This window comes from Aureimonas sp. AU40, assembly GCF_001463785.1.
Classification (GTDB): Bacteria; Pseudomonadota; Alphaproteobacteria; order Rhizobiales; family Rhizobiaceae; genus Aureimonas.
On record NZ_BBWL01000002.1, the window covers coordinates 55155 to 112825 of the forward strand.

At 68.4% G+C, this 57671-nt stretch carries 43 protein-coding genes (1 of these 43 only partly in view); 30 read left to right on the forward strand and 13 right to left on the reverse strand.

What is annotated here, in order from left to right:
* The 4 genes from ureG to AUL32_RS01030 all read left to right on the forward strand — a co-directional run.
* On the forward strand, nt 1–628 hold the 3' portion of the coding sequence (gene ureG / locus AUL32_RS01015; RefSeq protein WP_062111029.1) for an urease accessory protein UreG. 35 nt of this gene lie to the left of the window's left edge; only the last 628 of its 663 coding nucleotides appear in the window; its start codon lies off the left edge, out of view; it ends in the stop codon at nt 626–628.
* Nucleotides 625–1962, forward strand: a complete 1338-nt coding sequence (locus AUL32_RS01020; RefSeq protein WP_062111030.1) for an 8-oxoguanine deaminase — start codon at nt 625–627, stop codon at nt 1960–1962. Before ureG ends, AUL32_RS01020 begins: the two co-directional genes overlap by 4 nt.
* A gap of 176 nt (nt 1963–2138) precedes the next feature.
* Nucleotides 2139–2444 carry an alkylphosphonate utilization protein gene (locus tag AUL32_RS01025; RefSeq protein ID WP_062111031.1) on the forward strand — a complete coding sequence of 102 codons (306 nt, stop codon included), beginning with the start codon at nt 2139–2141 and terminating at the stop codon, nt 2442–2444.
* Between the two features lie 421 nt (nt 2445–2865).
* Nucleotides 2866–3531 (forward strand): HAD family hydrolase, encoded by a 666-nt coding sequence (locus tag AUL32_RS01030; protein WP_082659056.1) that lies wholly within the window; start codon nt 2866–2868, stop codon nt 3529–3531.
* 9 nt (nt 3532–3540) lie between these two features.
* Here AUL32_RS01030 and AUL32_RS01035 read toward each other — a convergent pair whose 3' ends face one another.
* From AUL32_RS01035 to puuE, 4 genes are all read right to left on the reverse strand, one after another.
* Nucleotides 3541–4308 carry a class I SAM-dependent methyltransferase gene (locus AUL32_RS01035; RefSeq protein ID WP_062111032.1) on the reverse strand — a complete coding sequence of 256 codons (768 nt, stop codon included), beginning with the start codon at nt 4306–4308 and terminating at the stop codon, nt 3541–3543.
* Entirely contained in the window at nt 4305–6920 is a 2616-nt protein-coding gene (locus tag AUL32_RS01040; protein WP_062111033.1) for a membrane-bound PQQ-dependent dehydrogenase, glucose/quinate/shikimate family, read from the reverse strand. The genes AUL32_RS01035 and AUL32_RS01040 overlap by 4 nt, the downstream gene beginning before the upstream one ends.
* 318 nt (nt 6921–7238) lie before the next feature.
* Nucleotides 7239–7733 (reverse strand): ureidoglycolate lyase, encoded by a 495-nt coding sequence (locus tag AUL32_RS01045; RefSeq protein ID WP_062111034.1) that lies wholly within the window; start codon nt 7731–7733, stop codon nt 7239–7241.
* Entirely contained in the window at nt 7730–9175 is a 1446-nt protein-coding gene (gene puuE / locus AUL32_RS01050) for an allantoinase PuuE (RefSeq protein WP_062111035.1), read from the reverse strand. The genes AUL32_RS01045 and puuE overlap by 4 nt, the downstream gene beginning before the upstream one ends.
* A gap of 173 nt (nt 9176–9348) precedes the next feature.
* Here puuE and uraH point away from each other — a divergent pair, with 173 nt between their 5' ends.
* The 14 genes from uraH to glgB all read left to right on the forward strand — a co-directional run bounded on the left by uraH (nt 9349) and on the right by glgB (nt 29251).
* Nucleotides 9349–9720, forward strand: a complete 372-nt coding sequence (gene uraH, locus AUL32_RS01055) for a hydroxyisourate hydrolase (protein ID WP_062111036.1) — start codon at nt 9349–9351, stop codon at nt 9718–9720.
* A gap of 6 nt (nt 9721–9726) precedes the next feature.
* The gene (gene xdhA, locus AUL32_RS01060) at nt 9727–11169 is read left to right on the forward strand and encodes a xanthine dehydrogenase small subunit (protein ID WP_062111037.1); all 1443 of its coding nucleotides are present in this window, start codon (nt 9727–9729) and stop codon (nt 11167–11169) included.
* Nucleotides 11169–13571 carry a xanthine dehydrogenase molybdopterin binding subunit gene (gene xdhB / locus AUL32_RS01065; protein WP_156421272.1) on the forward strand — a complete coding sequence of 801 codons (2403 nt, stop codon included), beginning with the start codon at nt 11169–11171 and terminating at the stop codon, nt 13569–13571. The genes xdhA and xdhB overlap by 1 nt, the downstream gene beginning before the upstream one ends.
* Nucleotides 13568–14431 (forward strand): xanthine dehydrogenase accessory protein XdhC, encoded by an 864-nt coding sequence (gene xdhC / locus AUL32_RS01070; RefSeq protein WP_062111038.1) that lies wholly within the window; start codon nt 13568–13570, stop codon nt 14429–14431. Before xdhB ends, xdhC begins: the two co-directional genes overlap by 4 nt.
* 19 nt (nt 14432–14450) lie before the next feature.
* On the forward strand, nt 14451–15977 hold the full coding sequence (locus tag AUL32_RS01075; protein WP_062111039.1) for an ABC transporter ATP-binding protein: 1527 nt from the start codon (nt 14451–14453) through the stop codon (nt 15975–15977).
* Nucleotides 15977–17158, forward strand: a complete 1182-nt coding sequence (locus AUL32_RS01080; RefSeq protein WP_244497585.1) for an ABC transporter permease — start codon at nt 15977–15979, stop codon at nt 17156–17158. The genes AUL32_RS01075 and AUL32_RS01080 overlap by 1 nt, the downstream gene beginning before the upstream one ends.
* Nucleotides 17155–18078: an ABC transporter permease gene (locus AUL32_RS01085; protein WP_061974214.1), complete on the forward strand. Its 924-nt coding sequence runs from the start codon at nt 17155–17157 to the stop codon at nt 18076–18078. The genes AUL32_RS01080 and AUL32_RS01085 overlap by 4 nt, the downstream gene beginning before the upstream one ends.
* A gap of 26 nt (nt 18079–18104) precedes the next feature.
* Entirely contained in the window at nt 18105–19190 is a 1086-nt protein-coding gene (locus tag AUL32_RS01090) for a BMP family ABC transporter substrate-binding protein (RefSeq protein WP_062111040.1), read from the forward strand.
* Between the two features lie 303 nt (nt 19191–19493).
* Nucleotides 19494–20753: a urate hydroxylase PuuD gene (locus tag AUL32_RS01095; RefSeq protein ID WP_062111041.1), complete on the forward strand. Its 1260-nt coding sequence runs from the start codon at nt 19494–19496 to the stop codon at nt 20751–20753.
* A gap of 59 nt (nt 20754–20812) precedes the next feature.
* Nucleotides 20813–22189 (forward strand): guanine deaminase, encoded by a 1377-nt coding sequence (guaD, locus tag AUL32_RS01100; RefSeq protein ID WP_062111042.1) that lies wholly within the window; start codon nt 20813–20815, stop codon nt 22187–22189.
* 105 nt (nt 22190–22294) lie between these two features.
* Nucleotides 22295–23143 (forward strand): fumarylacetoacetate hydrolase family protein, encoded by an 849-nt coding sequence (locus AUL32_RS01105; RefSeq protein ID WP_062111043.1) that lies wholly within the window; start codon nt 22295–22297, stop codon nt 23141–23143.
* 121 nt (nt 23144–23264) lie between these two features.
* Nucleotides 23265–25313: an alpha-1,4-glucan--maltose-1-phosphate maltosyltransferase gene (locus tag AUL32_RS01110; RefSeq protein WP_082659057.1), complete on the forward strand. Its 2049-nt coding sequence runs from the start codon at nt 23265–23267 to the stop codon at nt 25311–25313.
* Nucleotides 25314–25409: 96 nt separating this feature from the next.
* Nucleotides 25410–26969: a maltokinase N-terminal cap-like domain-containing protein gene (locus tag AUL32_RS01115; protein ID WP_062111044.1), complete on the forward strand. Its 1560-nt coding sequence runs from the start codon at nt 25410–25412 to the stop codon at nt 26967–26969.
* Entirely contained in the window at nt 26969–29251 is a 2283-nt protein-coding gene (gene glgB, locus AUL32_RS01120; RefSeq protein WP_062111045.1) for a 1,4-alpha-glucan branching protein GlgB, read from the forward strand. The genes AUL32_RS01115 and glgB overlap by 1 nt, the downstream gene beginning before the upstream one ends.
* A gap of 77 nt (nt 29252–29328) precedes the next feature.
* Here glgB and AUL32_RS01125 read toward each other — a convergent pair whose 3' ends face one another.
* From AUL32_RS01125 to AUL32_RS01140, 4 genes are all read right to left on the reverse strand, one after another.
* Nucleotides 29329–30495: a GGDEF domain-containing protein gene (locus AUL32_RS01125; RefSeq protein ID WP_062111046.1), complete on the reverse strand. Its 1167-nt coding sequence runs from the start codon at nt 30493–30495 to the stop codon at nt 29329–29331.
* A gap of 103 nt (nt 30496–30598) precedes the next feature.
* The gene (locus AUL32_RS01130; RefSeq protein WP_062111047.1) at nt 30599–31507 is read right to left on the reverse strand and encodes a transglutaminase family protein; all 909 of its coding nucleotides are present in this window, start codon (nt 31505–31507) and stop codon (nt 30599–30601) included.
* Nucleotides 31508–31513: 6 nt separating this feature from the next.
* Nucleotides 31514–33901, reverse strand: a complete 2388-nt coding sequence (locus tag AUL32_RS01135; protein WP_244497587.1) for a circularly permuted type 2 ATP-grasp protein — start codon at nt 33899–33901, stop codon at nt 31514–31516.
* Nucleotides 33891–37223 (reverse strand): transglutaminase family protein, encoded by a 3333-nt coding sequence (locus AUL32_RS01140; protein WP_062111048.1) that lies wholly within the window; start codon nt 37221–37223, stop codon nt 33891–33893. The genes AUL32_RS01135 and AUL32_RS01140 overlap by 11 nt, the downstream gene beginning before the upstream one ends.
* A gap of 188 nt (nt 37224–37411) precedes the next feature.
* Here AUL32_RS01140 and AUL32_RS01145 point away from each other — a divergent pair, with 188 nt between their 5' ends.
* The 9 genes from AUL32_RS01145 to AUL32_RS01185 all read left to right on the forward strand — a co-directional run bounded on the left by AUL32_RS01145 (nt 37412) and on the right by AUL32_RS01185 (nt 50983).
* A complete protein-coding gene (locus tag AUL32_RS01145; protein ID WP_062111049.1) occupies nt 37412–38575 on the forward strand; it encodes a zinc-binding metallopeptidase family protein in 1164 nt (387 codons plus the stop codon).
* 173 nt (nt 38576–38748) lie between these two features.
* Complete coding sequence (gene treZ, locus AUL32_RS01150) at nt 38749–40632, forward strand: malto-oligosyltrehalose trehalohydrolase (RefSeq protein WP_062111050.1); 1884 nt, start codon at nt 38749–38751, stop codon at nt 40630–40632.
* Nucleotides 40625–42484, forward strand: a complete 1860-nt coding sequence (malQ, locus tag AUL32_RS01155) for a 4-alpha-glucanotransferase (RefSeq protein WP_062111051.1) — start codon at nt 40625–40627, stop codon at nt 42482–42484. Before treZ ends, malQ begins: the two co-directional genes overlap by 8 nt.
* Complete coding sequence (treY, locus tag AUL32_RS01160; protein ID WP_062111052.1) at nt 42481–45204, forward strand: malto-oligosyltrehalose synthase; 2724 nt, start codon at nt 42481–42483, stop codon at nt 45202–45204. Before malQ ends, treY begins: the two co-directional genes overlap by 4 nt.
* A gap of 71 nt (nt 45205–45275) precedes the next feature.
* Nucleotides 45276–46061 carry a ThuA domain-containing protein gene (locus tag AUL32_RS01165; protein WP_062111053.1) on the forward strand — a complete coding sequence of 262 codons (786 nt, stop codon included), beginning with the start codon at nt 45276–45278 and terminating at the stop codon, nt 46059–46061.
* Nucleotides 46058–47116, forward strand: a complete 1059-nt coding sequence (locus tag AUL32_RS01170) for a Gfo/Idh/MocA family protein (RefSeq protein ID WP_062111054.1) — start codon at nt 46058–46060, stop codon at nt 47114–47116. The genes AUL32_RS01165 and AUL32_RS01170 overlap by 4 nt, the downstream gene beginning before the upstream one ends.
* 646 nt (nt 47117–47762) lie before the next feature.
* On the forward strand, nt 47763–48650 hold the full coding sequence (locus AUL32_RS01175; protein WP_062111055.1) for a DMT family transporter: 888 nt from the start codon (nt 47763–47765) through the stop codon (nt 48648–48650).
* Between the two features lie 181 nt (nt 48651–48831).
* Entirely contained in the window at nt 48832–49665 is an 834-nt protein-coding gene (locus AUL32_RS01180; RefSeq protein ID WP_062111056.1) for a DeoR/GlpR family DNA-binding transcription regulator, read from the forward strand.
* A gap of 70 nt (nt 49666–49735) precedes the next feature.
* Nucleotides 49736–50983 (forward strand): MFS transporter, encoded by a 1248-nt coding sequence (locus AUL32_RS01185; RefSeq protein ID WP_062111057.1) that lies wholly within the window; start codon nt 49736–49738, stop codon nt 50981–50983.
* Nucleotides 50984–51004: 21 nt separating this feature from the next.
* Here the strand turns inward: AUL32_RS01185 and AUL32_RS01190 are convergent, their stop codons facing one another.
* Together AUL32_RS01190 and AUL32_RS24380 are read right to left on the reverse strand one after the other, a co-directional pair.
* On the reverse strand, nt 51005–51163 hold the full coding sequence (locus AUL32_RS01190) for a DUF3309 family protein (protein ID WP_082639184.1): 159 nt from the start codon (nt 51161–51163) through the stop codon (nt 51005–51007).
* Between the two features lie 123 nt (nt 51164–51286).
* Nucleotides 51287–51445 (reverse strand): DUF3309 family protein, encoded by a 159-nt coding sequence (locus AUL32_RS24380; RefSeq protein WP_082639185.1) that lies wholly within the window; start codon nt 51443–51445, stop codon nt 51287–51289.
* Nucleotides 51446–51698: 253 nt separating this feature from the next.
* On the opposite strand from AUL32_RS24380, the gene ispG reads away from it, so the two are divergent.
* From ispG to AUL32_RS01205, 3 genes are read left to right on the forward strand one after another with little or no spacing between them, the layout of a single operon-like run.
* Nucleotides 51699–52967: a flavodoxin-dependent (E)-4-hydroxy-3-methylbut-2-enyl-diphosphate synthase gene (ispG, locus tag AUL32_RS01195; protein WP_062111059.1), complete on the forward strand. Its 1269-nt coding sequence runs from the start codon at nt 51699–51701 to the stop codon at nt 52965–52967.
* Nucleotides 52964–53833, forward strand: coding sequence for a lytic transglycosylase domain-containing protein (locus AUL32_RS01200; RefSeq protein WP_244497590.1), 870 nt, complete (start codon nt 52964–52966; stop codon nt 53831–53833). The genes ispG and AUL32_RS01200 overlap by 4 nt, the downstream gene beginning before the upstream one ends.
* A 1-nt stretch (nt 53834) precedes the next feature.
* Entirely contained in the window at nt 53835–54410 is a 576-nt protein-coding gene (locus AUL32_RS01205) for a histidine phosphatase family protein (RefSeq protein ID WP_062111060.1), read from the forward strand.
* A 7-nt stretch (nt 54411–54417) separates the two neighbouring features.
* Here AUL32_RS01205 and AUL32_RS01210 read toward each other — a convergent pair whose 3' ends face one another.
* From AUL32_RS01210 to AUL32_RS01220, 3 genes are all read right to left on the reverse strand, one after another.
* A complete protein-coding gene (locus tag AUL32_RS01210; protein ID WP_062111061.1) occupies nt 54418–55563 on the reverse strand; it encodes an amidohydrolase in 1146 nt (381 codons plus the stop codon).
* A 49-nt stretch (nt 55564–55612) separates the two neighbouring features.
* Nucleotides 55613–56308 carry a helix-turn-helix transcriptional regulator gene (locus AUL32_RS01215; protein WP_062111062.1) on the reverse strand — a complete coding sequence of 232 codons (696 nt, stop codon included), beginning with the start codon at nt 56306–56308 and terminating at the stop codon, nt 55613–55615.
* Between the two features lie 148 nt (nt 56309–56456).
* Nucleotides 56457–57371: a polyprenyl synthetase family protein gene (locus tag AUL32_RS01220; protein ID WP_062111063.1), complete on the reverse strand. Its 915-nt coding sequence runs from the start codon at nt 57369–57371 to the stop codon at nt 56457–56459.
* Nucleotides 57372–57671: the final 300 nt, after the last annotated feature.

Consider the following 57671-nt stretch of genomic DNA (forward strand, 5'->3'; position numbering starts at 1 on the left):
CCGCCGCCACGGTCCGCTTCGCGTCGGCATCGGCGGCCCGGTCGGCTCCGGCAAGACGACGCTGTGCGAGAAGATCTGCCTCGCCGCGCGCGACCAATGGTCGATCGGCGTCGTCACCAACGACATCTACACGACCGAGGATGCCGAGGCGCTGGTGCGCCGACAGGCGCTGACGGCGGACCGGATCATCGGCGTGGAGACGGGCGGCTGCCCGCACACGGCGATCCGCGAGGACGCCTCGCTGAACCTGCGCGCCATCGCCGAGTTGAACGCTCGCCATCCCGATCTCGACCTGATCCTGGTGGAATCGGGCGGCGACAATCTCGCCGCGACCTTCTCGCCCGATCTGGTGGACCTGTCGATCTACGTCATCTCGGTCTGCCAGGGCGACGACATTCCCCGCAAGGGCGGGCCGGCCATCACTCGCTCCGATCTTCTCGTGGTCAACAAGGCCGATCTGGCGCCCTATGTCGGAGCCGATCTGGAGCGCATGAAGCGGGACGCCGCCAAGGGGCGCGGCCCCTTGCCCTTCGTCTTCGCCGACCTGTCGCGCCGCGAGGGGCTGGCCGCGATCCTCGACTTCCTGGCGCGGACCGGGGGCCTCGCGCCGCTTCGCGAGGCGGCATGAGCCGGCTCTTTCTCAAAAACCCGCTCGCCGTCTTGGAGCCGCTGGCGGCGGGCGGGATCGTCGTGGAAGCGGGGCGGATCGCCGAACTCGTGCCGAGCGGGGCCGAGCCCTCCGCGCCGGTAGACGAGGTCTTCGACGCTTCGCGGCATGTCGTGCTGCCCGGCCTCGTCAACACGCATCATCATTTTTACCAGACGCTGACGCGCGCGCACCCGCAAGCCATCGACAAGGAACTCTTTCCCTGGCTGCAGGCGCTCTATCCGATCTGGGCGCGGCTCGAGCCCGATAGCTTTCGCCAGTCGGTGCGCCTGGCGCTGACCGAACTCCTGCTCTCTGGCTGCACCACGGCGGCCGACCATCACTATCTCTTCCCGCAGGGGCTAGAGGAGGCGATCGACATCGAGGCCGAGGAGGCGAAGGCGCTGGGCATCCGCGTGACGCTGACGCGCGGCTCGATGAATCTCAGCCAAAAGGACGGCGGCCTGCCGCCTGACTCCGTGGTGCAGGACGAGGACACGATTCTCGCCGATTCCGAGCGGCTGCTGAACCGGCTTCACGATCGCTCCGACGGCGCCATGGTGCAGATCGCGCTGGCACCCTGCTCGCCCTTTTCGGTGACCAAGAGCCTGATGGAAAAGAGCGCGGCGCTGGCCGAGCGCTTCGACTGCCGGCTCCACACCCATCTCGGCGAGACTGAGGACGAGAACCGCTTCTGCGAGGAGCGCTTCCGCTGCCGCCCGGTGGACTATCTCGAAGAGGTCGGCTGGATGGGGCCGCGCACCTGGCTGGCGCATGGCATCCATTTCACCTCCGAGGAATGCCGGCGGCTCGGCGCGCACAAGGTCGGCGTCTGCCATTGCCCGACCTCCAACGCGGTGCTTGCCTCGGGCTTCTGCAAGGTGGCGGAACTGGAGGCGGCGGGAAGCCCCGTCGGGCTCGGCGTCGATGGCTCGGCCTCCAACGATTCCTCCAATATGATGGAGGGCGTGCGCCACGCGCTGATGCTCGGGCGGCTGCGCACCGGCTCGGCCGCCTCAGTCACGGCGCGCGACGCCTTTCGCTATGCCACCGAAGGCTCGGCGGCGTGTCTCGGACGCGCCGATATCGGCCGCATCGCGCCGGGGCTGCAGGCCGATCTCGCGCTCTTCACGCTGGACGAGCTGCGCTTTTCCGGCGCGCATGATCCGATATCGGCGCTCGTGCTCTGCGGCGCGACGCGGGCGGACCGGGTCATGGTCGCCGGGCGCTGGCGCGTCGTGGACGGGCAGCCGATCGGCGTCGATCTCGCCCAGCTGCGCGCCGACCATGGCGCTGCGGCGCGCCGCTTCGCCTGATGTCAGGGCTCGGGTTGGACAGAATGTCGCAGGTGCGATAAGCGCCGAAACACCTGCCGCAGACTTGTACCCTTCGACGGGACGACGCTGGCCCGCCTTTCGCGGATGCGCCGGGGAGGGGAGGGCGCCGGCTTGCGGCAGGGCGAACCCGAAGACAGAAGGCTGCGAGGCGCATCATGAGCGACGCGAACGACGACTACATCTATGACGAGGCCACCGGCGAATGGCGCCCGGCCTCGGAAATGGCGGAAGCCGCCGGCGCCAAGCCCGAAGCGCGCGACGCGGCTGGCAACGTCCTGGCGGACGGCGACAGCGTCACCCTCATCAAGGATTTGAAGGTGAAGGGCGCGGGCCAGACCCTCAAGCAGGGCACGGTGATCCGCTCCATCCGCCTGACCGACAACCCGGAAGAGATCGACTGCCGCCACGAGGCGATCAAGGGCTTGGTGCTGCGCACCGAGTTCGTGCGCAAGCGCGGCTGACCCGAACCGTCCGGCGGCGAAGCGGGTTCGTTTCGCCTCCGGATGGACACCCTCGGTCCCGGCATCGCTGCTGCGGGCCCTCGCCGTGGCCATCACCGGGGTGTCATTGGCCCGCAATGCGTCTGGTTTATCGAATGAACCGAGCCGGCTTGTGCTCTGGCCTGAGATGTCTGCCCAAACCTCACGGGGCCGACCGCCCTACACTTGGGGAGGGGAGGTTAGCCAAAGGCAGGGCGCTACACTCTCTTATCCGCCGCGCCTCGTTCCAACGCCGCCGGACGAGAAACCCTTCGCCTATGGCACCCCACCGCCTAATGAGACTGCGTGCCCGCAAAGCATGGCGTTCGCCGTAAAACCTCCTGGCAAAACGCGGGAGATTTGGTGAGAACGTGCCTGGACCCTTGGGAAGAAAGAACCGCCCGTGACCGCAAGTGCCGCTCCCGCTTTGCCCGCTGCCGTGATCTTCGACATGGACGGGCTGCTGTTCGACTCGGAGATTCTCAGCCGCGACGCCTTTCTTTCCGCGTCCGGCGAGATCGGACGGGCGGCGAGCGAGGCGGATTTCCTCGTCATGGTCGGCCGGCCTTGGACGATCAACCGCGTCTATCTTCAGGACTTCTTCGGGGAGGCGCAGGATATCGAGGCCTTCGGCGCGGTTTGGCGCCGGCACTATGTCACGCTCAAGGCAACGCTGGCGCTGAAGGCGGGGGTGGTGGAGTTTCTCGACCATCTCGACGCGTTGAAGATTCCGCGCGCCATCTGCACCTCGTCCGTCCACGAGGACGTCGCCTTCAATCTGGCGCTGCACGGGTTGGCGCATCGCTTCGACGCGGTGATCGCGAGCGGCGACTATCCCAAGGGCAAGCCGGCGCCCGACCCGTTCCTGCGCGCGGCGGAAGTTCTCGGCGTCGATCCCAGTGAGTGTCTGGCGCTGGAAGACTCGCACAACGGCGTGCGCGCGGCGGCGGCGGCCGGAATGCGAACGGTCATGGTGCCCGACCTCCTGCCGGCCACCGACGAAATCCGCGCCCTTTGCCGGCTCGTCGCGGCCGACCTGCACGAGGTCCGCACGCATCTCACCCCCTAAGGGCGGCTGTCAGATCGCTCGCGCCTGATAAGCGCTCGTCACATAGGGAACGGTGATCTCGTCACGGTCTGCCGTTTCCGGCGTCTCGGCCAGGAGACGGCGCAGGCGGTCCGCCACCGCTTCCTGCTCCTCGGCGGGCAGGGCGGCGACATAGCTGACCGACAGGCAACGATCGACCACCACGCGCTCGGGCGGGCCGACCTGCTCGTTGCGCAGTTGCGTTTCCGCCAGCGGGCCGAAACCCTCGGCTGGGAAGAGCGCTCGCCACGCGCCACTTTCGTGGCGCGGCGTGTCGCCGGCCAGCCCCCGCATGATGTCGCCCAATTGGTGCAGCCAGGGCACGCTCTCGTCACGCATGTTCCAGATGAGGATGAGCGAGCCGCCGGGCCGCAGCACGCGCCGAATCTCGGCCAAGGCGCCGCGCGTCGCGAACCAGTGGAAGGACTGCGCGCAGCACACGGCCGAAAAGGCCGCGTCCTCGAAGGGGAGGGCGTCGGCCACGGCATCGATCACCGGCACGCCGGGATGGGCGGCGGCAAACCCCTCGCGCATGGCGGCCACCGGCTCGGCCGCCACCACGCTCGCCCCGGTGGCGAGGAGGAGACCGGTGAACTTGCCCGTGCCGGCGCCGAGATCGAGCACCCGCTCGCCCGGCGCGATGCGCTGGGACAGCCAGCCGGCAAGCGCCTCTGGATAGCCCGGGCGGCCCCTGGCATAGGTCTCGGCGGCGCGCGAATAGCCCTCGCGCGCCGCCTCGTGGACGCCTTGTCCGCTCACTGCGCCTTCGGCAGCGCGTAGGCGATCACGCTGTCCCCCCGCTTGGTGCCGAGCGAGCCGTGGCCGCCGGCCACCACCAGCACATACTGCCGTCCGTCGGCGCCGCGATAGGTCATGGGCGTCGCCTGACCGCCGGCCGGCAGGCGCGAGCGCCAGAGTTCCGCGCCGGTCGTCACGTCGTAGCCGCGCACATACTGGTCCAGCGTGCCGGACAGGAAGGCGACGCCGCCCGCCGTCATGACCGGGCCGCCGAGATTGGGCACGCCCATGCGGAAGGGTATCATGGGCACGGGCGCGGCGTCGCGCACGGTGCCGTTCTTGTGCATCCAGGCGACTTCGCCAGTCGTCAGATCGACGCCCGCGACATTGCCCCAGGGCGGCGCCTGGCAGGGCAGGCCGAGCACGGAGGTGAAGGGCCGCAGCTTGACGGCGTAGGGCGCGCCGAAATTCTCGTTCAGAGCCGGCAGGGCGCCCTCGGGCTTTTCCTTGTTCACCACCAGCGTCCGGTCCTGCGGGCGCGGCACGAGGGTGGAGAGGAAGGCGAGATGGGCCGGCGTGCCGAACAGGACGCCGCGCTGCGGATCGACCGCCACGGAGCCCCAGTTGAAGACGCCGAAATTGCCGGGATAGATGATCGAGCCTTCCAGCGAGGGCGGCGTGAAGCGCCCGTCATAGCGATAGGAATGGAAGGCGATGCGGCAGAAGAGCTGGTCGAACATGGTCGCGCCCCACATGTCGCGCTCGCGCAGCGGCTTGGGATCGAAGCTGACCTGCGAGACCGGCTGCGTCGGCGCGGTGTGGTCGGGCGCGACCGCGCCGCCCGGCGCCGGCTTCTCGCGAACGGGCAGAACGGGCGTGCCGGTGCGCCGGTCAAGCACGAAGACCTCGCCCTGCTTGGTCGGCTGAACGAGCGCGGGCACGCTCTCGCCGTTGATCGGCAGGTCGATCAGGCTGGCCTGCGAGGGCACGTCATAGTCCCAGAGATCGTGATGCACGGTCTGGAAGTGCCAGCGGACCTGACCCGTGCGGATGTCCAGCGCGACGACCGAGGAGGAATAGCGCTCGACATTCTCCGAGCGGTTGGCGCCCCACTGGTCCGGCGGCTGATTGCCGAGCGGCACGTAGACCATGCCGAGCGCGGGGTCCGCGCTCATGATCGACCAGGAATTGGGCGAGTTCGGCGTGTAGGTCCGGCCGTCGCCGATCGGCGCCGTGTCGGTCGGATTGCCCGAATCCCAGTTCCAGACGAGATCGCCGGTCGTGGTGTCGAAGGCGCGGATGACGCCGGAGGCCTCGGCGGTCGAGACATTGTCGAGCACCGTGCCGCCGACGATCACGAGATTGTCGGCCACGACCGGGGGCGAGGTGGAATAGTAGGAGCCCGGATTGACGTTGGGCATCCGGTTCCAAAGATCGATCTGCCCGTCGCCGCCGCCGAAATTCGAGCAGACATGGCCGGTCTCGGGATCGAGCGCGATGAGGCGCGCGTCCGCCGTCGGCATGAAGAGCTTGGCGTCGCAGACGGCCGTCTCGGCATTTGCAGCCGCCACCGGCAGGCCGGGATCGGCCGAGCCGGCGGTCTGCTGGGTGGGCGCGCCTTCGGTCGAAGCTCCGCTTGCGCCGCGTTCCTGCGGCGCGGTCAGTCCGCCTTGTGCGGCGAGTTCGGAGGCCGTGCCGGCAGGGGCGTTCGGGTTTTCGGCGACGTTGGCCGGGGCCGGCTGCGCGGCGGCTTGAGCGCCGTTGGCGGAGCCGGGTGGCTGGTAGGCAAGGCCACGGCAGGTCAGGTGCTGGAGCGCCAGAGCGCCTTGGATGCGCGGGTCGTAGCGCCAGACCTCAGTGCCGGTCGTGGCATCGAGCGCGATGACGCTCTGGTGCGGCGTGCAGAGGTAGAGGCGCTCGCCGATCTTCAGCGGCGTCACCTGGAAGGTGGTCTCGACGGGGTCGCCGGGCTGCGGCAGGTCGCCGGTGTGGAATTGCCAGGCTTCTTCCAGGTTCGAGACGTTGGCCGGCGTGATGTCGGCGAGCGGCGACCAGCGCTGGCCGGCCTGAGTGCGCCCGTAGGCGTGCCATTCGCCCGCCGGAATGCCCGACGCGTCGGCAGAGATGCGGGTGCGAACGCCCGGCAACTCGCCCTCGATCCGGTGCAGATCCACGAACCAGGACGTGACGGCAACGGCGACCGCCACGACCAGCGAGCCGCTGAGCATGGCGCCGGTGCCGCGAAGGGCCGAAGGGGGCGTAAAGGCTCGCCCGTCCAGCGCGTCCGCCACGCTGCGCCGGCCGAGCTCGCGCGTCACGAAGGGCAGGAGCAGCACGGCGCCGAGCACGAACACGACGTCGCCGCGCGCCGCCAGCGGCCACCAGTCGAAGCCGACCTCATAGAGCGCCCAGATCAGCGTGCCGAGAACCAGAAGCGCATAGACCGCCAGCGCTTCCGGCTTGCGCCGGTAGAGAAGAATGGCGGTGGAGAGGAAGAGGACCGAGGCGACGAGATAATAGGCCGAGCCGCCCTTCAGGAGGAGCCAGGCACCGCCCGCGAGCAGTGCCAGGCCGAACACGGCGAGGAGGATGGAGAGAACGACAAGGGCAGGTGGGGGAGAGCGGCCGGGCATGGTCGGGTTCCTTCGCGGCGACGACTGGTGCGAGATGTCGCGCTGCGAAAGGGCTTCAAGCCAAAACCTCATGCAAACGGGAAGATTAGGTCTGACCCGGTCGAATCTCAGTGAGAAATACTTTGCCCGGGGGGAGCAATGGCTCTGCGGAGGGGAGCCAAAGAAGCTGGAGCGGACGCCTTTGCCGGCTAAGCCCTGCGGGACGCCATGCCGTCCCTGGCGCAGACGAGCGGCAGTGCCTTCTCGATGCGCGCAAGGTGTCAGGCTCGATCGGCGCCAACGGCGCACAGGCGCCGTCGAACCGACCGAAGCGAGGCGCTAGATCGGATCGACGCGCAAAGGCTCGGGCAGAAGGAATTCCACGAGATTGCCGCCCGTCCCGCCGCGATCCACCACCAGAAAGTCCGACACGTCCTCCAGCGCGATCAACGGATGGTGCCATGTGCCCTTGGCATAGGACACGCCCTGCCGGCCGCTCGCCAGAAAGGCCACGGGCTCGCCGGGCTGGCCGTCCCGGTCGGGCGCGACGACAACGAGATAGGGCCGACCCTCCAGCGGCATGAAGGCCTGGCTGCCCAGCGGATGGCGCTCCAGCATGGAAATCTCCAGCGGCAGGGAGAAGGGCTTGCCCCGGAAGATCGAGATCAAGGCGTGGCCGCCGCCCGAGGCCACGTCCACCGGCGCGATGTCGTGGAAGCGCGTCGTCGTGCCGTTGTTGATAAGGCGGATCTCGGTGGAATTGTCGGGCTCGATCACTTCGCCGAAGGGGCGAAAGCTGTCGGCTTCGAGCGGGCGGGGCGAAAGGCACTTCATGACGCGGCCCGCTCTCCCAGGATCGCGGCGATGCGCAGGCGGGCGATCTTTTCGACCTCTCGGAAGGCGGCGGCAAATTCCTGCGTCTCGCCGTTTTCCACCCGCCTCTCGAAGGCGGCGAGGATGTCGTGCTTGGAAAGGCCGCGCACGGCGATAATGAAGGGAAACCCGAAGCGCTCGGTGTAGCGTCCGTTGAGGGCGGTGAAGCGCTCCAGTTCGTCCGGCGTAAGCTGGTCCAGCCCGGCCGAGGCCTGCTCGGCCGAGGACTCGGCGGTCAGCCCGCCGGCCAGCGCCAGCCGACCGGCGAGATCGGGATGGGCGCGCAGGACGGCGAGGCGCTCTGCATGGCTCGCGCGGCGGAACGTGGCGGCGAAGGCGGCGGAAAGGCCAGGGGCCGTGTCGTGGGCCGGGCCGATGCCGCGATCCAGAACCCGCTCGGCCAGATAGGCCGAGTGCTCGAACACGCCGCCGAACATCCGCAGGAAGACCGCGCGCTCCAGCCGGCTCGGCTGGATCGACGGGCGATAGGGGAAGTGCTCGCGCCAGTGGCGGGCGATGTCGGCGCGCGTCGCCACCCAGACGTCGGGCTTGGACTGGATATAGTCGAGGAAGCGCGCGAGCGCCTGCGCCCGGCCGGGGCGGCCGACCAGTCGGCAATGCAAGCCGACATTCAGCATCTTCGCCTGGCCCTCGCCTCCCTCGGCATAGAGGCAGTCGAACGCGTCCTTCAGATAGGTGAAGAACTGCTCGCCCGTGTTGAAGCCCTGGGGCGTGGCAAAGCGCATGTCGTTGCTGTCCAGCGTGTAGGGCAGGATCAGGAGCGGCTTGGTGCGCGTTTCCTGCCAATAGGGCAGATCGTCGGCATAGGCGTCGGAGGCGTAGAGGAAGTCGCGCTCGGCGGCGAGTTCCAGCGTGTGCTCGGAGGAGCGGCCGGTGTACCAGCCGAGCGGCGCCTCGCCCGTCGCCGCCTCGTGCAGCGCCAGGGCTTCGTCCATGTCGGCGCGCTCGGCCTCGATCGTGTGATCGCGATAGTCGATCCATTTCAGCCCGTGCGAGGCGATCTCCCAGCCGGCTTCCTGCATGGCGGCGACCTGTTCGGGGCTGCGCTCCAGCGCGGTGGCCACGCCATAGACGGTCACCGGCAGCTGGCGCTCGGTGAACATCCGCCAGAGCCGCCAGAAGCCGGCGCGCGCGCCGTATTCGTAGATCGATTCCATGTTCATGTGGCGCTGCCCGGGCCAGGGCGCGGCACCGACGATCTCCGACAGGAAGGCCTCGGAGGCCTTATCGCCGTGGATCACGGCGTTCTCGCCACCTTCCTCGTAGTTCACTACGAATTGCACGCAGATCCTGGCCGGGCCGGTGCCACCGGGGTTCGGCCAGCGCGGATCGGGGGTGCGGCGTCCGTATCCGAGCATGTCGCGGGGATAGGCTGTGGTCATGGCGCGGCTCTCCGGTCTCAGGCGTCCCTTTCGGATACGACGATCCACCGCCGATTTCCATGGCCGTCCGGGCGCGGCATCGTTCCCTGGAATCGTTCCGAGACTGGACGAGGGCGCCCGAAGCGGTGCAGACTGATTGACCGGATGGTCAAGACCGAAGGACCCCTCGATTCATGACAGTCAACGACGCGCCGGCCGGCCGGCTGACGACGCATGTCCTCGACACGGCGCGCGGCGTGCCCGCGAGCGGCCTGGAACTCGTGCTCCACCGTGTGGAGGGCGACCGGCGCGAGCTGGTAGTGGAAACGCGCACCAATGCTGACGGGCGCTGCGACAAGCCGCTTCTGGAGGGCGAAAGCTGCCGGCCCGGCGTCTACGAGTTGACCTTCTTCTGCGGCCCCTATTTCGACGGAAACGGTACTTCGCTGCCGGCGCCGAAATTCCTGGACGACGTGGTGATCCGCTTCGGCGTGGCCGAGACGCGGCATTACCATGTGCCCCTTCTCATCTCGCCCTTCGGCTATTCCACCTATCGCGGGAGCTGAGACACGATGAGCGAGGCGATCCGCTTTCTCCTGAACGGCGAGGACCGCAGCGTCGAGGGCCTTATGCCCACGACCACGGTTCTCGATTATCTCAGAGGCCCCGCCGAGCGGCTGACCGGCACGAAGGAAGGCTGCGCGGAGGGCGATTGCGGCGCCTGCACGATCCTGATCGAGGAGCCGGACGGGGAGGGCGGCCTGCGGCGCCGCGCCGTCAACAGCTGCATCCTCTTCCTGCCGGCGCTGCACGGGCGCTCGGTGGTGACGGTGGAGCATCTCGGCCAGGGCGGGCCGCACCCGATCCAGAGCGCCATGGTGGAGCGGCATGCCAGCCAATGCGGCTTCTGCACGCCGGGCTTCGTGATGCAGCTTTATGCGGGCTGGCGAACCGGCGCGCTCGGTGATCGCCAGTCGGTGAAGGACCTCGTGTCCGGTAATCTCTGCCGCTGCACCGGCTATGGGCCGATCGTGGATGCCGGGCTCGATCTCGCCAAGCAGCCGCTGCCCGATACGGCGAGCGCGGACGCGGGAATCGCCAAGCGGCTGCGCGCGGCGCGCGGCGAAAGCGTCTTTCGCTACGAGGCGGAGGGCCGGCTCTGGCTCTCGCCCGGCAATGTGGACGATCTCGCCGACTGCTATGCCGCGCATCCCGACGCCACGCTGGTCGCGGGCGCCACCGATGTCGGGCTCTGGGTCACCAAGCAGCATCGCGACCTGCCGGTGATGATCGACGTTTCGCGCGTCGAGGACCTTCGTCATGTCGAGGAAGGGCCGCATTCGCTCTTCTTCGGCGCGGGCGTCACGCATGCTGAGGCGCGGCTGCGGCTAGCCGAGATTCATCCCGATCTCGGCGAGGTCATGCGCCGCTTTGCCGGCTATCAGATCCGCAACACCGGCACAGTCGGCGGCAACATCGCCAATGGCTCGCCGATCGGCGACCTGCCGCCCATGCTGATCGCGCTGGGCGCCAACCTCTTCCTGCGCCGGGGCGACGATATGCGGACGCTGCCCTTGGAAGAGTTCTTCATCGCCTATGGGAAGCAGAACCGCGCGCCCGGCGAGTTCGTCGCCGCCGTCGAGGTGCCGCTTCTGAAGGAGGACGAGCGCTTCGCCGCCTACAAAATTTCCAAGCGGCAGGATTCCGACATTTCCGCCGTGCTCGCCGCCTTCAAGCTCACGCTCGAAGACGGCGTGGTGAGCGAGGCGCGCCTTGCCTTCGGCGGCATGGCGGGAACGCCGAAGCGGGCGATCGCCGCCGAGCGCGCGCTGACCGGCCGACCCTTCGACGCTGAGGCCGTGGCGCTTGCGGGCGGGGCGCTTCGCGAGGATTTCCAGCCGCTGGACGACCTGCGCGCCAGCGCCGACTATCGGCTTCTCGCCGCCGCCGGATGCCTGGAGCGCTTCCGGCTGCAACTCGCCGGCGTCCCGACCCGCATCGACGAGGTGGCGTGATGGACGAGACCCGCATTCAGGACCGGGGCGAGGCGGGCACGGTCGAGCCCACCGTGCTCGGCGAAGCTCCGCCCCTGCAACAGACGCGTCTCAAGGGCGGCGTCGGCCAGCCGATCCGCCACGACAGCGGCGCCAAGCACGTCTCGGGCGAGGCGCGCTATCTCGACGACGATCCCGAGCTTCCGGGCACGCTGCAGGTCTTCCTCGCCATGAGCCCCAAGGCCCATGCGCGCATCTTCTCCATGGACTTGGCTCCCGTGCGCGCCGCGCCGGGCGTCGTCTGCGTCCTGTCGGTGGAGGACGTGCCGGGCATCAACGACTATTCCCCCGTCTTCGGCGACGATCCGATCTTTGCCGACGGGCTGGTCAGCTTCGTCGGCCAGCCGCTTTTCGCCGTGGCCGCCAGCAGCGTGAAACAGGCCCGCGCGGCGGCCAAGCTCGCCGTGGTTTCCTACGAGGATCTGCCGGCGGCCGTGACGCTGGACGAGGCGATCGCGGCGGCCGACAATGTCGGCGAAGACCTTCTCGCGCCGCACGAAATGCGCCTTGGCGACTTGGACGGCGCTCTCGCCGCCGCGCCGCATGTGGTGGAAGGCCGGGTCGAGACCGGCGGGCAGGACCATTTCTACCTCGAAGGCCAGATCGCCTATGCCTGGCCGCAGGAGGACGGCGACGTGGTGGTGCGCTCCTCCACTCAGCATCCTTCCGAAGTGCAGCACAATGTCGCCAAAGCCATCGGCCGCGCCGACCATGCGGTGACGGTCGAGGTGCGGCGCATGGGCGGCGGCTTCGGCGGCAAGGAATCGCAGCCCGCGCTCTTTGCCAGCGTCGCCGCGCTCGTAGCGCTGAAGACCGGCCGCCCGGCCAAGTGCCGGCTCGACCGCGACGACGACATGGAAATGACCGGCAAGCGGCACGAATGCCGCACCGACTACCGCGTCGGCCATGACGGCGAGGGGCGGCTCTTCGGCGCCGAGTTCCGGCAGTTCATCCGCTGTGGCTATTCGAAGGATCTGTCGGGCGCCATCGCGGACCGCGCGATGTTCCATGCCGACAACGCCTATGATCTGAAAACCGCCCATATCCATTCGCGCCGGTTGAAAACGCACACGGTCTCCAACACGGCCTTTCGCGGCTTTGGCGGGCCGCAGGGCATGGTGGCGATCGAACGAGCGATGGACCGGATCGGCTTCGATCTCGGCCTCGATCCGCTCGACGTGCGCAAGCGCAATTTCTACCCCGCCATGGGCAGCGCCGAGCCGGGCGTGACGCCCTATCGCCAGAGCGTCGAGGACAGCGTCATCGCCGAGATCGTGGAGGAACTGGAAGCCTCCTCTCACTACCGCGCCCGTCGCGAGGCGGTGCGGGCCTTCAACGCGGCGAGCCCGGTGCTCAAGAAGGGCCTCGCGCTGACGCCGGTGAAGTTCGGCATCTCCTTCACCACCTCGCATCTTAACCAGGCCGGCGCGCTGGTGCATGTCTACAAGGACGGCTCGGTTCACCTGAACCACGGCGGCACGGAAATGGGGCAGGGCCTCTTCACCAAGGTCGCGCAGGTCGTGGCCGAGGAATTCCAGATCGACGTGGACAAGGTGAAGATCACCGCGACCACCACGGCCAAGGTGCCCAATACCTCGGCCACCGCCGCCTCCTCCGGCTCGGATCTCAACGGCATGGCCGCGCAGGCCGCGGCGCGCACGATCAAGGAGCGGCTGGTGGCCTTTGCCGCTGATCGCTACCGCGTCAGCCCGGAGGCGGTCGAGTTCCTGCCGAACCGGGTGCGGATCGGCTCCCTGGAAAAGCGCTTCTGCGACCTCGTGGGCGAGGCCTATCTCGGCCGCGTCTCGCTCTCTTCCACCGGCTTCTACGCGACCCCCGGCATCAGCTACGACCGCGACACGGCGAGCGGCAAACCCTTCTATTACTATGCCTATGGCGCGGCCTGCGCCGAAGTGGTGATCGACACGCTGACCGGCGAGAACCGCCTGCTGCGCGCCGACATTCTCCACGATGTCGGCCAGTCGCTGAACCCGGCGGTCGATCTCGGCCAGATCGAGGGCGGTTTCATCCAGGGCATGGGTTGGCTCACCACCGAAGAGCTGGTTTGGGACAAGGCGGGGCGGCTGCGCACCCATGCGCCGTCCACGTACAAGATCCCGACCGCCAACGACCGGCCGGACGATCTCCGCATCAAGCTCTGGGACAAGGGCCGCAACCCGGCCGCCACGGTCTTCCGCTCCAAGGCCGTGGGCGAGCCGCCCTTTATGCTGGCGCTCTCGGTCTTCTCCGCCTTGACGGACGCGGTGCTGGCGGCCGGCGAAGGCCGGCGCTTCCCCGCGCTCGATGCCCCGGCGACGCCCGAGCGAATCCTTTCTTCCGTGCGTGCGGTGCGCGCCGCATGAGCGCTCTTCCCGCCCTTCGCGCCGCCCTGGCCGAGGGGCGGCCCGCCATCTTCGTGCGTGTCGACACGGCGCGCGGCTCCACCCCGCGCGAGGTCGGCGCCTTCATGCTGGTAACGGTGGACGATGCCAGCGGCACGGTCGGCGGCGGCGCGCTGGAGATGGAGGCGATCGTCGAGGCGCGCCGGCTTCTGGCGGCCGGCGAAGCGCGGAGTGATCTCGCCATCCCGCTCGGTCCGGCCATCGGCCAGTGCTGCGGCGGCCATGTCGGGCTGGGCCTGCGCCGGCTCGACGCCGCTCTGCTCGCCGAGATGGAAGCGCTGGAGGCACGGGAGAGAGACGCCTGGCCGAGCGTTTTCCTGTTCGGCGCCGGCCACACCGGCCAGGCGCTGGCCCAGGCCCTTGCACCGCTGCCGCTGCGCACGATCGTCGTCGACACGCGGGCCGACCGGCTTGCCGCCTTGCCCGCCGGCCCTGAGCGCCGCCTGCGCGCGCTGCCCGAGGCCGAGATTGCTGGTGCGCCCAAAGGCTCTGCGTTCGTGGTGATGACGCATGACCATGCGTTGGATTTCCTGATCGCGGCCGAGGCTCTGCGGCGCGCGGACGCCGCCTATGTCGGCATGATCGGCTCGGCCACCAAGCGCGAGACCTTTCGGCGACGCTTGACGGAAGCGGGAGGGGGGGCGCTCGCGGCCCGCCTCACCCTGCCGATCGGCGGCGCTAGAGTGCGCGACAAGCGGCCGGCGGTGATCGCCGCTTTGGCGGCTGCCGAAATCTTGACCGCGATCCTATCGACGGCTGAGGAAAACCGCTGCTCAGGCTTTGCGCTTGTGCAAAACGAGTGCAATAACCCAGATGGTTGAATCGCGTCGGACCTCTTCCATGTCGCCTCGTCTTGAGCTTCAGTCCGTTTCGAAGCGCTTTCCGGGCGTGGTGGCGAACGACGACATCTCCTTTTCCGTCGCCCCCGGCGCCATCCATGCGCTGCTCGGCGAGAACGGGGCCGGCAAGTCCACGCTGGTCAAGATCATCTACGGTGTGCAGGGCGCCGACGAGGGCACGATCCTGTTCGACGGGCGCCCCGTGCGCGTCGGCTCACCGCGCGAGGCCCGGCGCCTCGGCATCGGCATGGTGTTCCAGCATTTCTGCCTGTTCGAGGCGATGACGGTGCTGGAGAACATCGCGCTCGGCATGGACGATCCGCCGCCCCGCCGCGAGCTGGAAGCGCGCGTGCGCGAGGTGATGACCAGCTACGGGCTCGCGCTCGACCCGCATCGCGAGGTCCACACGCTCTCGGTCGGCGAGCGTCAGCGCATCGAAATCGTGCGCGCCCTGCTCGGCCGGCCCAAGCTCCTGATCATGGACGAGCCGACCTCGGTCCTGACGCCGCAGGAGGTGGAGGCGCTCTTTGCTGTGCTGCGCCAGCTGCAGGGCGAGGGCTGCTCGATCCTCTATATCTCGCACAAGCTGGACGAGATCCGCACGCTCTGCTCGACCGCCACCATCCTGCGCGGCGGGCGCGTCGTGGGCACCTGCGATCCGCGCGAGGAAACCGCGCGCTCCATGGCCGAACTGATGATCGGCGGTTCGCTGAAGGCGCTCTCGCAAAAGCCCGCGAGCAGCGCCGGGGCCGAGCGTTTCACGGTTGCCAGCCTGTCCGCCCCCGGCCTGCCGCCCTTCGGTACGAGCCTGAAGGAGATCGGCTTTTCCGTCCGCGCGGGCGAAATCCTCGGCATCGCGGGCGTCGCCGGCAACGGGCAGAACGAGCTTCTGGAAGTGCTGTCCGGCGAGCGAACGGCCGGCGTTTCCGGCCGCATTGCCATCGACGGACGCGAACTCGGCCAAGCCGGCGTCTCAGCGCGGCGCCGGGCGGGACTCGCCACCGTGCCGGAAGAGCGCAACGGCCACGCCGCCGTGCCGGACATGACGCTTGCCGAGAACGCCATTCTTTCGGCCCGCGCCCGTAAGGGGCTGGCCTCAGGGGGCCTCCTGCGCACCGCAGCCGCGAGCCGTTTCGCCGAGGGGGTCATCAAGAGCTTCGGCGTCAAAGCGACGGGGCCGCGCGCCGCCGCGCGTTCGCTCTCGGGCGGAAATCTGCAGAAATTCATCATGGGCCGCGAGATCGGCCAGGAGCCGACCGTGCTCGTCGTCTCGCAGCCGACCTGGGGCGTCGATGCGGGCGCCGCCGCCTTCATCCGGCAGGCGATGATCGACCTCGCTGCGCGGGGCGCGGCCATCGTCGTGGTCAGCCAGGATCTCGACGAGCTTCTGGAACTCTGCGACCGGCTGGCCGTGATCAACGAGGGGCGCCTGTCGCCCGCGATGGAGGTGAAGGGCATTTCGATCGAGCGCGTCGGTCTCCTGATGGGCGGCATCCATGGCGAACCCCATGCGGAGGTCGCCGCCTGATGGCTCTGCGCTTCGTTCCCCGGCGCGAGCCGAGCCGCACCATGCTCTTCGCGACGCCCGTGCTCGCGGTGATGCTGACGCTCGTTGTCGGCGCCGTGGTGTTCACGCTGCTCGGCTATGACGGGTTCGGCGCCGTGCGCGAGATCTTCGTCACACCCTTGTTCAACCCCTATCGCTGGCAGGACCTTCTGGTGAAGGCGGCGCCCTTGGCGCTGATCGCCGTCGGCCTGTCGGTCGGCTTTCGCGCCAATGTCTGGAACATCGGCGCCGAGGGGCAGTACGTCATGGGTGGGCTGGCCGGCACCGGCGTCGCGCTTCTCACGCTCGAGATGACCGGCCCCTGGATCCTGCCGCTCATGGTCGTGGCCGGCATCGTCGGCGGCGTGGTCTGGGCGGCGATCCCCGCGCTTCTGCGCACCGCGCTCGGCGTCTCGGAAATCCTTTCCAGCCTGATGCTGAACTACGTCGCGATCCAGATTCTCTATTATCTCATGCGCGGCCCGTGGAAGGACCCGATGGGGTTCAACTTCCCGCAGACCGCCATGTTCTCGGCCGACCAGACCCTGCCCTTCGTCGTGCCGGGCACGCTGATCCATCTCGGCATTCCCGTGGCTCTCGCTGTGGCACTGGCGCTCTGGTTCGCCGTGTCGCGCACGGTGGCGGGCTTTCAGGTCCGCGTCGTCGGCCTCAGCCCGCAGGCGGCGCGCTATGGCGGCTTTCGCGAGAACCGCGTGGTCTGGATGACGCTGGCGCTCGGCGGCGCGCTGGCCGGGCTCGCCGGCATTTTCGAGGCGGCAGGACCCTTCGGCCAGATGGTCCCCGCCTTTCCCGTGGGATACGGCTTCACCGCCATCATCGTCGCCTTTCTCGGCCGGCTGCATCCGATCGGCATCGTGCTGGCCGCGCTGGTTCTGGCGCTGACCTATGTCGGCGGCGAAAGCGCGCAGACCGCGATCGGCCTGCCTGCGGCGGCGATCGGCGTGTTCCAGGCCATGATGCTGTTCTTCCTGCTCGCGGTGGACGTTCTGGTGCGCTACCGGCTGGCGCTCGGCGGCTCCGGCGGCTCCGGCGGGCTAGGCGGCCCCGCCCCCGCGACGCTGGCGCCCCCGGCGGGCGCGGCGACCCTGCCCGAAGCCCACCTTTCCCAGACGAAGAACGCGAAGGGCGAGGTGACAGCATGAACGAAGCGCTCGTCGTCGCCATCATCGTCGCCATCGTCACCTCCGCCACGCCCATCCTGATCGCGGCGCTGGGCGAACTCGTGGTGGAGAAGTCGGGCGTCCTCAATCTCGGCGTCGAGGGCATGATGCTGATCGGCGCCGTCACCGGCTTCATCGTGTCGGTGACGACCGGCGTGCCGGCCCTGGGCGCGCTCGGCGGCATGGCCGCCGCCGCCGCTGCCTCGCTGATTTTCGCTTTCCTGACGCTGACCCTCACCGCCAACCAGGTCGCGACCGGTCTGGCGCTCACCATCTTCGGCACCGGCGTCTCGGCGCTCGCCGGCGCCTCCTTCGTGGGCATCACCACGCCGATCTTCGGCCCGGTCTTTCCCGCTTCGCTCAGCACCGATCCGATCTGGCGCGTCCTGTTCGGCTATTCGCCGATCGTCTACGCCTCCTTCGCGCTGACCTTTGCGGTCTGGTGGTTCCTCAAGCATTCTCGTGCCGGCCTCGTGCTGCGCGCCGTGGGGGAGAGCGACGCCTCGGCCCATTCGATCGGCTATCCCGTTCTCAAGGTGCGCTATTGCGCGGTGCTGTTCGGCGGCGCCATGGCGGGGCTGGCCGGCGCCTACTATTCGCTGGTGCTGACCCCGATGTGGGCCGAGCGGCTGACCGCCGGGCGCGGCTGGATCGCCATCGCGCTCGTGGTCTTCGCCTCCTGGCGGCCGGGCCGGCTCCTGCTCGGCGCCTATCTCTTCGGCGCCGTCATCACGCTGGAACTGCAGGCCAAGGCGGCCGGCTGGTCGCTCTTCGCGCCCGAGTTCCTGACCAGCCTTCCCTATCTGGCGACGATCCTCGTTCTCGCCCTCATCTCGGGCCGGGCGCGCACCCGCAGCGCCGCGCCCGCCTGCCTCGGCAAACCCTTCCGGGCCTCGGCCTGACCCCGCACCATCGCAAGGAGTGTTCGATGATCCTTCTCAATCGCCGTCAGGTTCTTCTCGGGGGCGCCGCGCTCGCCGCCACGCTGGCGATCGGCGCGCCGGCCTTCGCCCAGGTGAAGGACCGCCCGGTGAAGGCCGCCTTCGTCTATGTCGGCCCGATCGGCGATTTCGGCTATTCCTTCGCCCATGACCAGGGCCGCAAGTATCTGGCCGAGAAGCTCGGGGACAAGGTGACGACCAGCTTCGTCGAGAACGTCGCCGAGGGCCCGGATGCCGAGCGCGTCATCCGCCAGCTCGCGCAGGACGGCAACGACATCATCTTCGCGACCTCGTTCGGCTTCATGAATCCGACGCTGAAGGTCGCCAAGCAGTTCCCGAACGTGAAGTTCGAGCACGCCACGGGCTACCAGACCGCGCCCAACATGAGCGCCTACAATTCGCGCTTCTATCAGGGCCGCGCCGTGCTCGGCACGATCGCCGGCATGATGTCGAAGTCGGGCAAGGCCGGCTACGTCGCCTCCTTCCCGATCCCCGAAGTCGTGATGGGCATCAACGCCTTCACACTCGCCGCCCGCAAGGTGAACCCGAAGTTCGAAACGCAGGTCGTCTGGGTCAATTCCTGGTACGATCCGGCTAAGGAAGCGCAGGCCGCCTCCGCCCTGTTCGACCAGGGTGCCGACGTCATCACCCAGCACACCGACTCGCCCGGCCCGCTGCAGGAAGCCGAGAAGCGCGGCGCCATCGCCTTCGGCCAGGCCTGGGACATGACGAACTTCGCGCCCAAAGCCCACATGACGGCGATCGTCGACCAGTGGGGCCCGTACTATGTCAGCCGCGTTCAGGCGGTGATGGACGGAACCTGGAAGCGCAGCGACGTCTGGCTCGGCATGAAGGAAGGCGAGGTCGAGATGGCCCCGTTCAACGCCGCGATGCCGGACAACGTGAAGGCTGCCGCGCAGAAGATCGTCGACGAGACCAAGGCCGGCACGTTCGAAATCTTCACCGGCCCGATCAAGGACCAGTCCGGCGCCGAGAAGATTGCCGCCGGAACGGTCGTTCCCGACGCCGACCTCCTGAAGATGGACTGGTACGTCGAAGGCGTGCGCAACTAATCGCCACGGCTCGCGCTGGCGGCCGTCTGGCGCGGTTCGCTGCGCTTCCGGTGCTCACGGACGGCAAGTCCGCTCCGCTCCGGTTCTCGCGACTCCACGCCAACGACTCGCCATCACGACCCTCCTGTCGCACCTCTAGAGAAGGGAGCGACAGGTCAGATCAAAGCCGAAGGGCGTTCGCGCCCTTCGCTCCCAACGCCTGCTCCTCCCACCGTCTCCTGAACGGCGAGGGGCCCGCAAAGGCACATCGGATTCATTTTGGGGCGTTCCGCGACAAGGGGGCGGCGCTTCGGGGGTCATCCCATGTGGACCTATTTCGCCGAATGGCTGCAATTCGCCGTGCGCTGGGTGCATGTCGTCACCGCAATCGCCTGGATCGGCTCATCCTTCTATTTCATCGCCCTCGACCTCGGCCTGCGCAGGCCGCATGGCGCACCGCTGGTGGGCGTCGGCGGCGAGGCCTGGCAGGTCCATGGCGGCGGCTTCTACCACATCCAGAAATACATGGTCGCCCCGCCGCACATGCCGGAGGACCTGACCTGGTTCAAATGGGAGAGCTACGCCACCTGGCTTTCAGGCGCGGCGCTGCTGTTCCTCGTCTATTATCTCGGGGCCGATCTCTATCTCATCGACCCCGCGCGCGCCGACTTGCCGGCCTGGGGCGCGACGCTGATCGGCATCGCCGGCCTCGCGCTCGGCTGGGTCGTCTACGACGCGATCTGCAAGTCGCCGCTCGGCAAGAACGACTCGACGCTGCTCGGGATCGTCTTCGTCTATGTCGTGGCGGCCAGCTTCGTGTTCAGTCAGCTCTTTTCCGGGCGCGGCGCCATGCTGCACACCGGCGCCATGATCGCGACGATCATGACCGCCAATGTCGCCATGCTCATCATACCCAACCAGAAGATCGTGGTTGCGGACCTCAAGGCCGGGCGCTCGCCCGACCCACGCCTCGGCGCGGCGGCCAAGCAGCGCTCGCTGCACAACAACTATCTGACGCTGCCCGTCATCTTCCTCATGCTCTCCAACCACTATCCGCTCGCCTTCGCGACGGAGTGGAACTGGGCGATCGCCGGGCTGGTGCTGCTGATCGGCGCCGTGGTGCGCCATTTCTTCAACACCAAGCACAAGACGGGGCAGCATCTCTGGTGGTGCTGGGCCGTGGCGGGCGTGCTCTTCGTCCTCGTCATCACGCTTTCGGGCGCGCCGGGCTGGCGCGCCTCGACGGCGGACGTCGCGTCCTCCACCAATTCCAGCCTCGACTTTCCCGCCGATCCGCAACTCGCGCTGGCGCGCTCGCCGCTTTTTGTGGAGGCGGAATCCATCGTCCAGTCGCGCTGCTCCATGTGCCATGCACGCAAGCCGCTCTGGCCCGGCATCGGCCATGCGCCCAAAGCCGTGCTTCTGGAAAACGGCCGCGATATCGTGCTGAACGCCTCGCTGATCGAGCGGCAGGCCGTGCGCTCGCACTCCATGCCGCCCGGCAACATCACCGGGCTGGAGCCCGAGGAGCGGCTGACGCTCTCGCGCTGGCTGGAATCCGGCAGCGGCCGCTATCGCCCCTGATCCCGGCTAATTAGCCAGACTCTGGCCCTGCCGCGCCGTTGGGGGTAAACCCTGAGACCATGACCGACATTCTCTTTCCCCAAGGCGGCACGCTCGCCCTGCGCGCGCGCGTCCTGTCCTACGAGGTGCAGCACCTCGACCCCCGCCAGACGCCGGCCGCCCGCTTCATCGAGGATGGGCTCGTGGTCGTGCGCGACGGCTCGATCGAGGCTGTGGGCGAGGCCGGCGACCTGCTGCCCACCTTGTCGCCCGATCTTTCCGTCACCGACTACCGGCCCTTCCTCTTGACGGCGGGCTTCATCGACCCGCATCTGCACATGCCGCAGACCCAGGTCATCGCCTCCTACGGCACGGAGCTGATGGAGTGGCTGGCCAAATACACGTTCCCCGAAGAGTCCCGCTATAGCGACCCCGCGGTGGCGGACGCGGCGGCGCAGTTCCTGCTGCACGAGCTTCTGCGCAACGGCACGACCACGGCCGTCGCCTTCTGCACCTCGCATCCGCAGTCGGCCGAAAGCTTCTTTGCGGAAAGCGCCCGGCTCGGACTTCGCATGATCGGCGGCAAGGTCATGATGGACCGCAACGCCCCGCCGGCGCTGACCGACACGCCGGAGCGCGCCCATGACGAGACGCTGGCGCTCGTCCAGCGCTGGCACGGGGCGGGGCGGCTGGAAGTGGCGCTGTCGCCGCGCTTCGCGCCGACTTCCAGCGAGGCGCAGCTGGAGGTGGCCGGCGCGCTCGCCGAGGCGCATCCTGACATGGCGATCCAGACCCATCTCTCCGAAAATCTCGGCGAGATCGCCTTCGTCAAGGAACTCTTCCCCTGGGCCGAGGACTACACCGCCGTCTATGAGCGCTATGGGCTGGTACGCCGCCGCGCCCTGTTCGGCCATTGCATCCACCTGTCGGAGCGCGAGCGCGCCGCGCTCGCCGACCATCAGGCGACGGCGGTGTTCTGCCCGACTTCGAACCTGTTCCTCGGTTCCGGCCTGTTCGATCGCGACGCGGCGCTCGCGGCCGGGCTGCGCATGGGGCTCGCCACCGATATCGGCGGCGGCACGTCCTATTCCATGCTGCAGACGGCGGGCGAGGGCTACAAGGTTCTGGCCTTGCGCGGCCAGCGCCTGCCGGGTCATGCCGCCTTCTATATGATGACCGCCGGCAATGCCGACGCGATCGGCTTCGGCCACCGCATCGGGCAGGTCGCGCCCGGCTTCGAGGCGGACCTGACGCTGCTCGACGCCCGTGCGACGCCGGCCCTGCGCCAGCGCGCCGAGCGGATCGAGACGCTGGAGGAGGAGCTGTTCGCGCTGGCCACGCTGGGCGACGACCGCTGCGTGGTCGCGACCTATGCGGCCGGGCGCCGGCTCCATGCGCGCGGCGTCAGCGAGCCGCCGCCGCTCGCCCATGGCGGGCTGGCCGGGCCGAGCAGCTAAAAATCATCGTGAGCCCTGCGCCTCCCCTTGCGTGAGATGCGGCGGACGGCGAAGGAACGACAACCCGCCGGACCAACAGACCGGCGCGGGGCAGGAGGGACAGGCATGAGACTGGTGCGATTCGGAGAGCCGGGGGCCGAGAAGCCGGGGCTGATCGACGAGGAAAACCGCATTCGCGACCTGTCGGGCGAGATCGACGACATCGCCGGCGCGGTTCTCTCGCGCCAGGGTCTGGAGCGGCTGCGCGCGCTCGACCCCAAGAGCCTGCCCAAGGCCGACCCGAGCCACCGGCTGGGCGCGCCGGTCGCCGGCACACGCAACTTCGTCGCGGTCGGCCGGAACTATGCCGAGCACGCGGCCGAGACCGGCTCCGAAACGCCGAGCGAGCCGCTCCTGTTCAACAAGGCGGTCAGCTGCATCGCCGGCCCGCGCGACGGCTTCGCCATTCCCAAGGGCGCCACCCAGGTCGACTGGGAAGTCGAGGTCGCCATCGTCATCGGCGAACGCTGCTATCAGGTCTCGAAGGACGAAGCGCTCGACTATGTCGCCGGCTTCTGCCTGTGCAACGACGTGTCGGAGCGGACCTGGCAGAAGGAGCGCGGCGGGCAATGGTTGAAGGGCAAGAGCGCCCCCGGCTTCGGCCCGCTCGGCCCCTGGCTGGTGACGCGGGAGGAGCTGGAGAACCCCGGCGCGCTGGAACTCTGGCTCGACGTCAACGGCCAGCGAAAGCAGACCGGCACCACGGCCGACATGATCTTCGACTTCGCCACGATCGTGTCCTACGCCTCCGAATTCTTCGCGCTGGAGCCGGGCGACATCGTCACCACGGGCACGCCGGCGGGCGTCGGCGCGGGTATGAAGCCGCCGGTCTACCTGAAGGCGGGCGACATCGTGACGCTGGGCAACGCGCATCTGGGCGAACAACGGCAGGTCGTGTCCGGCCAGCCCGAATAAGAACGTAGCCGGGGAGAGAAACGGCGCTCCATGACTGGATGAATCGGGTTTGCCCTCTATTCCTTTGCCAAGAACGGGGGGACCGCTCTCCCGTCGTTGCAACGGCAAAGAAGGTTCGTCCATGGCTCTCCCCGAACCCGTCGCGGTCAAGCCCAAGAAGCGCGCGGCCTCGCAGGCCGCCGCCCAGGAGCAGTCGCTCTCCTGGCTGAAGGAACTGGCTGCCAGCCGCGTGGTGATCGAAGGCGTCGAACCGCTGATCGACGGCGGCAGATTCGCGGTGAAGCGGGTCGAGAACGAGCCGCTGACGGTAACGGCCGACATCTTCTCCGACGGCCACGAGATCATCGCTGCCGCGCTCATCACCCATGGCGGCGAGATGGACGGGCTGGAAACGCCCTTCGTCTTCATCGGCAACGACCGCTGGGGCGCCACCGTGCGCTTCAGGACGCCCGGTCCCTATCGCTATTCCATCATCGCCTGGCGCGACGTGTTCGGCACCTGGGCGAGCGACACCAAGAAGAAGCGCGACGCCGGCGTCGACATCGCGCTGGAACTTCGCGAGGGCGAGCTCTTGCTGGAGCAGGCCGCCGGCTCCGGTCGCGGCTCGCGCGATGACGGCAAGGCGCTGAAGGATCTGCGCGGCCGGGTCGAGAAGCTACGCAAGCTGAAGGACGAGGACGCGCTCTACGCCCTGTTCATGCAGGGCGAGACGATCGAACTTCTGCGCCGGGCCGGCGTGCGCGCCAACCTGACCCGCCACCCCGGCGAGGTGCCGGTCTGGGTGGACCGCGAGGCGGCGGGCTTTTCGGCCTGGTACGAATTGATGCCGCGCTCCCAGTCCGGCGACACGGCGCGGCACGGCACGTTCGACGACGTGATCGCGCGCCTGCCCGACATCAAGGACATGGGCTTCGACGTCCTGTATTTCCCGCCCATCCACCCGATCGGCAAGATCAACCGCAAGGGCAAGAACAACAGCGTCACCGCCAAACCGGGCGAGCCCGGCAGCCCCTATGCGATCGGCTCGGACGAGGGCGGCCACAAAGACCTGCATCCGCAGCTCGGCTCCTTTGCCGACTTCCAGCGCCTCGTCACCCGCGCGGCCGACCATGGGCTGGAACTCGCGCTCGACTTCGCCATCCAGTGCTCGCCCGACCATCCCTGGATCAAGCAGCACAAGGGCTGGTTCGACTGGCGGCCCGACGGCTCGATCAAATACGCGGAGAACCCGCCCAAGAAGTATCAGGACATCGTCAATGTCGACTTCTACGGGCCGGATGCGATCCCCTCGCTCTGGGTCGAGCTGCGCGACATCGTCCTGTTCTGGCTGGACAAGGGCGTGCGTATCTTCCGCGTCGACAATCCGCACACCAAGCCGTTCCCGTTCTGGGAATGGATGATCGCGGAAGTGCGGGCGGTGGACCCCGGAGTGATCTTCCTGGCGGAGGCCTTCACCCGACCCAAGCTGATGAAGCGCCTCGCCAAGGTCGGCTATAACCAGAGCTATTCCTACTTCACCTGGCGCAACCTGAAATGGGAGCTGCGGGAGTATCTGACCGAGTTGACGAAGGAGGAATGTGCCGAATACATGCGGCCGAACTTCTTCGTGAACACACCCGACATCAACCCGCTCTTCCTCCATACGAGCGGGCGGCCGGGCTTTCGCATCCGCGCCGCGCTGGCGGCGACGCTCGCCGGCAATTACGGCGTCTACTCCGGCTTCGAGCTTTGCGAATACGAGCCGCTCGTCACCGGCAAGGAAGAGTACAAGGACTCCGAGAAATACGAGGTCCGCGCCTTCGACTGGAAGCGCGAAGGGCATATCCGCGACGACTTCGCGCTGCTCAACCGGCTGCGCCGCTCCGAGCCGGCTCTGCGCGATTTCCGCAACCTGGAATTCTACCAGTTCTGGAACGACAACGTCCTCTATTTCGGCAAGCGGACGGCCGATCTCTCCTCGTTCATTCTCGTCATGGTGACGCTCGATCCGCACCAGCCGCAGGGCGGCCATTTCGAGGTGCCGCTCTGGGAATTTGGCCTTCCCGACAATGGCACGGTGAAGGTGGAGGACCTCGTGTCCGACCGTCAGTTCGCCTGGGCGGGCAAGGTTCAGCATTGGTGGTTCGAACCGGGGGAACTTCCCTACGCCATTTTCCGTCTTTCCGTCTGACGCGGGTGCGGCGCGGGTCGAGAGACCCGCGCTCCGGCCCTTTCGCTCGCTTTTGCCAGGCCCGCCGCGGCGGACCCATGACGATGATGGATGCCCATGACCGACACGCAGTCCAAGCCCGGCGCGGGCGCGCCCGACATGCTTCCCGCCTTCGGGCGTGTCGCTTCCCTGTCTGATCTCGTGGGCGCGGACGGTGCCGCCCTGGAGGCGGCGCTCCGGCGCTTTCTCCAGCAGCAGCGCTGGTTCGCCGCCAAGTCCGAGCGGCTGGACGCCGTCTCCTTCGCGCCGCTCGGCGTGGTGGACGGCGCGGGCGATGCGCTGGCGGGCGAAGCCGTGGTGCGCACGACTGATGGCGAGCAGCGCTATTTCCTGCCGCTCGCTCTGTGCCCACGCGGGCGGGGCGTCGGGGCCAATCTCCTGGCCGAGCTGGAGGGCGAGCGGGCGCTGGTGGACGCCACGCGCGACCCCGACTTCTGCCGGGCCGTGGTGGCACTGATCGCGGCCGGCGGCCGGACAGAGACCGGAGGCGGCGCATTGCGCGCCACGGCCTCCGCCGCCCGGGCTGAGCAACTGCGCGAGGCGGTGGCGGTGGACCCATCCGACATCGCCCCTTTGTCGGGCGAGCAGTCCAACACCTCGATCGGCATCGGCCGCGTCGCGATCCTGAAATTCTACCGCCTGCTGCGCGACGGCGAGCAACCGGAACTCGAAGTCACGTCCTTCCTGACGGAGAACACCGGCTTCACGGCCGCGCCTGCGCTGCTCGGCTCGCTGGAACTGTCTCGCGCGGACGGCAGCCGCGCGGCGGTGGCCGCCCTGTTCGAGCGCATCGGCAACGCAGGCGACGCCTGGGCCTCCGTCACCGGCTCGCTGGCCGCGCATCTGCGGGCGGGCGAGGGCGGGGCGGCGGCCGAGTTCGCCTTCGATCCCGGCCGCACGATCGGCCGGCGCACGGGCGAGATGCACGCCGCGCTGGCGAGCGAGACGGGCGATGCCGCCTTCGACCCCGAGCCGCTCGACCGCGTGTCGCTGGCCCGCATCGTGGACGAGGCCAAGCACGAGGCGGCCGGCGCCATCGCGCTTCTGCGCGGCGTCGAGGGCGGGGCGGATGTTGCCGCCGACATCGCGGCGCTGGGCGCGCGCGAGGGCGAGATCGCCCGCTGGTTCGAGAGCTTCAAGCAGCTGGAGCCGGCAGGCCGCCGCACTCGCATCCATGGCGACTACCATCTCGGCCAGCTTCTGGTGCGCGGTGATGACATCGTCATTCTCGACTTCGAGGGCGAGCCGGGCCGGCCTTTGCCTGAGCGCCGCGCCAAGACCTCGCCGCTTCGCGACGTGGCCGGCATGCTGCGCTCCTACGACTATGCCGCCTTCGCGGCGCTCGACGCTCTGCGCACCGAGGACCCGGCGCTGGCCGAGCGGGCGCGGGACGCCGCCGAGCGCTGGCGCGACGAGACCTCCGCATCCTTCCTTTCGGCCTGGGAGAGCGCCAGCGGCGTCGATCTCGCGGACGAGGGGAACGCGCGGCTGCTGGATCTCTTTCTGCTGCAGAAAGCCTTCTACGAATTGCGCTACGAGGCGGCGATGCGTCCCGCCTGGCTGTCGATTCCGCTGCGTGGAATCGTGTCCCTTCTCCAGAAACGACAGGTCCTTTGATGAGCCAGACCCAATCCGCCGCCAGCGGCATCGACCACGGCCTGCACGGGGACGAGGCGCGCGCGCTGGCCAGGGGGCTGCACGAGAACCCGTTCTCGGTGCTCGGCGCCCATCGCACTGAGGATGGCGGCGCGGTGCTGCGCGCCTTCCGCCCCGGCGCCGAGCGGGCCGAGGTGCTGGACCGCTCCGGCAAGCTGCTCGGCGAGTTGGAGCGCGGCGAGGTGGAGGGCCTGTTCTCCGGCGTGGTTCCGCAAGCCTTCGAGGACCATCGCTATCGCTTCTGGCACGGCGACGAGTCCTGGGAGGAGGAGGACACCTACCGCTTCGGCACGATTCTGGGCGATCTCGACATCTATCTCCTGAACGAGGGCCGGCATTACCGGCTCTACGAGAAGCTCGGCGCGCATCCGACCGAGATCGACGGCGTGAAGGGCGTGGCCTTCGCGGTCTGGGCGCCCAATGCCCGCCGCGTCTCGGTGGTCGGCAATTTCAACGCCTGGGACGGGCGGCGCCATGTCATGCGCAAGCGCGTCGACGCCGGGCTGTTCGAGATCTTCGTTCCCGGTCTCGACCGGGGCGAGGTCTACAAATACGAGATGATCGGCGGGCATGGCGAGGTCCTGCCGCTGAAGGCCGATCCGGTCGGCTTCCGCCAGGAACTGGCGCCCTCCACCGCCTCGATCGTGGAAGGGCTGGTGGAGCACGATTGGGCGGACGACGCCTTCCGCGCCAAGCCGAGCGACTGGCAGGCCGCCGACAAGCCGATCTCGATCTACGAAGTGCATCTGGGCTCCTGGCGACGGGGCGAGAGCAACAGCTTCCTCGACTACGACACGCTGGCGCGCGAACTCGTGGACTACTGCCGCGACATGGGCTTCACCCATGTCGAGTTCCTGCCCGTGTCCGAGCACCCGTTCTACGGCTCCTGGGGCTACCAGCCGATCGGCCTCTACGCCCCGACCGCGCGCTACGGCGATCCGGCCGGCTTCGCGCGGCTGGTGGACGCCTTCCACCAGGCCGATATCGGCGTGCTGCTCGACTGGGTGCCCGGCCATTTCCCGACCGATATCCACGGACTCGGCCGGTTCGACGGCACGGCGCTCTATGAACATGCCGATCCGCGCCGGGGATTCCACAAGGACTGGAACACGCTGATCTACGACTACGGCCGGACCGAGGTGAAGAACTACCTCGTCTCCAACGGGCTCTACTGGCTCGACCGGTTCCATGTCGACGGACTGCGCGTCGATGCGGTCGCCTCGATGCTCTATCTCGACTATTCGCGCAACCACGGCGAATGGGAGCCCAACATCCATGGCGGGCGCGAGAACTTGGAGGCCATGGCGTTCCTGAAGGAAACCAACGAGCAGGTCGGCGGGCAATTCCCCAACGCCACGACCCATGCGGAGGAATCGACCTCCTTCCCCAACGTGTCGCGCCCGACCTACGCCGGCGGCCTCGGCTTCCACTTCAAGTGGAACATGGGCTGGATGCACGACACGCTGCATTTCATGCAAGAAGACCCGATCAACCGCAAATATCACATGCACCACATGACCTTCGGTATGGTCTACGCCTATTCCGAAAACTTCGTCCTGCCGCTCAGCCATGACGAAGTGGTCTATGGAAAAGGCTCGATCCTGGGCAAGATGCCGGGCGACTGGTGGCAGAAATTCGCCAATCTGCGCGCCTATTACGGGTTCATGTGGACCCATCCCGGCAAGAAGCTGCTCTTCATGGGCAGCGAGTTCGGTCAGGCCGAGGAGTGGAACCACGACCAGTCGCTGGACTGGCATCTTCTCGAATATCGCGAGCATTCGGGCGTGCAGCGTCTGGTGCGCGATCTCAACACGCTCTATCGCGGCCTGCCGGCGCTCTACGAGAACGATTGCGACCCGCATGGTTTCGAATGGGTCGACACGTCGAATGTCGAGCAGTCGGTCCTGGCCTATCTGCGCAAGGACAAGAACGGCGGCGCGGCACTGGTGGTCTGCAATTTCACGCCCAATGTCCACCATGGCTACCGCGTCGGCGTGCCCCATGGCGGCTTCTGGGAGGAAGTGCTGAACACCGATGCCGAGATCTACGGCGGGTCGAATGTCGGCAATATGGGCGGGCGCGAGGCCGAGGAGGTCCACTCCAACGGCCGGCCCTTCTCGCTCTCGTTGAGCCTGCCGCCGCTTTCCACGATCGTCTTCGCGCCCCGGCGCGAGGCCCAGGCGCAGGTCGAGACCGAGCTGGGCGTCAAGCTGCTGGACGAGCAGGATCTCGCCAAGGCGTGAAGCCTCGCCGGGCTTGAGTGAAAACCGAAAAGGCCGGAGCGATCCGGCCTTTTTCCATGAGGAGGATCGTTTAAGGATCAGGCGACGGCCGCGAGCGGTGGGGCCTGCTCGATCCGATCGCGCCCGAGCGTCTTGGCACGGTAGAGCGCGGCGTCCGCCTGGCTCAGGAGCCGGGACAGGTCGGCATCGCGTCCGGTGGTATGGGCAAGCCCGACGCTGACGGTGGCATGGAGGCCAAGCCGGCCGAAGCCTGCGGCTTCTGCCGAGAAGCTGCGGGCGACGCGCTGGGCATCGCCGCGCACCTCCTCCAGGCTGCGCCCGGCCACCACGGCCACGAACTCCTCGCCGCCGAACCGGGCGATCAGGTCGATCGAGCGCAGCTCGCGCTCGGCGGTCCGGGCGAAGAGCTTCAGCACCTCGTCGCCGATCTGATGCCCATGCGTGTCGTTGATGCTTTTGAAATGGTCGAGATCGAACACCAACACTGAAACGGCCTCGCCCGTCTCGTCGGCCTCGCGCAGCCGCCGCTCCGCGCGCTCGAACAGGGCGCGGCGGTTGGGAAGGCCGGTGAGATAGTCGGTCTGGGACGCGGTGAAGAGATGCGCCTCGCCTTCCTCCCGCACCAGCGAGAGCAGCAGCATCGGGGCGGCGACGGCGAAAAGCACCGCCTCGAACATCGTGAGTTTGGCGAGCGAGGCGAGAATCACCGGGCCGCTCGTGAGGTCGAAAACCAGGAAGACCGCGACGCGCGCGACATAGAAAGCCGCGTGAAACAGGAAGACCAGCGCTGCCGGCCGCCGCGAGCGCAAGGAAAGGAAGGCCGCTCCGCGCCGCAGGACGAGGCCCGTGGCGCCCGAGATGAGGGCGATCGAGGCGCCGGCGAACATATGCCACTGTTCCAGCGTGATATGGGGAAACAGCGCGAAGCAAAGCGCGGCGAAGAGCAGCGCGCCAGCCCACCACAAGCGCGGAACGCTCTGATTGTTCAGCATCAGGACGCCGGCCAGCATCGTACCGTAGCCGCACACCATGAGAAGAAAGATCGGCGCGCGCTGGTGCGGGCTTTCGATCAGCGGGAAGACCGACAGGGCGCAGCCGGTCGCGAAGGCGACATGGCCGAGCGCCCAGCGGGCGAGGACGGTTTGCCGGTGCGGCTGGAAACGGCGCTCCCAATAGGTCAGCGATGCCGAAACGCCGAGCGTCCCAAGCACGAGCACATAGAGGGTGGAGAGGTCGATCTGCATGGATTTGCATCGCTCCTTACGAAGCGTAACTTAGCGTGCCGGTTTGAAAAGATCGCTTGCGAGAAACGGAAGATTTTAAACGAGGCGCGATGAGAGCGGGCGCCTATCGCGAAGGGAGCGATGCGTCCTCGGTCTCCTCGATCGGCACCATGTCGACGGAATGGTGATGGCGCTGCGGCCCGGAGGTCATGAGGACGCCGTCGATCGGCGCGACGTCGGCATAGTCCCGCCCGCGCGCCACCAGGACATGGTCTTCGCCGGCGAAGCAGCCATTGGTCGGGTCGAAGCCGAGCCAGCCCCCCTCCGGCCCCGTCCACACTTCGACCCAGGCATGCATGGCGTCGGCGCCTTCCAGCCTCGGCCGCCCGGGCGGCGGTTCGGTGCGCAGGAAGCCACTGGCATAGGCGGCGGGCAGACCGAGGCCGCGCAGCCCCGCGATCATCAGATGCGAGAAGTCCTGGCACACGCCACGGCGCGCGGCGAAGGTCTCCTCCACGCCGGTCGAAATCGTGGTGACGCCAGCCTGGAAGCGAAAGTCAGAGCGAATGCGACGCGCCAGATCGAGTGTCGCTTCGCCGATCGGTCGGCTGAAATCGAGCCCCTCTTCGAGATAGGCCGCGACGCGCGCGGAAGGAGTGACGAGTCGCCCGGAGCCCAGGAAATGCAACGGGCTCTCGCCCTCGCTGGCGCGGGACTTTCGCGCCAACTCGACGACGGCGCCGAGCGCGGGCGTCCGGGCGAGGTCCGGCAGCGGCCGGTCCACCGCGACCCGGGCGCGCATCTCGATGCTCAGCGCCTCGTGCGGCTGGTCGATCAGGATATGGTCGATCGCGTTGCCGAAGAAGTCGGTTTCCGAAGCCGTTTCCGCCGGGGCGGGCGCGACTTCGAGCGAGAAGCGCTCGATGCGCTGGCCGGCGGTCTGGCGTGGCGAAACGCGCAGGATATGCCGGGCGTCGCGCACGAAGCCGGGATAGCTGTAGCCGATGGCGAGGCGGATGTCGTAGCGGCTCATGGGGGCCTATTCCGTGTCCGAGCGTTCCGCCTCGCCGCGCGGCGCCAAGGCGAAATAGCGCTGCGAGAGAAGGTCGGAAATCTCGTATCCGTCGCGCGCCACACGCCGGAGGAACGCCGGCGTCACCTCGCCGGGCTGGGCCGTGCGCAGGCGCACCTGCAGCCGCGCCGTGCGGCGCGAGGCCGGGTCCAGGCTTTCGCCCATGAGGTTGCCCGGCAGTTCCGCCAGCGCGGCTTCCAGCGCCCTTGCCTGGAAGGCGAGGGAGCGCGGGTTGAGCGGGTCGAGCAGCGCGAGGTCGATCACCGTGCTGCTGCCGAGTTGCACCGAGAAGCGACGACGATAGGTCATCCGGCTGTCGGTGAATTCCAGCAGCGCCTCGAACACCCCGTCTCCGCCCGCCGCCATGAAGGCGCCCGCCGCCTCTGCCGTGGCCGAAAGGCGCTCTAGCCGCCGGCCGCATTCGTGGAAGCGCCAACCGGTGAAGCGATACATGTTCTCCTGCACCAGACCCGCGAAGCCGGCAAGGCGCGTCAGCACCCGGCCGGCGAGCAGCGCGTCGTCGCGCTCGCGCGGGGGCAGGCGCATGGCCTCGGCCGTCACCTCCGCGATCTCGGCCAGAACCCGCCAGGCATCGGGCGAGAACCGGTCGCGAATGCGCGAGGCGAGATGGAAGGCGCTGTCGGCGAGCTCCTTCAGGCCGTGGATCGGGTCCGCCCCGCCAAGGCCGACGCCGGCCACGCGCAGAAGGTTGATGCGCGCCTCGTCCACGGGCGCGGGGTCTTCGCCCGCCTCGGCGCGCTCGATCGCGGCGCGCCAGTGCCGGAAGGCGACTTCCAGCCGCTCGACATAGCGCCCGAGCCAGAAGAGATTGTCGGCCGCGCGGGCGGGAAGCGAGCCCGGCAGGCGGCGGTGGTAGCCGGCTTCCGGAGATGCCAGCAGCGAAACGGGCCGTTCGTCCGCCTCGCCGGCGATCCAGACATCGACGGAGCGCCCGCCGGCGGCGATGGCGAGCGCATCGCCCCGCTCGTCATGGGCGGCGCGGGCAAAGCCGCCGGGCATGACGTCCCATCCGTCCGGGCCGCGCGCCAGAAACACCCGCAAGGTCACCGGGCGGCTTTCGAGTTCCCCCTCGCCGAACACGGGAACGGTGGAGAGCGGCGGCTGGCGCAGCGCCACGACATCCGCCCGGCCGCGCCCCTTAGCCCGCTCGGCCAAGTCTTCGGCCGAGATCGGCGCGCCGGGGCCGGAGGGAGCGGGCAGGGCGCGGGCAAGACGCCAGCCGGGTGGCAAGGCGTGAGCGAACCCTTGAGCGCCCGGCTCGCCCAGCCAGCGCGTTTCGGCCGAGGCGAGTTGCAGGGGCTCGCCGATCAGCGCCCGCGCCATGCCCTGTTCGAAGGCGGCGAAGGCCGGCGTTTCCAGAAGCCCCGAGCCCAGCGCGTTGACGAGTTCGAGCTTGCCGGCGCGGATGGCGCGCACGAGGCCGGGCGTGCCGATGCGCGAGCGGGAATAAAGCTCAAGCGGATCGGCATAGTCGGCGTCGAGCCGGCGCCAGAGGACGCGCACGGGACGCAAGCCGTCCACGGTGCGGATTTTGGCCTCGTCTCCCCGCACCACGAGATCGCCGCCTTCTAGAAGGTGGAAGCCGAGATAGCGGGCGAGATAGGAATGCTCGAAATACGTCTCGTTCAGCGGGCCGGGGGTCAGCAGGCCGACGCGCGCCCCTTCCGTGCCGTTGAGCTCGTTCAGCGTCTCACGGAAGCGGCCAAAGAAACCGGCGAGGCGCCGGACGTGAAGCGAGCGGGCGAGGTCGGGAAAGGCGCGCGAAGTGGCGACGCGATTTTCCAACGCGAAGCCCGAGCCCGAGGGCGCCTGCGTGCGGTCTCCGATCACGTACCAGCGCCCGTCCGGCCCCCGGCCGAGATCCACGGCGATGAAGCGGATCAGCGGGCGGCCGGTGCGGCCCTGGTCGGCAAGCGGGCGCAGGAACTCCGGGTTGCCGGCCAGAAGCAGGCCCGGCAGGTGCCCCTCGCGGACCATGCGCCGCTCACCGTAGAGATCGGTCAGCAGCCGTTCGAGATAGACGGCGCGTTGGCGCAGCCCCGCTTCCAGCCGCCGCCATTCCTCGGCCTCGATGACCACGGGCGGAAAGGCGATCGGCCAAAGCCGCTCACCGCCATCCGTGCCCGATCGGTAGAAGACGCCGGCCTCGCCCAGATATTGCCGCGCGGCGCGAAAGCGCGTCTCGCGCTCGGCCTCGCTCCAGCCGGCCAACGCCTCCGTCAGCGGGCGGTAATGCGGGCGCACGGAGCCGTCCGCCGCCCGCATCTCGTCGTAGCGGGCGGCGGGCGGGGCGGCGGCTTTGCCGGCTTCGATGGGGATGGTCTCAGACGGCAAGGAAGGCAGGCCGTCTGAGATCGAGCGTGTGCGGGAAGCTCGGGTCGGGGATCTCGGCAGGCGGCTGGAAGGCGCCCGGCGTGTGGCCGATCGCCTCGAACCGCGCCAGACGCCGCGCCTCGGCCTCGTTGGCGTTGACCGGGAACGTGTCGTAGGAGCGCCCGCCGGGATGGGCGACATGATAGGTGCAGCCGCCGAGCGAGCGGCCCGACCAGCGGTCGTAGATGTCGAAGGTCAGCGGCGCGTGGACGGGGATGGTGGGATGCAGGCCCGAGGCCGGCTGCCACGCCTTGAAGCGCACGCCGCCGACGAAAGTGCCGACATCCCGCGTGGGGGCCAGCGGCACCGGCCGCCCGTTGCAGGTGACGATGTGGCGCGAGGTGTCGAAGCCGGAGAGCTTCACCTGAAGGCGCTCGACGGAGGAATCCACGAAGCGCACCGTGCCGCCGATGGCGCCCGTCTCGCCCATGACGTGCCAGGGCTCCAGCGCTTGGCGCAGCTCCAGCGTCACGCCCTCGTGGCGCACTTCGCCGCAGAAGGGGAAGCGGAACTCCCATTGCGCCTCGAACCATTCCGGCCGCACGGGATAGCCGGCACGGGTCAGCTCGGCCAGGACGGCGAGGAAATCCTCCCAGACGAAGGCCGGTAGCATGAAGCGGTCATGCAGCTGCGTGCCCCAGCGCGCGAAGCGCCCGGCCTGCGGCTCGCGCCAGAAGCGCGCGATGAGCGCGCGGATCAGCAGCTGCTGGGCCAGACTCATGCGCGCGTCTGGCGGCATCTCGAAGCCGCGAAACTCCACGAGGCCGAGCCGCCCGGTCGGGCCGTCGGGCGAATAAAGCTTGTCGATGCAGATTTCCGAGCGGTGCGTGTTGCCCGTCACGTCCACCAGGAGATTGCGGAACAGGCGGTCCACCAGCCAAGGCGGAGGCGCTGCGCCCTCGCCGGGCGCGGGCACCTGCGCCATGGCGATCTCGAGTTCGTAAAGCTGGTCGTGCCGGGCTTCATCGATGCGCGGCGCCTGGCTGGTCGGTCCGATGAAGAGGCCAGAGAAGAGGTAGGACAGCGACGGGTGGCGCTGCCAATAGAGCACCAGCGACCTCAGGAGGTCGGGTCGGCGCAGGAAGGGGCTGTCGATCGGCGTCGCGCCGCCGATCACCACATGGTTGCCGCCGCCCGTGCCGGCGTGGCGTCCGTCCACCATGAACTTGTCGGTGCCGAGGCGGGACTGGCGCGCGTCCTCGTAGACCCCTTGCGTGATGGCCACCGCCTCGCCCCAGGACGCGGCGGGATGGACGTTCACCTCGATCACGCCCGGGTCGGGCGCGACGCGCATCACGTCGAGGCGCGGGTCGAAAGGCGGGGCATAGCCCTCGATGCGCACGGGCAGCGCCATCGCCTCGGCCTCGTCCTCCACGGCGGCGAGAAGGTCGAGATAGGCCTCGGCCGATTCCAACGGCGGCATGAAGACGTGAAGAACGCCGTCGCGCGGCTCGATGGCGACGGCTGTGCGGACATAGCCGCCGATCTCGGCTTCCGGGCCGGGCTCGGGCGGCGACCAGGCAGGCGCCGGGTCGGCCTGCGAGATGCGCTTCTGCACCTGGCCCAGGATCTCGCGCTCCGGCAGGTCGGGGAAACGCTGCATCGGATCGGCCGGATGCGTGTAGGGATAGCGCGCCGGCGGCAACCAGGGCAGGGCGGCCAGCGGCAGGCGGTAGCCCAGCGCCGAGTCGCCCGGCACCAGGAAGAGCTGGCCGCGCCGCGTCGACCAGCGCTCCGACATCCAGCGGGCGGGCAGCGCTTGCCACGCCTGCACCGGCATGACGTAGCCGACCGGATTGTTCAGCCCCCGGTCGAAGACGCGGGCGAGGCGCGCGCGCTCTTCCGGGTTTTCCAGCCTGGAATTGTCCGGCGAAACGTTCTCGGGCAGCTGCGCCTCGCGCACCAGCCAGTAGGACGGGTCCTCGAAGGCGGGCAGCGCGTTGCCGGGCTCGACGCCGAGCCGCTTGGCCACGCCCTCGAGAAGCACGCGCGCCGTCTCGGCCGTCGCCTCGCCGGGTGTCTCCTCGCCCGAGCCCGCTTCGGCGGCGAACAGATCGGGGTTGCGCCAGATCGGCTTGCCGTCCTTGCGCCAGTAGAGCGAATAGGTCCAGCGCGGCAGGGATTCGCCGGGATACCACTTGCCCTGGCCGTGATGGAGAAAGCCGCCCGGCGCGAAGCGCTGCCGCAGCCGGCGGATCAGACCGTCGGCCAAGCCCCGCTTGCGTGGCCCCGTCGCGTCGGCGTTCCACTCGGCCGCCTCGAAATCGTCGATCGAGACGAAGGTCGGCTCGCCGCCCATGGTGAGGCGCACGTCCATGGATTGGAGGTCGGCGTCCACCTTTGCCCCAAGCGCGTCGAGCGCCTCCCAGCTCTTGTCGGAAAAAGGTTTCGAGACGCGCGGCGCTTCGGAAACGCGCGTCACCTCCATGGCGAAGTCGAACTCGGTCTCGGCGAAGTCCACCCCGCCGGCGATCGGCGCGGCGGAGCGGTAGTGCGGGGTCGCCGCCAGCGGCACGTGGCTTTCGCCGGTCATCAGGCCGGAGGTCGGGTCGAAGCCGATCCAGCCGGCGCCCGGCACGTAGACCTCCACCCAGGCATGCAGATCGCAGAAGTCGACCGCCGTGCCGGCCGGCCCGTCCAGCGCGACGCGGTCGGGCTTCAGCTGAATCAGATAGCCCGAGACGAAGCGGGCGGCGAGGCCGAGATGGCGCAGCGCGTTAACCAGGAGCCAGGAGGAGTCGCGGCAGGAGCCCGAGCCCTTTTCCAGCGTCTCCTCCGGCGTCTGGACGCCGGGCTCCATGCGGATGAGATAGTCGATGCGCTGCTGAACCAGCCGGTTGATCTCGACGAGAAAGTCGATCGTGCGCCGGGGCGTGCGGTCGACCTGCGTCAGGAAGGTCTGGAGCAGGGGGCCTGCCGGCTCGTGCGCGAGATAGGGCTTGAGGTCGATGAGGAGATCGTCGCCATAGGCGAAGGGATAGGTCTCCGCCCAGGTCTCCATGAAGAAGTCGAACGGATTGTAGACCGTCATGTCGGCGAGAAGATCGACCTCGATGCGCAGCTCGCGCACCTTCTCGGGAAAGACGACGCGCGCCAGCCAGTTGCCGAACGGGTCCTGCTGCCAGTTCACGAAATGGTTCGCCGGCTCGATGCGCAGAGAATAGGCGGGGGTGCGCGTGCGCGAATGGGGGGCTGGCCGAAGCCGGATCGTCTGCGGGCCGAGGGTAACGGGTCGGTCGTAGCGATAATGGGTCAGGTGGCGGAGTGCGGCGAGGATCGGCATCGGTTCCCTTACACATGACCAGTCGAACGGGCAGCATAGGCACAAGGCGCCGCCACCGAAACCTTCGCGTTGCACAAACTGCGCGCTTTCCGGAATTATTAACGGAATCGGTTGCGGTGCGGAACAAGGCGGAAGGACCCGAGTTAGGCGCGGGAATTGGCCAAAGCCCGCCATCAGGAACTTTTTCGATGAAACTCTTCTCCTGCCCGTCCTGCGATCAGGTCGTCTTCTTCAACAACGTGGTGTGCGAGCGCTGCGGTCATGCCTTGGGCTACCAGCCGCGCGCCAACCGCGTGCTGGCGCTGGAAGCGGCCGACGACGGCTGGGTTTCGGTCGGCCGGGGCAGCGACGGATCGCACTGGCGCTATTGCGACAACTACCAGTACGGGGTGTGCAACTGGCTGGTGCCCGCCGAGGGCGTGGAGCGCCTGTGCTTGGCGGACCGCCACAATCTGATGGTGCCCGACCTGTCCGACCCCGAGAACCAGGCGCTCTGGGCCAAGATGGAAGCGGCCAAGCACCGGCTCTTCTATACGCTGCTGCGCCTGGACCTGCCGCTCTACACGCGCGACGAGCATCCCGAAGGCCTCGGCTTCAAGTTCCTGGCCGACGATCCGAACTCGGACCAGAAGGTGATGACCGGCCATGACGAGGGCATCATCACCGTCGCGCTGGCGGAAGCGGACGATGCCGAGCGCGAGAAGCGCCGGACCTCGATGGGCGAGCCCTATCGCACGCTGCTCGGCCATTTCCGTCACGAGGTCGGCCATTGGTACTGGGACATCCTGGTGCGCGACGGCAACCTGCTCGACCAGTGCCGCGCCGTGTTCGGCGACGACCGCGAGGACTACGGCCAGGCGCTGCAGAACCACTACAACAACGGCCCCAAGCCGAACTGGCAGGACGAGTTCGTCTCCTCCTATGCCGGCTCCCACGCCTGGGAGGACTTTGCCGAGACCTGGGCGCACTATCTCCACATCATCGACACGCTGGAGGTCGGCGGTTCCTACGGCATCGCCATCCAGCCGCGCCTCGACCGCGACGGCATCCTGACCACCGATCTCGGCCTCAAGGTCTACGACCCCGACACGACGATGGAGGAGATCGCCGATGCGTGGCTGGCGCTCAGCCAGGCGCTGAACTCCATGAACCGCGCCATGGGCCTGCAGGACCTTTATCCCTTCGTCCTGTCGCCGACCGTCATCGCCAAGCTCGGCTTCATCCACGATCTCGTTCACGGCCGGGTCGGCCAGCGCGCGGGCGCCGACGAGGCGCACGGCATGTCGGAAGAGGCCGAGGATCTCGGCCGCCAGTCCAACGCGGCGAACGAGCCGATGGTGGCGGCCGGCTGAGGCGCGGGGGCTGGCGCGAGCGACCGGAAAATTTCCCCCTCCGATCCCTGGCACTGCCCTTTCCCGCTCCACTTAAGCTGAGCAACAGCAGCGACGACGCCCCTTCGCCTTCGCGCAAGCGAAGGGGCGTCTCACCCATCGTGCATGACCTTTTGCGAACCGGCGGAGCCCCTATGAACGGTGCCAGGACTTTTTCTTTCGACCTAGGGTGGGGCGCGCAATACGAGGACGGGCGCACGCGCTTCCGCATCTGGGCGCCGAGCGCGGGAAGCGTCGAGGTCGCCAGCGCGGAATCCGACGAGTACCAGTGCGAGCGCTTCGAGCCGATGACGAAGGGCGAGGGCGGCTGGTGGGAACTGGTGACCGATCAGGTCCAGCCGGGCGACGGCTACGGCTTCCGCTTCGACGGCGGCAAGGTGAGGCCCGATCCGGCGGCGCGCGCACAAGGGGGCGACGTTCACTGGCTGTCGCGCGTCGTCGATCCCAACGCGCACAAGTGGCGCAGCGCCGAGTGGGCTGGCCGGCCCTGGCACGAATGCGTCTTCTACGAGCTGCATGTCGGCACCTTCACGCCGGAGGGCACGTTCGATGCGGTCATCGGCAAGCTCGACCATCTTAGGGACACCGGCATCACCGCGATCGAACTCATGCCCATCGCGCAGTTCGGCGGGCAGCGCGGCTGGGGCTATGACGGCGTGCTGCTCTACGCCCCGCATCAGGTTTATGGCGGGCCGGAAGGGCTGAAGCGTCTGGTGGACGCCGCGCACGAGCGCGGGCTGATGGTCTTTCTCGACGTCGTCTACAACCACTTCGGCCCGGACGGGAACTACCTGCCCGAATACGTGCCGGAGTTCTTCCATTCGGAAATCGCGACGCCCTGGGGCGCAGCCATCGCCTATGACGAGGCGCCGGTGCGCGAGTTCATGATCGAGAACGCGCTCTACTGGATGAACGAGTTCCGAATCGACGGGCTGCGGCTGGACGCGATCGACTCCATCAAGGACACGACCGAAACGCCGCTGGTGAAGGAACTCGCCGCCCGCGTGCGCGAGACCATCACCGACCGGCACGTTCACATCACCACCGAGGACGACCGCAATATCCGCTGGCACATCGAGCGCGGCGAGGGGGGCGAGATTCCGCTCGTCTCTGGCGAGTGGAACGACGACTTCCACCACACCGCCCATGTGATCGGCACCAACGACCAGGAAGGCTATTACCGGGACTACGACCCGAACTCGGCCGAGCAGATGGCGACCGCGCTCGCCACGGGCTTCGTGTTCCAGGGGCAGGAGTCCGAGCATCGCAAGCGGCGCGTCGGCACCGATTCGGCCGAACTGCCGCCCACCGCCTTCGTCAACTTCATCCAGAACCACGACCAGATCGGCAACCGAGCCTTCGGCGACCGGCTGCGCTCGCTTTCTTCGGGCCGCGTCTACGACTGCCTCCAGTCGATCCTGCTCCTGTCGCCGCAGATCCCCCTGATGTTCCAGGGCGACGAATTCGGCGACACGAATTCCTTCTGCTTCTTCACCGATTTCGACGGCGAACTGGCCAATTCGGTGTCGAAGGGGCGCAAGCGCGAGTTCAAGAGCTTTGCCGCCTTCGAGGACCCCGAGGCCGCCGACATCTTCCCCGACCCGAACGACGAGCGCACCTTCGAGATTTCCCGCCTCGACTGGGGCCGCCTGACCCAGCCAACCCACAAGCGGCGTCTGCAGGTGACGCGCAAGCTTCTGACCATCCGCCAGGAAACGCTGATGCCGCTCCTGGGCGCCGCGCCCGGCGGCACCGGCATGGCGCTGGTGGAAGGGCTCGGCTTCGTGGTCGCCTGGGAGCTTCAGCCCGGCCGCTTCTGGCATCTCGTCGCCAATCTGTCGGACGAGGTCTGGGACCTGGAGGACGCGCTGGTGGAAGACCAGATCGGGCGGGCCAGCTGCGTCTACACCAACCACAAGAACGCCTTCGAGGAAGTGACCGGCGGCGCGGTGCCGGCCTGCTGCGTCCTCGCTATCCTGTCGGACACGTTGCTGATCGCGGAGCCGGACGATGAATAAGCCGCTCGAAACCCTGGCGGAAAGCCACGGCATCCAGATCCGCTACGTCTCCGAGATGGGCGAGCCGAAGGAGATCGGCGAGGCGGCGCAGGACGGGCTTCTGCGCGCGTTGCAGGTCGACCCCACCGGCGGCGAAGCCGGGCACTTCGCACAGGCCGAGCACAAGGCGAGCCTTGCCTGCGCGCTGCCGGGCAGCGTCGCCTCGCGCCGCGCCTGGGGCGTCACCTGCCAGCTCTACAGCCTGCGTTCAGCGCGCAATCTCGGCATCGGCGATTTCGAGGACCTGGCCGTGCTGGCCGAGACCGTCGCGCCGACCGGCGCGTCCTTTGTCGGCGTCAATCCGCTTCATGCTCTGTTTCTGGCCGATGCGGGGCATTACAGCCCCTATTCGCCCTCGACGCGCCGCTTCATCAACCCGTTCTATCTCGCGGTCGATACGATCGAGGGCGGGGCGGAGGCCATCGCGGCGCTGCGCCAGGCCGAGCCAGACCTGTTCGAGGGGCTGGACGGCGAGCTGGTGGATTACCGCGCCGTGGCGCGCGTGAAGGTGCCGCTGCTGCGCACTCTCTATGAAGGGGCCAAGGACGGGCTGGGGCGCGACGAAAGCTTCCGCGCCTTTCTGGAGCGGGGCGGCGACGCGCTGCGCGGCTTCGCTCTGTTCGAGGCGATCTCCGAAAGCGTGCGTGCGGACGGCGGGAGCGCGGGCTGGCACCATTGGCCCGAGGACCTGCGCGATCGCAACGGCGAGGGCGCGCGTGTCTTCGAAGCCGGGCACGAGGATCAGATCCGCTTCCACGTCTGGCTCCAGTACCAGTGCGACCGGCAACTGGCCGAGGCACAGCGCCGCGCCAAGGCGGCGGGCATGGGCATCGGCCTTTATCTCGACTTCGCCGTCGGCGTCTCGCCCGACGGGGCCGAAACCTGGGCCGACCCGGCGCTGACGGTGCGCGAGGCGCGCGTCGGCTCACCGCCCGACATGTTCAACTCGGACGGGCAGGACTGGGGCCTCGCGCCGCTCTCGCCCAAGGCCCTGGCCGAGCGGCAGTACGCCCCGCTTTCGGCCGCCTATGCCAGCCTGATGGAACATGCCGGCGCGATCCGCATCGACCATGCGATGGGCCTTGCGCGCCTCTGGTGGATTCCCGAGGGCGAGCGCTCGGGCGGGGGCGGTTATGTCCGCTATCCCCTCGGCGCCATGGTGGATGCCCTGGCCCGCGTCTCGCAGGACACGAACTGTCTGGTCATCGGCGAGGATCTCGGCACCGTGCCGGAGGGATTCCGCGAGGCCATGACCGACAGCCACATCCTTTCCTATAAGGTGCTCTATTTCGAGCGCTGGAAGGACGGGCTGTTCAAGGCGACGGGCGAGTATCCCGAGACCTCGCTCGCCTGCATCTCGACGCATGATCTCGCCACCCTTTCGGGCTGGTGGCACGGGTCGGACGTGCGCCTGCGCGCCGAGACGGGGCGGCAGAACGCGGCCGCCACGCAGCGCGACATGGCCGAGCGCGACCGCGACCGGCGCACGCTGATGGCGGCGCTGCGCCACGAGAATCTCCTTCCGCCCGAGGAGATCGCACTCGCGGACGGCGGCGCCACCTTGCCGGCGCGGCTGCCCTTCGAACTGGCGCTCGCCATCCACCGCTTCGGCGCGCGCACCCGCTCCATGCTCTTCGCCGTGCAGATGGAGGACATGATCGGTTCGGAAAAGCAGCCGAACCTGCCGGGCACGACCGATGAATATCCCAACTGGCGCATCCGCTCCGACATCCGCCTGGAAGAGCTGGCGGCCGACGAGCGCTTCCAAGCCATGGCCCGCGCGATGCGCGACGAGAGACCGGAGACCCCATGAGCCGTCCCCTGATCGCGACCTATCGACTGCAGTTCCGCGAGGGGACGGGCTTCTCTGAGGCTCAGGACCTCGTGCCCTATCTCAAGGTGCTGGGGACGAGCCACCTCTACGCCTCGCCCGTCTTCTCCGCCTCGCCCGGCTCGACCCACGGCTACGACGTGGTGGACTACAACCGCTTCGAGGCGGATCTGGGCGGCGACGCCGGTTTCGGCCGGATGAGCGACGCGCTGATGGCCGCCGATCTCGGCCTGATCCTCGACTTCGTGCCCAACCACATGGGCGTCTCGCAGGAGAACCCCTGGTGGGAAGACGTGCTGCGCTGGGGCCGCGAAAGCCGCTACGCGCAGACCTTCGACATTTCCTGGGACGAGGAGAAAATCCTCATTCCGACGCTGGGCGCGCCCTATGGCGAGGCGCTGCGCACCGGCGCGCTGAAGGTGGTCTATGACGAGGCGCGCGGCGAGGTGCGCTTTTCCGCCAATGGCTACGGCCTGCCGGTGGACCCGCGCACGCTCAGCCACGTCTTCGGCTTCGTCGACCACGAGCACCGCGACAGTCTGGTGCGCCGCTTCGCCGCTTCGCTGCCGACCGACGGCGAGGAGCTGACCGAGCGCTTCGCCGAGCATGTCGCCGACCCCGCCTTTCTCGCCGCGCTCAAGAAGGGCATCGAGGCGCTGAACGCCGACAGCCAGGCGCTGCACGCCTTCCACGAGGCGCAGGCGTGGCGCCTCGCCTGGTGGCGCCTCGCGCGCGAGAAGCTCTCCTATCGCCGCTTCTTCGAAATCGCGGACCTGATCGGCGTGCGCCAGGAAATGCGCCGCGTCTTCCGCGACTCGCATCGCACCATCTTCCAGCTGGCGCGCGAGCGCCGGCTGGACGGCATCCGCATCGACCATGTCGACGGCGTCGCCGACCCGAAGGGCTATCTCAGCGAACTCGCCGCCGGCTTCGAGGCGCTGCGCCGCGACGTCTCGATCCATGTCGAGAAGATCCTGACCGGGCCGGAGCGGCTGCGCAAAAGCTGGAACATCGCCGGCACCACGGGCTACGAGTTCATCACCGCCGTCGCCGGCCTTTATGTCGACGCCTCCAAGGAGGAGGCGATGAGCAAGGCTTATACGGCCTTCGTCGGCACCGACGAGGACCTGCGCGGCATGATCGCCGACCAGAAGCGGGCGATCTTCACCCACAATCTGGCGGGCGAGCTGCAGGTCCTGACCGAGACCGCCATGCAGGTGGCGGCGAACGATCTGGAAACGCGCGATTTCGGGCGCGACGACATGAGCCGCTCCATCGTCGAGGTGGCGACCGCCCTGCCGGTCTACCGCACCTATTGCGGCGTCGCGGGCGTGCCGGACAAGGATGTCGAGGTCATCGACGACGCGGTGGAACTGGCCAAGAGCACCCGCAAGGTCGAGGCCGACGAGCCGATCGCCTTTGTCGGCCGGCTCCTGAAGCTCGCCTTCGAGGACGGGCGCGACGTGACCGGGGCGCTGAACTTCACGCGGCGCTTCCAGCAGACCACCGGCGCGGTGATGGCCAAGGCCGTGGAGGACACGGTCTTCTATCGCTACAACCGCCTGATCGCTCTGAACGAGGTGGGCGGCGAGCCCGACCATTACGGCACCTCGACCCCGCGCTTCCACGACGAGATGGCGATCCGCCTGGAGGACCAGCCGGACGGTCTCATGGCCTCCTCCACCCATGACACCAAGCGCGGCGAGGATGCGCGCGCCCGGCTCTACACGCTGAGTGAGGCGCCCGAACGCTGGGCCGCTTTGGTGGAAGAGATGGCGGGCGCCCTGGAGCCCTGGCGCAAGGTGCTGGGCGAGGCGTCGTCCGGCGAGACGCATGTGTCCCCCGACCCGGCCACAGAATGGGGCTTCTACCAGTCGCTTCTCGGCGTGCTGCCGGCCGATTTCGATCCGGCCGACAGCAAGGCGCGCAAAGCTCTGGAAGAGCGGCTTCTCGCCTTCGCCGAGAAGGCCGTGCGCGAGGCCAAGCGCTACACGAGCTGGACCGCGCCGGACGAGGCCTACGAGGAAGCGCTGAAGGGCTTCGTGTCCGCTATCCTGCGCGAGGGCGAGACCGGCGGCCTCCTCGCGGACTTCTGGCTGAAGTCGCAGCCCTTCGTCGTGGCCGGCGCGCTCAACTCCCTGTCGCAGACGCTGATCAAGCTGACGGCGCCGGGCGTTCCCGACATCTACCAGGGCACGGAGTTCTACGATCTCAGTCTTGTCGACCCCGACAACCGGCGCAAGATCGACTTCGCCGCCCGGCAGACGGCGATGGAAGACGGACATTCCGTTGCCGAAAGCCTCGCGCATTGGCGCGACGGGCGCGTCAAGGCCAAGCTCACCGCCGCGGCGCTGAAGGCGCGCATCAAGGCGCCCGAACTCTTCACCAAGGGGCGCTACATCCCGCTCGAGGTGACCGGCGAAAAGGCGGCTCACGTCGTCGCCTTCGCCCGCACCGATGCCGATGGGCGGGCGGCGGTGACGATCGTCCCGCGCCTCGCACTGCAACTCCTGGGCGACAAGGCGGAGCGGCCGATGTTGGACGCGAAAAGCTGGGGAGATACGGCCGTTCGTTTGCCGTCTCACCTTGCGAGCGCCCGGTTTGATGACATCTTGACGCAGAAGACGGTCGGTACGGGCGCGAGCCTGAAGCTGAGCGAGGTTCTGGCCGAGCTTCCCCTCGCGCTGCTTCTCGCCGACTGAAAAGCCTTGGGACCCAAGGCCGAAACGCGCGGGGCGTGTGTCCCCGCGCCCCGCATGATGGGAGGCGCCTGATGTCGATCCGCGTTGTCGTCTGGAACGAGTATCTGCACGAGAAGGAGAATGCGGTCGTCCGCGAGATCTACCCGGACGGGCTGCACAACGCGATCGCAGAGGGGCTCCGCGAGGAGGAGGGGTTCGAGGTCTCCACGGCGACGCTGGAAGAGCCCGAGCATGGCCTGTCGAAGGCGCGGCTGGACGAGACCGACGTTCTCGTCTGGTGGGGCCACAAGGCGCATGCGAAAGTCGAGGATGCCGTGGTCGAGCGCGTGGCGCAGCGCGTCCACGAGGGGATGGGACTCATTGTCCTCCATTCCGGCCATTTCTCGAAGATCTTCAAGCGGCTGATGGGCACGCCCTGTTCCTTGCGCTGGCGCGAGGCGGGCGAGCGTGAGCGGCTCTGGGTCATCAATCCCAGCCACCCGATCACGCAAGGCATCGACAAGGCGATCGAGCTTCCGAATTCGGAGATGTACGGCGAGCCCTTCCTGGTTCCCGAGCCTCTGGAAACGGTCTTCGTATCCTGGTTCGAGGGCGGCGAAGTGTTCCGCTCGGGCCTCACCTACCAGCGCGGGGCGGGCCGCATCTTCTATTTCGAGCCCGGCCACGAGACCTATCCGATCTATCACGACCCGAACGTGCGCCGCGTTCTGCGCAACGCCGCGCGCTGGGCCTACAATCCCGCCAAGCCCTGGCGCGAGGTCGCCGAGGCGCCCAACGTGCCGATCGACCAGGCGCGCGAAAAGATCGAGCAGAAGGGCGGCTCGCTGCACAAGGCCGGCGAGGCGGGCTATCGATGAGCGAGGAGAAGCGTATCCTGATCCTCGGCACGGGCGGCATCGCCGCCCGCCATGCCGAGCATTTCTCCTCCATTCCCAACATGCGGGTCGTTGCCGCCGTCGACACCAATCTGGAACGCGCCCGGCTCTTCGCGCTGGAGCATTCCATCCCGCAGACCTTCGCATCGCTCAGCGAGGCCATCGCCTGGGGTGAGTTCGACGCGGCGGTAAACTCGACGCCGGACGGCGTCCACAAGGCGACGACACTGCAGCTGATCGAGGCCGGCAAGCCGGTCTTCTGCGAGAAGCCGCTGGCGGTGAACTATCCCGACGCGCTGGCGATGACCGAGGCGGCGGAAGGCGCCGGCCTCGTCAACATGGTGAACCTCACCTATCGCAACGCCCATGCTATTCAGATGGCGCGGCGCATGGTGGACGACGGGCGCATCGGCACGATCCGCCATTTCGAGGCGAGCTATCTCCAGAGCTGGCTGACGGCCGGCCATTGGGGCGACTGGCGAACCGACGAGCGCTGGCTCTGGCGCCTGTCCTCCGCGCACGGCTCCAAGGGCGTGCTGGGCGACATCGGCATCCATATTCTCGACTTCGTGACTTTCGGCACGGGTCTCGAGTTCGCGGCCCTCCAGGCGCGGATGAAGACCTACGACAAGGCCGAGGGCGGCGCGATCGGCGCGTACAAGCTGGATGTGAACGACAGCGTCGCGATGACGGTGGAGATGCGAAACGGCGCGCTCGGCGTCGTCCACATGTCGCGCTATGCCACGGGCAATCTGAACGATCTCAACCTCGCGATCTATGGCGAGGAGGGGGCCCTGCGCATCTGGGCCAACCATCTGGAGTCGCGCCTGGAAGTCTGCCTCGGGGCGGACCGGGAAACCCAGACCTGGGTCAAGGTGGACTGCCCGGTGACGCCGCGAAACGAGCATCGCTTCGCCCTGGCGCTGATGACGGGGGAGAACGGCCAGCCGAACTTCCGCCACGCCGCCGGCATCCAGAAGCTCTTGGACCTCTGCTTCGTCTCGGACGAAGAGGGGCGCATGCTGCCGGTCAACTGACGGCTGGGATATGAAAGCCGGCCCGACGGGGGAAATCCACGTGCTGGGCCGGCTTTTACGGATGGCTCCGAGCGGCGGCCAGATATGAAACCTTTAGAAGCTGTTTGATCGATCGGTCGCTTGTGGTCAGCGGCAGTTGTCAGCCGTTCCCAAGGCGAGACATCCCAGGCAATCGCGGCGGAGTTGCACAGGCACATCAGAACTGCGCGAGCGCAGGCGATGGCTCACTTGTCTACAAGGACCATTGCCGACCCTCGTCGATGCCCTTTGCATCCCTCACGTCTAGCGCCTCGGGACTGCGTGAAAAATCACGCGACGACCCTTCTTAACCACGTCGTCAAACCGTCTCCTGGCTTCTGCGATCTCCGCGCACCAAGCCGGAATTCTTATTTTCGCCGCAGGATTTTCCTTGGTTTCGCCGCACTCTCCTCGGCGATGCAGTACGATCACGCCGACAGTGACGGCGTAAGATTATATGATCGGAATCAGCGGCTTGCCGCCGTTGCGAAGGCGCCTCGAAAGGAATTATCAACCGGGAAGCGCGATAGTGCGCTTGCCGACCTTCCCGTCCCGAATACGCGCCCGCAAGGGCAAACGATCGACCGATCGCGATGCCGGCTATCCCTGTTTTTGCAAAGTCGCATCCATGCAGACCGGCATCCTCTTGGCCTTCCTGGCCTATCTCTCCTATTCCTGCTCGGACGCTGCCGGCAAGTTGCTGGGTTCGTCGCTTCCGACCTTCGAGATCGGCTTCTTCGTTTCGCTGATCGCGCTGGGGCCGGCGCTCCTGTCGAAGCGGCCGGGCGAAACCTGGCGCTCGATCGTGCGTCCGCACCGCCCCTGGCTGGTGCTCGCGCGCATGACCACCGGCACGGTGGGCGGCATGTCGGCCATCTACGCCTTCACGCATCTGCCGATGGCGCAGGCCTATTCGCTGATCTTCCTGCTGCCGGTCTTCGTCGCGATCCTCTCCATGGTGCTCCTGAAGGAGTCGGTCGGCCCGGCCCGCTGGCTGGCGCTGCTGGGCGGTCTCGCCGGCGTCATGCTGGTGGTGCGCCCCGGCTTCAACGCCCTGACGCTGGGCCATCTCGCGGCGATCGTCTGCGCCTTTTCCGGCGCGCTCAGCGCCATTCTCCTGCGCTCGCTCGGGCAGACGGAAAAGCGGCTGACGCTGGTCGGCGGCGTGCTCATGGCTGCGACCCTGACCAACGGCCTCTTGATGATCCCGCATTTCGTCATGCCCTCGACGGCGCATTGGCCGATCCTCGTGGTGGGCGGTCTGTGCGCGGGCATCGGCAACATCGCCATGGTGGTGGCCGCCCGCCTCGCGCCCGCCAGCCGCCTCGCGCCGACGCAGTATAGCCAGATCGTCTGGGCCGCCCTGCTCGGCGCCCTCCTGTTCGGCGAGTTCCCCGATCCGCTGGCCGTCGCCGGCATGGCGCTGGTCGGCTTCTGCGGCATGATGACGCTCGGCGGCGGCGAGGATCGCCGCACGGCGACCGCTCTGCCCAAGCCCGCTGCCCGGGCGCTGTAAGCGAAGCGATCCGCCGACGCCGCATCACGCCCCGAAGCTCCCAACGAACCCGCTCTCGTGGCGGGTTTTTTGTTGCATGCAGCGAGTTGGCCCGGCTTTCGCGAACAAGGCTACGTTCTTGTTTTTGACGAATCGGGCGGAAACGTGCATAGAATGTTTCGACTTCATCGGAACACCCGGCATGACTATGCTCTCTCTCACGCCCGAACGGCAGACATTGATCCGCGAACGTCTGTCCCGGGACGGGCGCGTTCTCGCCTCCGATCTCGCGCGCGAATTCGGCGTGTCGGAGGACACGATCCGGCGGGATTTGCGCGAGCTCGCTTCGTCGGGCCTGTGCCGCCGCGTCTATGGCGGCGCCCTGCCTCCGGCGCCCGGACTGGTCTCGCTCAGCCGACGGCGCGAGGAATCCAGCGATCGCAAGCGGACCTTGGCGCAGGCTTTGGCCGAGCGCATCGGCGAGATGATGCCTGCCAACGCCACGCTCTTCATCGACGCCGGATCGACCAATATCCTGGTGGCCGAAGCGCTGCGGGACGATTTGCCCCTGACTGTCGTCACCCATGCGCCCGCCATTGCCTGCGCGCTCGACGGCAAGCCCCTGATCGATGTCGTGCTTCTCGGCGGACGCGTGAACCGGCATGCCGGCGCCTGCCTCGGCGCACGCAGCCAGGGTGAGGCCGAGACCATGCGTCCAGATCTTCTCGTGCTCGGTATTTGCGGCGTCGATGCCGAAATCGGCATCACCGCGCAGGACTATGACGACGCCGCCTTCAAGCGCGCCATCGCGGCGCGGGCCGGTGCGGTGGTGGCTGCGGTGGTGAACGAGAAGCTAGCCAGCGTCGCGCCTTTTCGCGTGCTCGACACGGGCCAGCTCGACACACTGGTTATCGAACATGACGCGCCGGAGGCCGCGCTTGGCCCGATGGAGGCTGCGGGCCTGCGTCTCCTGCGCGCCCGTCCGCCCCTGGCCGAGCGCGGCCCCGCGGCCAAGTCCGCCCGCAAGGCCTCCTGAGTTAAGTCTGATCGCCGTTCAACCCGGCACCGCCCAAGCCGGCCCCTGTTTAAGCCCAAGGAAACAGCCCGTGTCCTCCACTCTTTCCCGCCGCGCGTCCGCCTGGCCGGCACGCCGGATCGCGGTCTCGCTCGCCTTCCTCGTCAACGGCTTCATTCTCGGCAATTGGACGCCGCAAATCCCGCTTCTGGCGGATCGCCTGTCGCTCAGCGAAGGGCGCCTCGGACTTCTCATCCTCGTCTTCGGCGTCGGCGCAGTGGCCGCCATGCCGCTGGTCGGCGCCGCCACGGCCCGTCTTGGCTCCCGCATTCCGACGCTCGCGCTCCAGGCGCTGCTCGCCTTCGCCTTGCCGCTTCTGGTTCTGGCGCCGACGCCGTGGACGGCGGCGGCCGCCATTCTCTTCTTCGGCATGACGATGGGCGGCATGGACGTGGCCATGAACGCCAATGCGGTCGCCACCGAGCGCACCTTGCCCTCGGCCATGATGTCCTCCTGCCACGGGTTCTGGTCGATCGGCGGCGTGCTCGGCGCGACGCTGGGCGGCCCGTTGATCGTGGCGCTCGGCTCACTGGGTCAGGCCACGATGGTTTGCCTCGTCATGCTCGCCGCGCTCTGGCCAATTGGCCGCTTCATGATGGACGACCGCGAAAGCCCGGCCGAGACCGAGGCCAAGGCCGCCGTCGCGCAAGGCGGCGGGACGTCGGCCACCGTGCCCAAGGGATCGGGCAGGCTGATCGCGGTGGCGCTCGGCGTCTGCGCCCTGTTTTCGATGGTGCCGGAAGGCGCGGCGATCGACTGGAGCGCTATCTATCTCCGGCGGGATCTGGGCGCGGACACCACAACCTCGGGCCTTGCCTTCGCCGCCTTCTCGGCCACGATGGCGCTGTTCCGCTTCCTGGGGGACGTGATCCGCGATCGGCTCGGCGCGGTGCGGACCATCCGCCTGTCGCTCGGCTTCGCCATGGCGGGTCTGGTTCTGGTGAGCCTTGCCAACGGCTTGGCGCTAGCGCTCGTGGGCTTTGCGATCCTGGGGATCGGCCTGTCCAACCTCGTGCCTATCGCCTTTTCGGCGGCCGGCAATCTGGAGGGGATGAAGCCCGGCATCGCGATCTCGATCGCGACTTCGATCGGCTACAGCGGCATTCTCATCGCGCCATCGGCGATCGGCTTCTTCGCCGAGCATTTCGGCTTTTCGCCGGTGTTCCTTGGGCTGTCTGTTTGTCTTCTCGTGGTCTTCGCGCTGTCTGGCCTGATGCACGGGGCCGATCGGCGGCAGGTCGCCCCTCTGGCCGAGGCGCGGGACAAGGTGGCCGCCTGAGCGGCCACCTTTTAGGGTGGGTCAGATTCGTCCGAGCAGGACGAGGATCAGGACCACCACGAGAAGGAAGCCGAGAAGGCCGCTCGGGCCGTAGCCCCAACCGCGCGAGTAGCCCCAGCCGGGAAAGGCGCCGATCAGGAGGAGGATCAGGACGATCAGGAGAATGGTGCCGATGGACATGGGGAACTCCACTTGGAACAATCGTGCCGGTGAAACTCACGTGCCCGTGTCCGGGTTCCACATTCCCGACACAATTTGCCGCAGGAACCTTTTTGTTCGGTGTCGGGCTCGCCGAGCGATCCCTTAGACCAGGATCGTCACCCAGATCATCACCGCGAAGGTGAAGACCACGCCGACCAGAAGCGCTGGTCGATAGGACCAGCCGCGCGACCAGGGCCAGATCGGCAGGAAGCCAAGCAGCAGGAGAAGGCAGAACAGGCTCAGGGCGGCGCCGATGGGCATGGGCTTTCCTTTGGGAGGGGCGGGGGCGGGCCGCCCGCGAGACCTCGAACGGCGGCCCGAAATGAATCGGACCGGGAGGAGGTGACAGGCCTCGGCCGCCGCCGCAAGCGGGGCGGGGCGGTCACGATGCGCCTCGCGTCATGCTCGCGACACGAAGTCTCTTCATTTGACACGCGCGCGAGGCGATATAGACGGGAAACGCGTTCGCGGCTCGCCGGAGCGCCACCGCCCTTTTCGCTGGGAAGCCGACCTCATGACCTCAGCCACGCCGCTCGAACCCGTTCTCGCCGATCCGTTGCCCCGTCGCCGGACGGTGGGCGTCGATGTCGGCGGCGTCCTCGTCGGCGGCGCGGCGCCGGTCGTGGTGCAGTCCATGACCAACACCGACACGGCTGACATCGACGCCACCGTGGCGCAGGTGGCGCAGCTGTCGCGCGCCGGCTCCGAGATCGTGCGCATTACCGTGGACCGGCCGGAATCCGCCGCCGCCGTGCCGCGCATTCGCGAGCGGCTGGATCGGCTCGGCCTTTCCGTGCCGCTGGTCGGCGACTTTCACTATATCGGCCACAAGCTGCTCGCCGACCATCCCGACTGTGCCGCCGCGCTTGCCAAGTACCGCATCAATCCCGGCAATGTCGGCTTCAAGGACAAGAAGGACCGGCAGTTCATCGAGATCGTCGAGATGGCGATCCGGCACGACAAGCCCGTGCGCATCGGCGTCAACTGGGGCTCGCTCGACCAGGAGCTGCTGACGCGGCTTATGGACCAGAACTCGGCGCTATCCGAGCCACGCCCGGCCCGGGCCGTGATGCGCGAGGCGATCATCCAGTCCGCGCTTCTGTCCGCCGCGCTGGCGGAGGAAACGGGCCTTGCGCGCGAGCGCATCATCCTTTCGGCCAAGGTCTCCAACGTGCAGGACCTCATCGCCGTTTACCGCGACCTGTCGCGCCGCACGGACCATGCGATCCATCTCGGCCTGACGGAAGCGGGCATGGGCTCCAAGGGCATCGTCGCCTCCTCGGCCGCCATGGGCATTCTTCTGCAGGAGGGCATCGGCGACACAATCCGCGTTTCGCTGACGCCCGAGCCCGGCGGCGACCGCACCAAGGAGGTGCAGGTCGCGCAGGAGCTCCTCCAGACCATGGGCTTCCGGCAGTTCATCCCGATCGTCGCGGCCTGCCCGGGCTGCGGGCGCACGACCTCCACGCTCTTCCAAGAATTGGCCGAGACGATCCAGAACGACATTCGCCGCAACATGCCGGTCTGGCGCGAGCGCTATCCCGGCGTCGAGGCGCTGTCGGTTGCCGTCATGGGCTGCATCGTCAACGGACCGGGCGAGTCCAAGCATGCCGATATCGGCATCTCGCTGCCCGGCACGGCCGAGGTGCCATCCGCCCCGGTCTATATGGATGGGGTGAAGGTCGCGACGCTGCGCGGCGCCGGCATCGCGCAGGAGTTCCATGAGATGGTTCTCGCCTATATCGAGCGCCGCTTCGGGGGCGGGCGCGCCGCCGCCGAATGACGCGACACCTCCTGCGCTCCGCCCTGGTCGGGGCCGCGCTCGTCGCGGCCGGGCCGTCGCTTGTCCTGGCCGAAGACAAGACGGGCGAGAAGAACAATCCGCGCGTGGCGGAAATTTGTGATCTCATCGCCGAGAATGCCGGTGCGGTCGGCATGGAGCCGGCCTTCTTCGCGCGGCTGATCTGGAAGGAGTCGCGCTTCGACGAATCCGCCCTTTCGCCGGTCGGGGCGCAGGGCATCGCCCAGTTCATGCCCTACACCGCCAAGGAGCGGGGCCTGACGGACCCGTTCGACAAGCGCGAGGCGCTGCGCCATTCCGCCCGCTATCTGCGGGATCTGCGCGCCGAACTCGGCTCCTGGGGCCTCGCGGCGGCGGCCTATAATGGCGGCATCAACCGCGTGAAGCGCTGGATGCAGAGCGGCGGGCGCCTTCCCTACGAGACCGAGGACTATGTCCTCTCCATCACCGCGCAGCCCGCCGCCTTCTTCCGCGAGGAAAAGCGCGAGGCGGAGGTGGCGCCGTTGGTGAAGGATCTCGACTTCGCGCTCGGCTGCCGGCGCCTGCCCATCCTGCCGACGCGAACCGTCTTCGCGGCGGCCGAAAGCGCGCCCATGCGCCCCTGGGGCGCGCAGGTCGCCGGCCATCCCAACGAGGCGATCGCCGTTCGCCTTTATCGCAAGCTGCAGGACCGCTATCCCGGCGTGCTCGGCGGCGTGGAGCCGATCGTCATGCGCACCCGCCCCCTGTCCGGCCCGCGCCGCATCACCGCGATCCGCATCGGCGCCAACACGCGGGGCGCGGCCGACGCGTTCTGCGCGAAATATCGCGGCGTCGGCGGCTCCTGCGTGGTCATGAAGAACCGCTGACATGGCGACGCTTTTCTTCGTCACCCACCCGGAGGTCGTGGTCGATCCGCACACGCCGGTGGAGCGCTGGCACCTGTCCGAACGCGGCATCACCCGGATGCGGCACTTCGCGGCTCGCGAAGAGCTGAGGGGGATCGGCGCCGTGTGGGCGAGCACGGAGACCAAGGCGATCGAGGCGGCCGGTCTTCTGGCGGCGCGCTTCGGCCTTGGCGTCGAGACCGAGCGGGCGCTCGGCGAGAACGATCGCAGCGCCACCGGCTTCCTGCCGCCGCCCGAGTTCGAAGCGATGGCCGACGCGTTCTTCGCCGCGCCCGAGCAGAGCGTGCGCGGCTGGGAGCGGGCGGTGGACGCGCAAAGCCGCATCGCCTGCGCCGTGCGCACTATTGCGGAGCGGCACGAGGGAGGCGATCTCGCCATCGTCGCGCACGGCGCGGTCGGCGCGCTGCTCCTCTCGGCGCTCGCCGGCCGCCCGATCTCGCGCCGCGAGGACCAGCCCTTCCAAGGCCATGTCTGGCGCGCGTCCTTGCCGGACCTCGCCCTGTTGCAAGGCTGGGAGCCGATCGCGCCGAGGGACTGAACCGGGCCTACTCCAGAAACTCCCACGTGGCGCGAAGGAAGACCCGCGCGCCGATGGCAAGAAGCTCGTCGGGAAAATCGTAGTCGGGATTGTGCAGGCGCGGATGGTCCGTGCCGGCGCCGAGAAAGAGCATGGCCGAGGGCGACAGGTCCGCGAAGCGGCCGAAATCCTCCGACGGATACATCGGCGTGCCCGGCGCATGCGCGATCCCTTCCGCATTGAGGGCGCGGCGCAGCAGCGCGACCGCCTCGGGGTGGTTCTCGCAATGGCGGAACACATCGTCATAAGCGAGCGCGTATCGCAGGCCGGCAGCCTCCGCCTCGGCGGCGACCAGCGCTTCGGCCTGCCTAACCAGCGCGTCCATCGCCTCGTCGCGCAGCGTTCGCAGCGTCGCCCAGATTTCGGCCTCGCCCGGCGCGATGCCGAAGGCGGGCTCGCCCAGCCTCGCATGGGTGACGGTGACGAGGCGGAAACGCTCGTCCAGCGCGCCGCCGGGCCCGAGCGCTGAGAGCGCCGGCATGAGCCGGGCGAGCGCCGGCATGGGCGACAGGCCGTCCTGCGGCATGGAGGCATGGGCCGTCTTGCCGGACAGCGTGATGCGCAAGCCGCGCGAGGCGCAATTGACCGGCCCTTCGCGCAGCGCGACCTCACCGAGCGGCAGGCCCGGCCAATTGTGCAGGGACAGCGCCATGTCGGGCGCGATGACGGCGAAGGCGGGATCGGCGATGACGGCCGCCGCGCCCGCGCCGGTCTCCTCGGCCGGCTGAAACAGGAGGACGACCCGCCCGCGCGCCGGCCTCCGCCGGCTCAGCTCGGCCGCAACCAGCGTCAGAATCGCCGAATGGCCGTCATGGCCGCACAGATGCCCCTTGCCCGGCACGCGCGAGCGATGCGGCGCGTCGCTGATTTCCTGAATCGGCAGGGCGTCCAGCTCGCAGCGAAGAAGCAGGCTCCGCCCCGGCGCCGCGCCCTCGAACACGGCGGCCACGCCATGGCCGCCGAGGCCGCGCAGCAGCTGGTCGGGCCGAAAGGCGGCGAGCCGCGCGGCGACGGCCTCGGCGGTCTCCGCCTCTTCGCCCGAGACTTCCGGTGCCTGATGAAGCCGGCGACGAAAGGCGATCGCATCGCTCACATGCCGTTCGTCGAGTTCCATGACGCTTCGCTCCTTTCGCTTGACCGAGCCACGAGCCCAGAGAGCTCTTCTAACGCCGATCCGCCACGATGCCCTGCGACAGACGCCATTCCTTCAGAAGCTGCGCCCTTCGCCTGGGGCTGCGCTCGTCCAGAAGCTCGGCGGAGGCGATCCGGTCGGTGCGGAAATGGCGGAAGTCGCCGCGCATCTCGCACCAGCCGAGAAGAATGCGCGCGCCCTCGAAAAAGGCGAGCGCGAAAGGCCAGATCACGCGATCCGAGGGGCTGCCCGCTGCGTCCCGGTAGGCAAGGCGCAGCTTGCGCTCGCGCCGGATCGCAAGGCGCAGCAGCGCGGGGTCGATGGAATCGGCAAGGCGCGTCTTGCCGGGGCCGACCATGAGGCTGGACGCGTCGAGCTCGGCGCGAAGCTCGGGCGGCAGAACGGCGGCGATGCGCGACAGGGCCGAGAGGGCGGCGTCCCGCAAGGCGGGGTCGGCCTGGCCCGCCACCCAGCGCGAGCCGAGCGCCAGGGCCTCCAGCTCCTCCGGGCGAAACATCAGGGGCGGCAAGTGGAAGCCCGGCCGCAGGACATAGCCGATGCCGGCCTCGCCCTCGACCTCGGCACCCAGCGCCTGAAGGCTGGCGATGTCGCGATAGAGCGTGCGCAGGCTGACGCCCAGCGTCTCGGCAAGCGCATGTCCGCTCACCGGCTGGCGATGCCGGCGCAGAAGGGCGAGAAGATCCAGAAGCCGTTCGGAGCGCGACATCGCGGCGGTCTGCCTGAAAATCGGAATGGCGTTTGGAATCGGGGACGATACCGGCGGGCGGGCGGAGGATGGGCAGGGAAATTCGTTCGGTCGCAAGGAGCTGACGAAACACCCGGCCAGCCGACCCGGCAGGTTTCGTCTCGGGTTCTCAATGATCGCGGAAGGCGACGAAGCGGGCGATCTGTTTCAGCGTATCGGCCCGCTCGCCATAGGGCGCGAGCAGCGCCTCGGCCTCGCCGACGAGCCGGGCCAGTTCGCCCCGCGTCCAGTCCTGGCCGCGCAGCGCCGGCAGGGTCTTCTTGCCGCGCGCCTGATCCTTGCCGGTGGCCTTGCCGAGCGTCGCGGCGTCGGCGGTCTCGTCCAGCAGATCGTCGGCGAGCTGGAAGGCGAGGCCGACGATCTCGCCGTAGCGGCGCAGCGCGGCGCGATCGGCTTGCGTTGCGCTGGCGAGAATCGCGCCCGATTCCGCCGCGAAGGCAATCAGCGCGCCGGTCTTCATCGCCTGCATCCGCGCGATCTCGGCGTCGCCGAGCGTTTCCGTTTCGGCGGCGAGGTCCAGCGCCTGCCCGCCGGCCATGCCCGCCGCGCCCGCTTCGCGCGACAGGAGCGCGACGAGCTTGACCCTTGCCGCCGGCTCGATCGTCTCCGCCTCGGCCACCAGCCCGAAAGCCAGCGTCAGTAGAGCGTCGCCGGCCAGAATCGCCGTCGCCTCGTCGAAGGCGCGGTGGACGGTGGGCCGGCCCCGGCGCAGGTCGTCGTCGTCCATGGCCGGCAGGTCGTCATGCACCAGCGAGTAGCAGTGGATGCATTCCAGCGCCGCGCCGACCGGGGACGCCAGGTCCGCTGAGGCGCCGAACAGGGCGGCCGAGGCCTCCACCAGAAGAGGGCGCAGCCGCTTGCCGCCGCCCAGCGCGCCGTGGCGCATGGCCTGGAGGAGCCGGTTCGGGGCGCCGTCGAGAAGCGCCGTGTCGCCCGCGAGCGCCGCCTCCAAGGCGGCCTCCATGCGCGCGGCGGCGTCCTTGAGCGAGGTTTCGAAGGCGTGCCGCGCGGCGATGTCCGTCATGGGGGCTCCAGGGCCGGGGGTGCGAATGGGTGGTGTCTCTGTGCCAATCGGCGCGCCCTGCCGCAAGTCGTGTTCGGCCGGGGCGTTGCCCGAGTTTCCAAAGCCTTGCTATGACGGAGGCCAGAGGCATCCTGCCGCCGATCCCGGGGAGATCATGGACAAGACGCGTGGCCGACCGGATTGATAGGGGAGGGGGCGAGCCCGGCCTTCCGGTGGAGCGGGCCTTTCCCGCGCCCGAATGGGCGGCCGACACGCGCGAGGAGGATCCCCATGACGCCAGCGGGACGCCGGATTCGGGCG

Bases quoted from the DNA above. Each gene is read 5' to 3' on its own strand.
- AUL32_RS01190 (WP_082639184.1), bottom strand. From the start codon at position 51,163: ATGTCCATCGGCACCATTCTCCTGATCGTCCTGATCCTCCTCCTGATC.
- AUL32_RS01110 (WP_082659057.1), top strand. From the start codon at position 23,265: ATGGCTCTCCCCGAACCCGTCGCGGTCAAGCCCAAGAAGCGCGCGGCC.
- xdhB (WP_156421272.1), top strand. From the start codon at position 11,169: ATGGACGAGACCCGCATTCAGGACCGGGGCGAGGCGGGCACGGTCGAG.
- AUL32_RS01130 (WP_062111047.1), bottom strand. From the start codon at position 31,507: ATGAGCCGCTACGACATCCGCCTCGCCATCGGCTACAGCTATCCCGGC.
- AUL32_RS01080 (WP_244497585.1), top strand. From the start codon at position 15,977: ATGGCTCTGCGCTTCGTTCCCCGGCGCGAGCCGAGCCGCACCATGCTC.
- guaD (WP_062111042.1), top strand. From the start codon at position 20,813: ATGACCGACATTCTCTTTCCCCAAGGCGGCACGCTCGCCCTGCGCGCG.
- AUL32_RS01215 (WP_062111062.1), bottom strand. From the start codon at position 56,308: ATGTCGCGCTCCGAACGGCTTCTGGATCTTCTCGCCCTTCTGCGCCGG.
- AUL32_RS01045 (WP_062111034.1), bottom strand. From the start codon at position 7,733: ATGAAGTGCCTTTCGCCCCGCCCGCTCGAAGCCGACAGCTTTCGCCCC.
- AUL32_RS01125 (WP_062111046.1), bottom strand. From the start codon at position 30,495: ATGCAGATCGACCTCTCCACCCTCTATGTGCTCGTGCTTGGGACGCTC.
- AUL32_RS01025 (WP_062111031.1), top strand. From the start codon at position 2,139: ATGAGCGACGCGAACGACGACTACATCTATGACGAGGCCACCGGCGAA.
- malQ (WP_062111051.1), top strand. From the start codon at position 40,625: ATGAATAAGCCGCTCGAAACCCTGGCGGAAAGCCACGGCATCCAGATC.
- AUL32_RS01140 (WP_062111048.1), bottom strand. From the start codon at position 37,223: ATGCCGATCCTCGCCGCACTCCGCCACCTGACCCATTATCGCTACGAC.
- AUL32_RS01170 (WP_062111054.1), top strand. From the start codon at position 46,058: ATGAGCGAGGAGAAGCGTATCCTGATCCTCGGCACGGGCGGCATCGCC.
- AUL32_RS01020 (WP_062111030.1), top strand. From the start codon at position 625: ATGAGCCGGCTCTTTCTCAAAAACCCGCTCGCCGTCTTGGAGCCGCTG.
- AUL32_RS01165 (WP_062111053.1), top strand. From the start codon at position 45,276: ATGTCGATCCGCGTTGTCGTCTGGAACGAGTATCTGCACGAGAAGGAG.
- AUL32_RS01175 (WP_062111055.1), top strand. From the start codon at position 47,763: ATGCAGACCGGCATCCTCTTGGCCTTCCTGGCCTATCTCTCCTATTCC.
- puuE (WP_062111035.1), bottom strand. From the start codon at position 9,175: ATGACCACAGCCTATCCCCGCGACATGCTCGGATACGGACGCCGCACC.
- glgB (WP_062111045.1), top strand. From the start codon at position 26,969: ATGAGCCAGACCCAATCCGCCGCCAGCGGCATCGACCACGGCCTGCAC.
- xdhA (WP_062111037.1), top strand. From the start codon at position 9,727: ATGAGCGAGGCGATCCGCTTTCTCCTGAACGGCGAGGACCGCAGCGTC.
- ispG (WP_062111059.1), top strand. From the start codon at position 51,699: ATGACCTCAGCCACGCCGCTCGAACCCGTTCTCGCCGATCCGTTGCCC.
- AUL32_RS01115 (WP_062111044.1), top strand. From the start codon at position 25,410: ATGACCGACACGCAGTCCAAGCCCGGCGCGGGCGCGCCCGACATGCTT.
- AUL32_RS01210 (WP_062111061.1), bottom strand. From the start codon at position 55,563: ATGGAACTCGACGAACGGCATGTGAGCGATGCGATCGCCTTTCGTCGC.
- treZ (WP_062111050.1), top strand. From the start codon at position 38,749: ATGAACGGTGCCAGGACTTTTTCTTTCGACCTAGGGTGGGGCGCGCAA.
- AUL32_RS01085 (WP_061974214.1), top strand. From the start codon at position 17,155: ATGAACGAAGCGCTCGTCGTCGCCATCATCGTCGCCATCGTCACCTCC.
- AUL32_RS24380 (WP_082639185.1), bottom strand. From the start codon at position 51,445: ATGCCCATCGGCGCCGCCCTGAGCCTGTTCTGCCTTCTCCTGCTGCTT.
- AUL32_RS01090 (WP_062111040.1), top strand. From the start codon at position 18,105: ATGATCCTTCTCAATCGCCGTCAGGTTCTTCTCGGGGGCGCCGCGCTC.
- AUL32_RS01145 (WP_062111049.1), top strand. From the start codon at position 37,412: ATGAAACTCTTCTCCTGCCCGTCCTGCGATCAGGTCGTCTTCTTCAAC.
- AUL32_RS01095 (WP_062111041.1), top strand. From the start codon at position 19,494: ATGTGGACCTATTTCGCCGAATGGCTGCAATTCGCCGTGCGCTGGGTG.
- AUL32_RS01040 (WP_062111033.1), bottom strand. From the start codon at position 6,920: ATGCCCGGCCGCTCTCCCCCACCTGCCCTTGTCGTTCTCTCCATCCTC.
- AUL32_RS01220 (WP_062111063.1), bottom strand. From the start codon at position 57,371: ATGACGGACATCGCCGCGCGGCACGCCTTCGAAACCTCGCTCAAGGAC.
- uraH (WP_062111036.1), top strand. From the start codon at position 9,349: ATGACAGTCAACGACGCGCCGGCCGGCCGGCTGACGACGCATGTCCTC.
- AUL32_RS01180 (WP_062111056.1), top strand. From the start codon at position 48,832: ATGACTATGCTCTCTCTCACGCCCGAACGGCAGACATTGATCCGCGAA.
- AUL32_RS01200 (WP_244497590.1), top strand. From the start codon at position 52,964: ATGACGCGACACCTCCTGCGCTCCGCCCTGGTCGGGGCCGCGCTCGTC.
- AUL32_RS01105 (WP_062111043.1), top strand. From the start codon at position 22,295: ATGAGACTGGTGCGATTCGGAGAGCCGGGGGCCGAGAAGCCGGGGCTG.
- treY (WP_062111052.1), top strand. From the start codon at position 42,481: ATGAGCCGTCCCCTGATCGCGACCTATCGACTGCAGTTCCGCGAGGGG.
- AUL32_RS01205 (WP_062111060.1), top strand. From the start codon at position 53,835: ATGGCGACGCTTTTCTTCGTCACCCACCCGGAGGTCGTGGTCGATCCG.
- xdhC (WP_062111038.1), top strand. From the start codon at position 13,568: ATGAGCGCTCTTCCCGCCCTTCGCGCCGCCCTGGCCGAGGGGCGGCCC.
- AUL32_RS01075 (WP_062111039.1), top strand. From the start codon at position 14,451: ATGTCGCCTCGTCTTGAGCTTCAGTCCGTTTCGAAGCGCTTTCCGGGC.